Annotated in this window: 50 protein-coding genes (2 of these 50 running past the window's edge); 23 read left to right on the top strand and 27 right to left on the bottom strand. The window is 68.5% G+C overall.

Annotated features, from left to right (window positions below):
* The 3 genes from ilvB to CBM2594_RS24930 form a co-directional block, all read left to right on the top strand.
* On the top strand, positions 1-472 hold the end of the coding sequence (gene ilvB, locus CBM2594_RS24940) for a biosynthetic-type acetolactate synthase large subunit (RefSeq protein ID WP_116359441.1). 1,307 nt of this gene lie to the left of the window's left edge; only the last 472 of its 1,779 coding nucleotides appear in the window; its start codon lies off the left edge, out of view; its stop codon occupies positions 470-472.
* Between the two features lie 142 nt (positions 473-614).
* Positions 615-1,169 carry a cupin gene (locus CBM2594_RS24935; RefSeq protein ID WP_116359440.1) on the top strand — a complete coding sequence of 185 codons (555 nt, stop codon included), beginning with the start codon at positions 615-617 and terminating at the stop codon, positions 1,167-1,169.
* Positions 1,170-1,295: 126 nt separating this feature from the next.
* Positions 1,296-2,216, top strand: a complete 921-nt coding sequence (locus tag CBM2594_RS24930) for a dioxygenase family protein (RefSeq protein ID WP_116359439.1) — start codon at positions 1,296-1,298, stop codon at positions 2,214-2,216.
* A gap of 67 nt (positions 2,217-2,283) precedes the next feature.
* Here the strand turns inward: CBM2594_RS24930 and CBM2594_RS24925 are convergent, their stop codons facing one another.
* The 6 genes from CBM2594_RS24925 to CBM2594_RS24900 all read right to left on the bottom strand — a co-directional run bounded on the left by CBM2594_RS24925 (position 2,284) and on the right by CBM2594_RS24900 (position 8,048).
* Positions 2,284-3,465, bottom strand: a complete 1,182-nt coding sequence (locus CBM2594_RS24925; protein WP_116359438.1) for an alpha/beta hydrolase — start codon at positions 3,463-3,465, stop codon at positions 2,284-2,286.
* Positions 3,466-3,644: 179 nt separating this feature from the next.
* Positions 3,645-4,226 carry a VOC family protein gene (locus CBM2594_RS24920; protein ID WP_116359437.1) on the bottom strand — a complete coding sequence of 194 codons (582 nt, stop codon included), beginning with the start codon at positions 4,224-4,226 and terminating at the stop codon, positions 3,645-3,647.
* Between the two features lie 15 nt (positions 4,227-4,241).
* Positions 4,242-4,742 carry a ribonuclease E activity regulator RraA gene (rraA, locus tag CBM2594_RS24915; protein ID WP_232346746.1) on the bottom strand — a complete coding sequence of 167 codons (501 nt, stop codon included), beginning with the start codon at positions 4,740-4,742 and terminating at the stop codon, positions 4,242-4,244.
* Positions 4,743-4,812: 70 nt separating this feature from the next.
* Positions 4,813-5,796, bottom strand: a complete 984-nt coding sequence (locus CBM2594_RS24910; protein WP_116359435.1) for a Bug family tripartite tricarboxylate transporter substrate binding protein — start codon at positions 5,794-5,796, stop codon at positions 4,813-4,815.
* Between the two features lie 172 nt (positions 5,797-5,968).
* On the bottom strand, positions 5,969-7,003 hold the full coding sequence (locus tag CBM2594_RS24905; RefSeq protein WP_116359434.1) for a porin: 1,035 nt from the start codon (positions 7,001-7,003) through the stop codon (positions 5,969-5,971).
* A gap of 106 nt (positions 7,004-7,109) precedes the next feature.
* The gene (locus CBM2594_RS24900; protein WP_116359433.1) at positions 7,110-8,048 is read right to left on the bottom strand and encodes a fumarylacetoacetate hydrolase family protein; all 939 of its coding nucleotides are present in this window, start codon (positions 8,046-8,048) and stop codon (positions 7,110-7,112) included.
* A 292-nt stretch (positions 8,049-8,340) separates the two neighbouring features.
* Here CBM2594_RS24900 and CBM2594_RS26925 point away from each other — a divergent pair, with 292 nt between their 5' ends.
* The 5 genes from CBM2594_RS26925 to CBM2594_RS24875 all read left to right on the top strand — a co-directional run bounded on the left by CBM2594_RS26925 (position 8,341) and on the right by CBM2594_RS24875 (position 12,810).
* Entirely contained in the window at positions 8,341-8,886 is a 546-nt protein-coding gene (locus CBM2594_RS26925; protein WP_232346745.1) for a cupin domain-containing protein, read from the top strand.
* Positions 8,887-9,027: 141 nt separating this feature from the next.
* The gene (locus tag CBM2594_RS24890; RefSeq protein WP_116359432.1) at positions 9,028-10,266 is read left to right on the top strand and encodes an acetamidase/formamidase family protein; all 1,239 of its coding nucleotides are present in this window, start codon (positions 9,028-9,030) and stop codon (positions 10,264-10,266) included.
* 77 nt (positions 10,267-10,343) lie between these two features.
* Positions 10,344-11,618, top strand: a complete 1,275-nt coding sequence (locus CBM2594_RS24885; RefSeq protein ID WP_116359431.1) for an MFS transporter — start codon at positions 10,344-10,346, stop codon at positions 11,616-11,618.
* Between the two features lie 54 nt (positions 11,619-11,672).
* Positions 11,673-12,146, top strand: coding sequence for a GlcG/HbpS family heme-binding protein (locus CBM2594_RS24880; protein WP_116359430.1), 474 nt, complete (start codon positions 11,673-11,675; stop codon positions 12,144-12,146).
* A gap of 43 nt (positions 12,147-12,189) precedes the next feature.
* Positions 12,190-12,810 carry a glutathione S-transferase family protein gene (locus CBM2594_RS24875; RefSeq protein WP_116359429.1) on the top strand — a complete coding sequence of 207 codons (621 nt, stop codon included), beginning with the start codon at positions 12,190-12,192 and terminating at the stop codon, positions 12,808-12,810.
* Between the two features lie 3 nt (positions 12,811-12,813).
* Here CBM2594_RS24875 and CBM2594_RS24870 read toward each other — a convergent pair whose 3' ends face one another.
* The 5 genes from CBM2594_RS24870 to CBM2594_RS24850 all read right to left on the bottom strand — a co-directional run bounded on the left by CBM2594_RS24870 (position 12,814) and on the right by CBM2594_RS24850 (position 17,734).
* Complete coding sequence (locus tag CBM2594_RS24870) at positions 12,814-13,668, bottom strand: AraC family transcriptional regulator (protein ID WP_116359428.1); 855 nt, start codon at positions 13,666-13,668, stop codon at positions 12,814-12,816.
* A 164-nt stretch (positions 13,669-13,832) separates the two neighbouring features.
* A complete protein-coding gene (locus CBM2594_RS24865; RefSeq protein ID WP_116359427.1) occupies positions 13,833-14,324 on the bottom strand; it encodes an Lrp/AsnC family transcriptional regulator in 492 nt (163 codons plus the stop codon).
* A gap of 27 nt (positions 14,325-14,351) precedes the next feature.
* Positions 14,352-15,557, bottom strand: a complete 1,206-nt coding sequence (locus CBM2594_RS24860) for a CaiB/BaiF CoA transferase family protein (RefSeq protein WP_116359426.1) — start codon at positions 15,555-15,557, stop codon at positions 14,352-14,354.
* Complete coding sequence (locus CBM2594_RS24855; protein WP_116359425.1) at positions 15,554-16,348, bottom strand: citryl-CoA lyase; 795 nt, start codon at positions 16,346-16,348, stop codon at positions 15,554-15,556. Before CBM2594_RS24855 ends, CBM2594_RS24860 begins: the two co-directional genes overlap by 4 nt.
* Before the next feature lie 36 nt (positions 16,349-16,384).
* A complete protein-coding gene (locus tag CBM2594_RS24850) occupies positions 16,385-17,734 on the bottom strand; it encodes an MFS transporter (protein ID WP_116359424.1) in 1,350 nt (449 codons plus the stop codon).
* A 285-nt stretch (positions 17,735-18,019) separates the two neighbouring features.
* Between CBM2594_RS24850 and CBM2594_RS24845 the strand changes: the two genes are divergently transcribed.
* Together CBM2594_RS24845 and mdeB are read left to right on the top strand one after the other, a co-directional pair.
* A complete protein-coding gene (locus tag CBM2594_RS24845) occupies positions 18,020-18,691 on the top strand; it encodes a GntR family transcriptional regulator (RefSeq protein WP_116359423.1) in 672 nt (223 codons plus the stop codon).
* Between the two features lie 177 nt (positions 18,692-18,868).
* A complete protein-coding gene (gene mdeB, locus CBM2594_RS24840) occupies positions 18,869-21,577 on the top strand; it encodes an alpha-ketoglutarate dehydrogenase (RefSeq protein ID WP_116359422.1) in 2,709 nt (902 codons plus the stop codon).
* A gap of 54 nt (positions 21,578-21,631) precedes the next feature.
* On the opposite strand, the gene CBM2594_RS24835 is transcribed toward mdeB, so the two are convergent.
* Complete coding sequence (locus CBM2594_RS24835; RefSeq protein WP_116359421.1) at positions 21,632-22,309, bottom strand: hydrolase; 678 nt, start codon at positions 22,307-22,309, stop codon at positions 21,632-21,634.
* 393 nt (positions 22,310-22,702) lie between these two features.
* Here CBM2594_RS24835 and CBM2594_RS24830 point away from each other — a divergent pair, with 393 nt between their 5' ends.
* Complete coding sequence (locus tag CBM2594_RS24830; RefSeq protein WP_232346744.1) at positions 22,703-23,755, top strand: tripartite tricarboxylate transporter substrate binding protein; 1,053 nt, start codon at positions 22,703-22,705, stop codon at positions 23,753-23,755.
* Positions 23,756-23,770: 15 nt separating this feature from the next.
* Here the strand turns inward: CBM2594_RS24830 and CBM2594_RS24825 are convergent, their stop codons facing one another.
* The 4 genes from CBM2594_RS24825 to CBM2594_RS24810 all read right to left on the bottom strand — a co-directional run bounded on the left by CBM2594_RS24825 (position 23,771) and on the right by CBM2594_RS24810 (position 28,376).
* Positions 23,771-25,177 carry an alginate export family protein gene (locus CBM2594_RS24825; protein WP_116359420.1) on the bottom strand — a complete coding sequence of 469 codons (1,407 nt, stop codon included), beginning with the start codon at positions 25,175-25,177 and terminating at the stop codon, positions 23,771-23,773.
* A gap of 148 nt (positions 25,178-25,325) precedes the next feature.
* Positions 25,326-26,294 (bottom strand): fatty acid desaturase family protein, encoded by a 969-nt coding sequence (locus CBM2594_RS24820; protein WP_116359419.1) that lies wholly within the window; start codon positions 26,292-26,294, stop codon positions 25,326-25,328.
* A 30-nt stretch (positions 26,295-26,324) separates the two neighbouring features.
* Complete coding sequence (locus tag CBM2594_RS24815) at positions 26,325-27,194, bottom strand: crotonase/enoyl-CoA hydratase family protein (protein WP_116359418.1); 870 nt, start codon at positions 27,192-27,194, stop codon at positions 26,325-26,327.
* A 3-nt stretch (positions 27,195-27,197) separates the two neighbouring features.
* Complete coding sequence (locus CBM2594_RS24810; protein WP_116359417.1) at positions 27,198-28,376, bottom strand: CaiB/BaiF CoA transferase family protein; 1,179 nt, start codon at positions 28,374-28,376, stop codon at positions 27,198-27,200.
* A gap of 67 nt (positions 28,377-28,443) precedes the next feature.
* Between CBM2594_RS24810 and CBM2594_RS24805 the strand changes: the two genes are divergently transcribed.
* Entirely contained in the window at positions 28,444-29,292 is an 849-nt protein-coding gene (locus tag CBM2594_RS24805; RefSeq protein WP_198048207.1) for a hypothetical protein, read from the top strand.
* Between the two features lie 89 nt (positions 29,293-29,381).
* Here the strand turns inward: CBM2594_RS24805 and CBM2594_RS24800 are convergent, their stop codons facing one another.
* Together CBM2594_RS24800 and CBM2594_RS24795 are read right to left on the bottom strand one after the other, a co-directional pair.
* Positions 29,382-31,058, bottom strand: a complete 1,677-nt coding sequence (locus CBM2594_RS24800) for an amidohydrolase (RefSeq protein WP_116359416.1) — start codon at positions 31,056-31,058, stop codon at positions 29,382-29,384.
* Between the two features lie 69 nt (positions 31,059-31,127).
* Positions 31,128-32,660, bottom strand: a complete 1,533-nt coding sequence (locus tag CBM2594_RS24795) for an amino acid permease (protein ID WP_116359415.1) — start codon at positions 32,658-32,660, stop codon at positions 31,128-31,130.
* Between the two features lie 436 nt (positions 32,661-33,096).
* Here CBM2594_RS24795 and CBM2594_RS24790 point away from each other — a divergent pair, with 436 nt between their 5' ends.
* From CBM2594_RS24790 to CBM2594_RS24780, 3 genes are all read left to right on the top strand, one after another.
* Positions 33,097-34,773 carry a phospholipase D family protein gene (locus CBM2594_RS24790; protein ID WP_116359414.1) on the top strand — a complete coding sequence of 559 codons (1,677 nt, stop codon included), beginning with the start codon at positions 33,097-33,099 and terminating at the stop codon, positions 34,771-34,773.
* A gap of 89 nt (positions 34,774-34,862) precedes the next feature.
* Positions 34,863-35,948: a Zn-dependent alcohol dehydrogenase gene (locus CBM2594_RS24785; protein WP_116359413.1), complete on the top strand. Its 1,086-nt coding sequence runs from the start codon at positions 34,863-34,865 to the stop codon at positions 35,946-35,948.
* A gap of 107 nt (positions 35,949-36,055) precedes the next feature.
* On the top strand, positions 36,056-36,988 hold the full coding sequence (locus CBM2594_RS24780) for a LysR family transcriptional regulator (RefSeq protein ID WP_116359412.1): 933 nt from the start codon (positions 36,056-36,058) through the stop codon (positions 36,986-36,988).
* Between the two features lie 45 nt (positions 36,989-37,033).
* Here CBM2594_RS24780 and CBM2594_RS24775 read toward each other — a convergent pair whose 3' ends face one another.
* From CBM2594_RS24775 to CBM2594_RS24745, 7 genes are all read right to left on the bottom strand, one after another.
* Complete coding sequence (locus CBM2594_RS24775; RefSeq protein ID WP_116359411.1) at positions 37,034-37,540, bottom strand: DUF6630 family protein; 507 nt, start codon at positions 37,538-37,540, stop codon at positions 37,034-37,036.
* Between the two features lie 26 nt (positions 37,541-37,566).
* Entirely contained in the window at positions 37,567-38,256 is a 690-nt protein-coding gene (locus tag CBM2594_RS24770) for an ArsR/SmtB family transcription factor (RefSeq protein WP_116359410.1), read from the bottom strand.
* Positions 38,257-38,457: 201 nt separating this feature from the next.
* Positions 38,458-39,339, bottom strand: a complete 882-nt coding sequence (locus CBM2594_RS24765; protein WP_198048206.1) for an alpha/beta fold hydrolase — start codon at positions 39,337-39,339, stop codon at positions 38,458-38,460.
* Complete coding sequence (locus tag CBM2594_RS24760) at positions 39,336-41,435, bottom strand: acetate--CoA ligase family protein (protein WP_116359408.1); 2,100 nt, start codon at positions 41,433-41,435, stop codon at positions 39,336-39,338. The genes CBM2594_RS24765 and CBM2594_RS24760 overlap by 4 nt, the downstream gene beginning before the upstream one ends.
* A gap of 68 nt (positions 41,436-41,503) precedes the next feature.
* Positions 41,504-42,661, bottom strand: coding sequence for an acyl-CoA dehydrogenase family protein (locus CBM2594_RS24755; RefSeq protein WP_116359407.1), 1,158 nt, complete (start codon positions 42,659-42,661; stop codon positions 41,504-41,506).
* Between the two features lie 139 nt (positions 42,662-42,800).
* Positions 42,801-43,718, bottom strand: coding sequence for a transcriptional regulator GcvA (gcvA, locus tag CBM2594_RS24750; protein WP_116359406.1), 918 nt, complete (start codon positions 43,716-43,718; stop codon positions 42,801-42,803).
* A gap of 77 nt (positions 43,719-43,795) precedes the next feature.
* On the bottom strand, positions 43,796-45,121 hold the full coding sequence (locus tag CBM2594_RS24745; RefSeq protein ID WP_116359771.1) for an MmgE/PrpD family protein: 1,326 nt from the start codon (positions 45,119-45,121) through the stop codon (positions 43,796-43,798).
* A gap of 94 nt (positions 45,122-45,215) precedes the next feature.
* On the opposite strand from CBM2594_RS24745, the gene CBM2594_RS24740 reads away from it, so the two are divergent.
* The 6 genes from CBM2594_RS24740 (at position 45,216) to CBM2594_RS24715 (ending at position 52,950) form a co-directional block, all read left to right on the top strand.
* Entirely contained in the window at positions 45,216-46,424 is a 1,209-nt protein-coding gene (locus CBM2594_RS24740) for a tripartite tricarboxylate transporter substrate binding protein (protein ID WP_232346742.1), read from the top strand.
* 255 nt (positions 46,425-46,679) lie between these two features.
* A complete protein-coding gene (locus CBM2594_RS24735; RefSeq protein WP_116359404.1) occupies positions 46,680-47,675 on the top strand; it encodes a tripartite tricarboxylate transporter substrate binding protein in 996 nt (331 codons plus the stop codon).
* Between the two features lie 49 nt (positions 47,676-47,724).
* Complete coding sequence (locus tag CBM2594_RS24730) at positions 47,725-48,519, top strand: enoyl-CoA hydratase/isomerase family protein (RefSeq protein WP_116359403.1); 795 nt, start codon at positions 47,725-47,727, stop codon at positions 48,517-48,519.
* Positions 48,520-48,523: 4 nt separating this feature from the next.
* On the top strand, positions 48,524-50,626 hold the full coding sequence (locus CBM2594_RS24725; RefSeq protein ID WP_116359402.1) for an acetate--CoA ligase family protein: 2,103 nt from the start codon (positions 48,524-48,526) through the stop codon (positions 50,624-50,626).
* Between the two features lie 83 nt (positions 50,627-50,709).
* The gene (locus CBM2594_RS24720; RefSeq protein ID WP_116359401.1) at positions 50,710-52,044 is read left to right on the top strand and encodes an MmgE/PrpD family protein; all 1,335 of its coding nucleotides are present in this window, start codon (positions 50,710-50,712) and stop codon (positions 52,042-52,044) included.
* Between the two features lie 102 nt (positions 52,045-52,146).
* Entirely contained in the window at positions 52,147-52,950 is an 804-nt protein-coding gene (locus tag CBM2594_RS24715) for an IclR family transcriptional regulator (RefSeq protein ID WP_116359400.1), read from the top strand.
* A 19-nt stretch (positions 52,951-52,969) separates the two neighbouring features.
* Here CBM2594_RS24715 and CBM2594_RS24710 read toward each other — a convergent pair whose 3' ends face one another.
* Together CBM2594_RS24710 and CBM2594_RS24705 are read right to left on the bottom strand one after the other, a co-directional pair.
* On the bottom strand, positions 52,970-54,148 hold the full coding sequence (locus CBM2594_RS24710) for a glycosyltransferase family 9 protein (protein ID WP_116359399.1): 1,179 nt from the start codon (positions 54,146-54,148) through the stop codon (positions 52,970-52,972).
* 293 nt (positions 54,149-54,441) lie between these two features.
* Positions 54,442-55,068 (bottom strand): LuxR C-terminal-related transcriptional regulator, encoded by a 627-nt coding sequence (locus CBM2594_RS24705; RefSeq protein ID WP_232346741.1) that lies wholly within the window; start codon positions 55,066-55,068, stop codon positions 54,442-54,444.
* 871 nt (positions 55,069-55,939) lie between these two features.
* On the opposite strand from CBM2594_RS24705, the gene tssB reads away from it, so the two are divergent.
* The gene (gene tssB, locus CBM2594_RS24700; RefSeq protein WP_116359397.1) at positions 55,940-56,485 is read left to right on the top strand and encodes a type VI secretion system contractile sheath small subunit; all 546 of its coding nucleotides are present in this window, start codon (positions 55,940-55,942) and stop codon (positions 56,483-56,485) included.
* A gap of 41 nt (positions 56,486-56,526) precedes the next feature.
* A protein-coding gene (gene tssC / locus CBM2594_RS24695; RefSeq protein ID WP_116359770.1) for a type VI secretion system contractile sheath large subunit crosses the window boundary here: on the top strand, positions 56,527-56,738 show its 5' portion. Its footprint extends 1,300 nt past the window's final position; only the first 212 of its 1,512 coding nucleotides appear in the window; the start codon lies at positions 56,527-56,529; the stop codon falls past the right edge of the window.

The following is a 56,738-nucleotide window of genomic DNA, read 5'->3' as shown; positions in this document are numbered from 1 at the left end:
CACCATGGGCGTGGGCCTGCCCTATGCGATGGGGGTCAAGCACGCCTTCCCGTCGCGCGACGTGATTGCCATCACCGGCGATGGCTCGATCCAGATGTGCATTCAAGAACTGTCGACGTGCAAGCAGTACGACCTGCCGGTCAAGATCGTGCTGCTCAACAACGGCTACCTGGGCATGGTGCGGCAGCTGCAGCACGTCGAATACGAGCGGCGCTACGCGCAGTCCTACCTGGAAGCGCTGCCGGATTTTCCCGCGCTGGCGCGTGCGTATGGCCACATCGGCCTGTCGGCGACCACCGAGGCCGAGGTCGAACCCGCGCTGCGCGAGGCGCTGGCGCAAACCTCGCGCACGGTGCTGCTCGATATCCGCGTGGACGGCAGCGAGAACGTCTGGCCGATGATCCGCGGCGGGCGCGGGCTGGGGGAGATGTTGCTGGGGGAGAGTGCGGTGCTGCCGGCGTCGGGGGCGTGATACTGCATGCCCGAGCCATACCGTATTGTTATCGCGCCCGGCGAAAAATGATAATAGACCTGTGGTAAGGCGCTTCGTAAAGTTACAGCGACAGAGGCAATCGCCCTCTTGTTTCCCCAACTTCACGACATCGAGGAATCACATGGATCCGACGCCACAGGAAATGGAAGCCACCCGCATCGCGCGCTGGGGCAAGGTCAAGCCTTACGGCGAGACCTTCATCGAAAGCCGCCTGCCGGGGATGAAGAAGAACATCTACAAGATCATGAACCGCGGCGTGCTCGAGAACAAGGGCGTCGAGCCCGCGATCCCGGGCAACCACCGCTTCGGCGTGACCTTTATCGAAATCCCGGTCGGGCAGGGCGCCAGCCTGCACGCGCACAAGACCGAGGAAGTGTTCTGCCCGCTGAATGGCCAGATGGAAGTGATCTGGGGCGAGAAGGGCCAGTATTCGCTGATGCTGAACCAGTGGGACGTGATCTCGTGCCCGATCGGCGTGATGCGCGGCTTCCGCAACCCCAACGACCACGCGCTGGTGGTCTACTCTGTGGTGGGCGGCACCGACGAGGAATGCGGCCGTATCGCCTGGCACCCGGACGTGGTCAAGGCGGCCGAGTCCACCGGCCTGGTCTACGGCGACGACGGCTACATCAAGGAAAGCGCGGCGGACTCGGCGCAGCCGCGCTCCGAAGGCTGACGACGTCCGCGGCGACCCGGAGGCGTGGTCAACGAGCAGGCGCCTGCGGCATCGAGCGGGGCGTCATCGCGACGTCCCGCTCCGCGCCAGATTCCATCCCCACTTCCCACAGGAGCTGACCACACTATGACTTCTGCTTCCGTAGCCCGCGCAAGCGCCGCTTCCGCGGCGTCCCCGCAATCGATTCCCGCCACCCCCGAGGCGCTGCTGGAAGCCGTGCTCAAGGCCAATGCCGGCACCGCCGACGCACGTACCCGCACCATCCTCGATGCCCTGATCCGGCATGCGCACGCGTTCGCGTCCGAGGTGCAACTGACCTATGAAGAACTCCACGCCGGCCTGGACTTCATGGTCCGCATCGGCCAGGCCACCGGCCCCAAGAAGCACGAGGGCATCCTGCTGGCGGATATCCTGGGCCTCGCCACGCTGGTGCTGCTGATGGACGCCAAGGCCGTGCTGGCCGCCGGCGGCACCGAGCCCGCGCTGATCGGCCCGTTCTGGCGCGCCAACCAGCCGGTGCGGCCCAACGGCGCGCATATCGCCACGCCCGACACCACCGGCGACCCGCTGACGGTACACGGTCGCGTGGTGTCGATCGACGGCACGCCGATCGCCGGCGCGCGCATCGAGACCTGGCAGGCCGCGCCCAGCGGCCTCTACGAGAACCAGGACGACCACCAGGAAGACATGAACCTGCGTGCCGTGTTCGAGACCGACGCCGAAGGGCGCTTCTGGTTCGAAAGCGTGCGGCCGTCGGGCTATGGCGTGCCGATCGACGGCCCGTGCGGCGAACTGCTGAAGCTGCAGAACCGCGACCATATGCGCCCGGCGCACCTGCACTTCATCGCCATCGCGCCGGGGCACAAGGTGCTGACCACGCAGATCTTCGATGCGCTGGATCCCTATGCCTTCAGCGACGCGGCGTTCGGCGCGGTCGGTTCGCTGCTGCGCGACTTCGAGCCGGACGGCAACGGCGGTTTCCGCCTCGATGTCGAACTGAAGCTCGAGCCGGGCGAGACGCGCCTGCCCAAGCCGCCGCTGCCGTGAGCCTCGCTGGCTTGCGCCGGTAGCGCAAAGCGGCGGCCTGGGCCGCCGCTTTGCCGTTGTTGCCGGGTCAAGCGCCAATCTTGCGCCTGGACCAATCTGCCACGATCTCCAGGCACTGCTGCATTTGCCGCGGCTGCCCGAGGTAGTAGTGCGTGGCGCCCTCGATGCGCACGAATTCCTTGTCGGCGGTCGCCAGCGCCTCGAATACCAGTGGGTTGTGCGTCGCGGGCACGGCGTCGTCGGCGCCGTTCTCGATCTGCAGCACCGGCGTATGGCGGATGCGCGCCGCGTTCACCGGGCCCTTGATGTTGGAATGGTCATACGACCATTGCGACAGCCAGCTGCGCAGCGTCGAAAAACGCGCCAGGCCCACCGGCCCCGAGTTGACCACGCGAGGATCGCCCAGGTAGCACCAGTCCGCCTTGCGGCCGTTCGGGTCGATGCTGGTATCGCGCCAGCGCACATCGCACATGGTGCGATGCACGACGAAGCCGCGTTCCAGTTCCGTGCCGCCGCGTTTGAGCCGCGCCAGCATGTCGATGGCCCAGTCGCTGATGCGGCGGTTGCGTGCGCGTTGCGCCTGGCGGAAGCGCGCGATGAACTCCGCGGTGTACGCCGGCTGATGCGGACAGCGCGGGTCGTAAATATCGAGTTCCAGGTCGCGCCGGTCGGGATCGAGTTCGTCGGTGACGGACGGGTCGAGCCACTCGGTCAGGGTCTCGGGGCGGCTCAGGTGGGCGGCGACGAAGATCAGCGCATCGGCCGGTATCAGGCGCGCCTGCGTCAGGTCGTACGGATCGCCGGCCGGCGTGTGCGTGATGGTCGGGCACTCGGCCTGGGCCTGGTAGAACAGCGACAGCGCGCCCCCGCCCGACCAGCCGACCAGCACCACCTTTTCATAGCCGAGCACCTCGCGCGCATGGCGGATGTAAGCGCCGAGGTCGAACGCCACTTTCTCCATGATCAGCGCGGTATCGTTCTTCGCGTAGCGGCTGGCGGCGCAGATCACGTGCATGCCGGCTTGCGCCAGTGCAGTCGGCATGGGCATCAGCTGCAGCGTGGACGACGGGTGCATGAACAGGTAGACCACGCCGGACGGCGCGCCGCGCGGCACCAGCCGCTGCCCTTCGAGGAAGGTGTAGCCCTGGCTGCCGGCAAAGCCATAGGTCTCGGCCATGCCGGCCGGCTCCTGGAACTGGATGGTGACCGGCAGCCGGTCGAACTCGTATTTGCGTGTGAGGTCAGGCATTGCGCATCTCGTGGTGAGGTTCTGGATAGGGAAAGAGGAACGCCCGCGCGCGGATGTCTCCGCAGTGCGTGTGAGCGTTTGCAGGGACGGCCGCGTACAGGCGCCCATCGTGAATGGGCGCCGCGTCGCTGGCGTGGCGGGTGTGGCGCGTGTTGGCGTTGTTGCGCGCTGCTGCGCGTTCAGCCCGGTCCGGGTCGTTGCGCCGCCTCGCGCTGCTGCCGCGCGCTGGCTTTCTCCGCCACCCATTCCGCGCATTGGCGATGGGCGCTCTCGCGCGCCGCGCGGGCGTGGTCCGGGTCGCCGGCCGGCGTGGTCAGCTCCAGGCGAATGCCGTTGGGGTCGAAGAAGTAGATCGATTCAAGGAAGTGATGGTCGGTCACGCCCAGCACTTCGACGCCGGCGGCACGCAGCCGGTCGCAGGCCTGCAGCAGGTCCTCGCGCGAGGCCACGCGCAGCGCGAGATGGTTGACCCACGGCGGCGTGTTCGGAGAAGGCAGCGCCGCCTGGTCGTCGCCCAGGTCGAAGAAGGCGATGCAGCCGCCGTCCTGCATCTCGAAGAACAAATGCGCGTACGGGCAGCGTTCGCCGGTGCTGGGCACCACGTCGGCGCGGACCATGTGGACCAGCGGCAGGCCCAGCAGGTCTTCATAGAAGTGGCGCGTCTCCTCGGCATCGCGGCAACGCCAGGCAAAGTGGTGCAGGCCGTGCACCGGCACGCCGATGCCGGGCGCTGGCCGCTCAGGTTGGTTGGGCAGGGACATGGGTCGGCTCCACGGTCAGTAGTCTTGCGGCGCGCCGGCGCGGATCGGCTCCGGGCTGATCAGCACGGCGTCCGCGTCGCAGTACACCCAGTCGCCCGGCCGGAACGTCACGTTGCCGAAGCTCAGCGGGATGTTGTCGGCGGCGCCGGGCTGCTCGATCGCATTGCGCAGCGCCGTGGTCCCCAGCGCCTTGACGCCGATATCGATGCCGTTGACGGCCTTGCTGTCGCGGATCACGCCATGGATCACCAGGCCGGCCCAGCCGTTGCCGGCCGCCAGCGCTGCAAGCCGGTCGCCGAAGACGCCGATGCGCAATGAGCCGCCCACGTCGACCACCAGCACGCGCCCCTCGCCGGGCGTGGACAGCTGGCGCAGCACGGGCCGATGGTCTTCCTGCACGCGCAGCGTTGCGCAGGGACCGGCAAACTGCTCGCGCAGGCCGAAGCTGCGGAACTGCAGCTGGCACACGGAAGTGGTGTCGGGGTGATCGTCGGAAAGATCGCTGGTAGAGAACATGATCGTCAGGGTGAGGAATGGAAGCGCGCTGGCAGTCCCGCGGCAACGCCGTTGCCGGTTCCGGCCGCGCCTAGTTGAGTGTGATGCCGGCCTTCTTCACCACCTCGCCGTATCTTGCATAGTCGTGGTGGATCTGCCGGCCGAAGTCTTCCGGCGTATTGCCGACCGGGGTAATGCCCAGCTCGAGCATCTTGCTGCGTATTTCCGGCTGGTCCAGCACCTTGCGGATTTCCTGCTGCAGGCGGGTCACGACAGCGGCCGGCGTGCCCGCCGGCGCGAGGATGCCTACCCAGGAATCGACGCTGAAGTTCTTCACTCCCGATTCCATCAGGGTCGGCACCTCGGGCAGCGAGGCGACACGGTGGCTGCCGGTCACCGCAATCGCGCGAACCTGCCCGTTCTTCACATACTGCGACACGCTGGCGACCGCCGTGCACAGCACCGGCAGCGAGCCGCCGAGCACGTCGGTCAGCGCCTGCGAGCCGCCCTTGTAGGCGATGTGCTGCAGCTGGATGCCGGCCTGTTCGCGCAACAGCTCGCCGGCGAGATGGCAGGTGGTGCCGGTGCCGGAACTGCCGAACGACAGCCCCGCGCCCTTGCTGGTGCGCGAGTACGTCACCAGCTCGCTGAAGCTGCGCGCCGGAACGGAAGGGTTGGTGACGAAAATCAGGGTGGCATCGCCGATCTTGGTCACGGGGGCGAAGTCCTTCAGCACGTCGAAGCGCGGCCGGGTGATGTGCGTGCCGGTGACCAGCGCGCCGTCGAAGCCCAGCAGCAGCGTGTAGCCGTCGGCACCGGACCGCGCCACGATCTCGGCGCCGATGTTGCCGGAGGCGCCGGGACGGTTGTCGACGACCACGTTCTGGCCCAGCGACTGCCCCAGCTTGTTGGCCACCAGGCGCGCGCTGGCGTCGGTGACGCCGCCGGGCACGAACGGCACCACCAGGCGGATGGGACGGCTGGGGTATTCCTGCGCGCCGGCGATGGCGGGCACGGCGGCGAGCATCGTTGCGGTGATGCTTAGCAGGCCGAGGAGGGTTCTCGGATAGCGCATGCGGTCTCCTGTCGAATTATCGTTCTGAGGGCGGCGATACCACGCCGCAGTCCATTCTAAGGACCGGTGCGCGGCAGCATGTGCCGTTTGCATGGAAGATGCGCCGGGCAAAGCGCGGCTTGTTTCGCCTTGCCCGGCCTGTGGCAGCACGACGTGCTGCGCGCCTGCGCACTCAGAACTTGTGCCGCAGTCCCACGCCGAAGGTGTTGCCGGTGCCGGCGGTGGTCAGCTTGTCGTAGAGGTAGTTGGCATAGACGTCGGTGCGCTTGGACAGGTCGTAGCTATAGCCGATCGCTGCCGTGGTGCGGTTGAAGTCATCCAGGGTGCGGCGGTCGTTCCGCGTCCAAGCGTAGCTGGCATTGAGGCGGCCGGGTCCGAGCGGCGCCGAGACCCCGGCCTGGTAGGTATAGGTGCGCACTTCGGAGCGCCCGTTCTTCGTCATGTTGAAAGTGCCGAACAGCTTCAGCACCTTGAAGTCGTACGAAGCGCCGGTGAACAGCACCTTCTGGCTCGGCTCCAGCGCCGTGATGGCCGCGCCGGTCTTGGTGTGGTTGCCGCCCACGGCCAGGTCCAGCGGGCCGTTCTGGTAGCGGATCATGGCGCCCATGTTGTTGGTGCCATTGTTGGTGGCGGCCTCGCCCAGTCCGTAGATGAGCTGGAAGCTCAGCCCGCCAAAGTTCGGCGACAGGTAGCGCACCGCGTTGCTCCAGCCGGTATCGCCATGGATCAGGCGCCCGAACGTGGGAATCCAGTTCTGCACGTTCAGCGGCGAGAAGCGCGTCGAGCCGGCAAAGGGATTGAACTGCCCGGTCAGATAGAGCATGGGCGTGGAATTCCGGCCGATGCGCAGCTCGCCGAACTTGTTCGAAGACAGGCCGACATAGGCGTTGCGGGCAAACATCGCGTCGACCGGGCTGCGGCCCATCTCGCCGGTGTCGGGGCGGAAAAAGCTCTCGATGGCAAACACCGTGCTCAGGCCGCCGCCCAGGTCTTCCTCGCCGCCCATGCCCCAGAACGGCGTGGTTTCGCCACCGTTGTCGAGCTGCCAGGAACTGCGCGGCGCGCCGCTCGGCTTGATGCTGCCGACATAGGTGTCGATCAGGCCGTAGAGCCGGACCCCGCCGGCATGTGCCGTGGCCGAGGCGCACAGACAGGTGAGCAATGCAATGGTCAGGCTGTGCTTCAGGCAATGACGTGCTTCCAACATCTTCTCCTCCACTCTCTCTTGTTATGAATGCGAAAAAAGGAACACGGCCGGCGCGCTGGCACACAGCGCCGTTGGGCAACGGGCGGCAGGCAGGTGGCGCTTGCGTCTACCGCGGGGTTTCCGGATGCGCGTCGTCCCGAACCACCGGGTTGCGCAGGGTGCCCAGTCCGTCGATCTCCACCTCGACCACGTCGCCGGGCCGCATGTGGACCAGCCCCGGCACCTTGAACAGGCCGTACTGGCGCGACAGGTCGCGGCCGGCCACGTCGTCGGGCTGCGGCTTGAGCGCACCCGGCGTGCCCATCGCGATCAGGTCGCCGGGCCGCAGCCTGTAGCCCTCGCTCAGGTAGCTGATGACCCTGGCCACGCCGCACAGCATGTCGTCGAGCCGCGCGCGCTGGCGCACCACGCCGTTGAGGCGGGTCAGCACCGAGTGCGTGGCGGGATCCCCGAACTCGTCGGCGGTCATCAGCCACGGCCCGTACGCACCCGAGGCTTCAAAGTTCTTGCCCAGCCCGAACTGGCGGTTGTGCACCTGGTACTCGCGCACCGAGCCTTCGTTGATGCAGGTGTATCCGGCCACGTGCTCCAGCGCGCGCGCTTCGGGGATGAAGCGTCCCGGCTTGCCGATAACGACCCCCAGTTCGCCTTCGTAATCGAACGCGCGCGCAACGGCTTCGGGCGGGGCGACGATCGCTTCGCCCGCGCCGACGTAGGACGCCGGCATCCGCAGGAACAGATGCGGATAGTCGCCGTTGGTCTGCAGCCCGGTTTCGGCGAGGTGGCTCTTGAAGTTCAGCGCCAGCGCCCACATGGCATTGGGGCGCTCGAGAAACGGCCTGAGCCGCACCGAGTCCAGCGCGCGGTTGCCCGCCACGCCGGCCGCGGCCTCGCGCAGCCGCGCCAGGCCGTGCTCGCTTTCCAGGATCGCGATCAGGCTGGAGGGCAGCTCCGGGGCGATCTGCGCGACCGCGACGAAATGCGTGGGGCTGGTGACGACGCCAAGCGCAGTGGCGTTGCCGTCCGCATAAGCAATGATCTTCATGTTGTGGGCTGGTGCAGCGTGTCGAAGGAAGGCGGGACCAGGCGGCTGGCCGGGTTCGTGTCTGGCGAGCCGGCAGCCCGCCGCCGTTGAGGACCCAGCGTAAGCGCGCAGCGGCCGATCGACGTGACCCGATAGCCCGCAGGTTTAACCGGCAGTCCAAAAATTTCGTGGGCGCGTGCCGGGCATGGCGAGGCAGGTCCTAGACTCGCGCTGCATCAGGAATGGGCTCGCAGTAGCGGATCTGCCGTTGCCGGCCCGCATGCCAACAGCGCAACGCTCCGGGAGACGAGCCATGAAGACGGTCAGGCGGGTAGTGACAGGTTTGCAGCACGGCAAGGCGGTGATCGCCTCCGATATCGAAGTGCCGGAACGCGCGCCGGCGCTGGCGGGCGGCGTGACCACGGTGCCCTTGTGGGGCGCGGCGGCGGCGCCCGCAGTGCCGAATCCCGGCGAGGCGGCGGATGCACCGAAGTTCTCGCCGCCACCAGGCGGCTATCACTTCTCGATCTTCAGCGTGCCGCCGCTGGCCGAGGCCCTGCGCGCCCAGCCGCCGGCCGACCCGGAACGGGCCAGGGAAGAAATGGAGCGGGACATTCCCGGGCTGCTGGAACTGATGGACCCCGAGGTGCCCGGTATGCATGCGACCACGTCGATCGATTTCGTCGTGGTGCTCGGCGGGTCCATCACGCTGGAGCTGGACGGTGGCGTCGCGACCACCTTGCACGCGGGCGACACGGTGGTCCAGAACGGCGTGCGCCATCGCTGGATGAACCACGGGACCGAACGCGCGTGGCTCGCCGCGGTGGTGCTCGGTGCACGCAGCGCGGCGCCGCGCTGAAAATCGGACGATCTGATAAGCGAGCCGACGCGCCGAGCAAGGGCTGCCGCACCACCGCGGGTATCGTCGGACCGATCGCCACGTGCGAGCGCAGCGCCGGGACCGGCAGTGACCGACCGGACAAAACTTGGGGGAAAGCAAGTGACCACAGAGACAACCAACATCGGCCAGGCCAATGCCTGCGATGACGCCGACGCATCGAACCTCGACGCCATCCGCCGGCTTGCAGCCGGGGTCGGCACCGGGCTCAGCCGGCGCGGCATGCTGAAGCTGGCCGGCATCGGCGGGGCGTCGATGCTGGTGGGCGCGACCGCGCACGCCGCATCGGGCAGTGCCGCCGAGGGCGAGGGCAGCCAGCTGCGCGTGTTCGACCCGAACCAGCATGGCAAGGTGCACACGCTGCGCTCGACGCCGCAGACGGTGCGCGTCGGCGAGCTGGACCCGGCCGCGCCGCCGGTGCTGGAGATCGAATCGGGCGATGTCGTGCACTACCCCGACACGTGGGTGCACTGGGGCAACGAAGCGAAGTACGGCATGTCGTTTGCCGAGCGCAACGTGGTGCGCAAGCGCTATCCGCAGGGGCCGCAATCGCTGGTCGGGCCGGTCAGCATCAAGGGCGCGATGCCGGGCGACGTGATCGAGTGCAGGATGCTGCGTCTGCGCCCGATCGACTGGGGCTGGAATTCGACGGTGAAGGGCATGGGCGCGTTGCCGGGGGATTTCCAGGAACCGTACCTGCACTATTTCCGCTTCGACGCCGAGCGGCGCCATGCCGAATTCGCCGCCGGCGTGCGCATTCCGCTGGCGCCGGTGCAAGGCGCGATCGCCGCGCAGCCCGCCGGCGACAAGCCGACCAGTGCGTTGCTGCTGGGTGCCAACGGCGGCAACCTGTCGCTGCCGGCGCTGGTCGAAGGCACCGCGCTGTTCGTAGCGGTGCAGGTGCCCGGCGCGCGCATGTGGACCGGCGACTCGAACGCCGCGCAGGGAGACGGCGCGGTCAACCAGACCGGCATCGAAACCGCGATGGAAGACCTGCGCATCCAGTACGTGCTGCACAAGCGCATCGCGCTGAGCGCGCCGGTGGCCGAAACGCCGACGCACTGGATCGTGCTCGGCTCGGGGCCAAGCCTGGAAGATGCGCTCACCGCCGGGCTGCGGCAGATGATCGGCTGGGTCAGCGCGGCCACCGCGCTGTCCTGGCACGACGTGTATGCGCTCTGCAGCATCGAGGGCAGCTTCCGCGTGACGCAGTACGCCAACCAGACGCAGAGCAACTACCGCTTCCAGTCGCCCAAGGTGGTCCAGGCCATGCTGCCCAAGCGCATCTTCAGCGCGGCGCGGCAGGCGCAGATATCGCAATCGCTGCGCGCCGGGGCCTAGCGCATGCTGACGGGGCCTGCAGCGCACCGCAGGCGTTCCTTGCTTCCTTCAATGCCCGGCATGCCCGGGCCGTGACCATGGTCTCTCTTCAACCGGAAATCCGCGCTGCGCAAGCGGACGCTGCGCCGTCGGCGCCCGACGGCGCGCAGCGCCTGCCCTGGCGCGTCTACCTGCTGTGCGGGCTGGTGGCGTTCCTGGACGGCTTCGATACTCAGTCCGTCGGCCCCGCGGCCGATGCCATGGCGGCGTCGATCGGCATCGACATCCAGGCCTTCGGCCCGCTCTTCAGTGCCTCGCAGATCGGCTTCCTGATCGGCGCGGTGACGTTCAGCGCGCTGGGCGACCGCTTTGGCCGCAAGCGGCTGCTGGTGGCGGGAACGATGCTGATCGCGCTCAGTTCGCTGGGCACCGCGCTGGCGGGCTCGTACAGCCAGCTGCTGCTGATCCGCATCCTGGCGGGCATCGGCCTGGGCGGGGTGGCCCCCAACTTTATCAGCCTGGCGTCGGAGTTCACGCCGCCCGCGCTGCGCGCGCGGGTGGTCACGCTGCTGTGGGCGGCGGTGCCGATCGGCGGCATGGCGGGCTCGTTCCTGAGCGCCTTCACGCTGCCGCGCTTCGGCTGGCAGGCGATCTTCCTGCTGGGCGGGGCGGCGCCGCTGCTGCTGGTGCCGGTGCTGGCGTGGCTGCTGCCGGAATCACGCGAAGTGCAGCGCGGCGGGCAGCACGATGCCGGCCCCGCGCCGCGCGTGGCGCCGCTGCGCACGCTGTTCGGCGAGGGCCGCGGCACCGCCACGGCGTGGCTGTGGCTGGCGTGCTGGATGACCTGGACCGTGCTGGTGGTGGTGGGCGTGTGGACCCCGGCATTGCTGCAGCGGGCCGGCTGGAGCGTGCCCGTTGCCGCATCGATGCTGGGCCTGCTCAACGCCGGCGGCGTCGCCGGCACGGTGCTGATCAGCGCCGCGCTGCGCTACGTGTCGCCGCAACGGGCGCTGGTGGTCGCGCTGACCGCGGCGGCCGCGTCGATCGCGTGCCTGGGGGCGCTGGCGCAGAGCGTTGCGGCCGTCGCCATCGCCGCAACGCTGGCCGGCTTCTTCTCTTCCGCCGCGGGCGGGTCGCTGCTGGCGCTGTCGGCCAGCCTCTATCCGGAACGCGTGCGCGCCACCGGTGTCGGCTGGTCGATGGGGGTCGCGCGCATCGGCGCGGTGCTGGGCCCGCTGGGCGTCGGAGTGCTGGTCGGCTGGCAGTGGCCGCCGGCCAGTATCTATGGCGCGATCGCGGTGCCCGGCGTCATCGCTGCGGTATCGGTATTGCTGCTGAGCCGCACCCCCACCTTCCGCGCGGCGATCCGCTAGCCACCATGCCGCGATAGCGGGGAAGACTTCAAGACGTTGAAATACGAGAGACCCATGAACACCGAACAATCCAATCTCAATTGCCTCACGCTGATCAGCTACCGCCAGGCCAGCCAGATCCTCGAAAGCGCCATGCAGCAGGCGCAAGCCCACGGCAGCGCACTGAGCTTTGTCGTGGTCGACAGCGCCGGCCACCTGGTCGCCGCCGCGCGCATGGACGGCGCCCCCTTCGTCACGATGGAAGTGGCGCGCGGCAAGGCCTTTGCCTGCGTCGCCACCGGCGGGCAGTCGGGGCGGGCGCTGCGCCAGCGCTATGTCGATCATCCGATGGTGTGGGGCAATATCGCGTCGCTCGGATACGGCGCGCCGCTGCTGCCCGCCATCGGCTCGCTGCCGGTCTGGGTCGATGGCGCGCTGATTGGTGCCGTGGCGGCCAGCGGCGGCCAGGCCGAGGTCGAGGAAGAGACGCTGACCCGCGCGATCGAGTCGATCGGCGGCTCGGTGACGCCGCCCGTGCGCGCGCAATAGCGCAATGTCATCGCCATTGCCATCGCCGTCCAAAGGAGGATCGATGCTGACCGTCTGGGGCCACCGTGGCTCGCCTAACGTGCAGAAGGTGCTGTGGGCCTGCGAGGAGCTGGGCTTGCCCTATGTCCTGAAGGAGACCGGCGGTGCCGCCGGCGGCACGGACACGCCCGAATACCTGGTCAGGAATCCGAACGGCCGCGTGCCGACGCTCGAAGACGATGGCCACACCGTGTGGGAATCCCACGCCATCCTGCGCTATCTGGCCGCGAAGGATCCGCAGCGGCGGCTGACCTCGGACGACCTGCGCGTGCGCGCCACCATCGATCAATGGATGGACTGGCAGTGCGCGCACCTGGCGCCGGCCGTGCGCGCGCTGGCGGTGCTCGTGGTCAAGCCCCGCAGCACGCCGCCCACTGCGCAGGAAATCGACGCCGCGCGCGACGGCATCGTGCCGCTGCTGCGGCTGGCCGACCGCGCGCTCGGCCGCTGCGATTATTTCGCGGGACAGCAATTCACCATTGCCGATATCCCGCTGGCGATCAGCTACAACCTGTGGAAGATCATGGAGCCGGCGTGCGCGCAGTTTCCTGCGCTGGACGCGTGGTACGCCCGCATCGGCCAGCGCGCCGCCTTCACGCCGATGACCGGGCAGCGGCGCGTCTAGCGTTCACTGCCGTTCCAGCAGCGCGAGATCGGTCGCGCGCCGGCGGAATTCGCTCGGCGACAGCGCCATGTGCCGGGTGAAGAAGCGCGTGAAGTTGCTGTGGGTGCCGAAGCCGAGCTCATCGGCCAGGTCGGTCAGCGGCCTGTCCGTGGTGGCCAGCCAGCGCGTGGCGATGCCCAGGCGCAGGCTGTCGATGTAGTGCCGCGGCGAGACCCCGACGCAGCGGCTGAACTGCGAAAAGAAATGCGAACGCGAGATGCCGGCCGAGCGCGTAATGTCGCCGACCTTCGGATTCTCGGCAGCGTGCTCGTGGATATAGGCGATCGCCTTGCGGATGCGGCGGTCGCTCGGTCGCGTATGGCGCAGCGCCGCGCCCGCGGCATCGAGATTCGCATAGTGCCGCACCACCGTGTCCACCACTGCCTTCAGGCGTTCCTCGCACAGCCCGGGCGACGCTAGCGAGTGCATCGAGATCGCGGCAACAAGCAGCTGCACGTTGTCGCGCAGCTCGTCGACCAGCGCGACCCGCGGTGCGGGAAACAGGTGATCCAGGTGCAGCGCGGTATGCGGGAATTCGCTCGCCAGCCAGGACGGATTCAGGAACAGCGACAGGATCGTCGCGGGGCCGCTGTCGCTGGGATGCTTGGCATGCACCACCCATGGATTGAGCAGCACCACCGAGTCATCATCGACCGACAGCGACACCTCGCCTGACTGCAGGCACGTATCCGCGCCACTGAGCTTGATGATGACGTTGAACTCGCGATGGGCGTGCTCGACGATGGGCTGCCCGGTCGTGTTGATCGTGGCACGCCCGAACTCGCCCTGCAGGATCTGCGCCATGTACCGCTCTGCCATCTGCTACTCCTGTTGGTTCAGTCGATCGGCCCGCCTGCGAAGGGCAACCGGCCCCGCGATGCTGCTGCGGCCGGCATGGCCGACGTGAATGTACCGGGGGAGTGTGGCGGGCAACAATTGGGGTTGCTGCGGAGACCGCAGCACGGTGGGTGCGCCGCGCGCCGCTATCGCCCCTGCTTCTTCTGCACCGGTTCGGGCAGCGGCAGCGCGGTCTGGTACTTCACCTGCTTGAGCGCGAAGCTGGAGCGGATGCTGGCGACGCCGGCCAGCCGCGTCAGCTTGTCGACGATGAAGTGCTCGAGCGCCTGCACTTCAGGCACCAGCACCCGGATCAGGTAATCGGAATCGCCGCTCATCAGGTAGCACTCCATCACCTGCGGCAGCGCCAGCACGGCGCGCTCGAACGATTCCAGCCCGGCGCGCGTCTGCTTTTCCAGGCTTACCTGGATAAAGACATTGACGTTGAGGCCAAGCTTGCGCGGATCGAGCAGCGTCACGTGCTTGCTGATCAGCCCGGACTGCTTCATCACGCGCACCCGCGCCAGGCACGGCGAGGGCGACAGGTTGACGCGCGCGGCCAGCTCCACGTTGGTGAGGCTGGCATCGCGCTGGAGCTCGGCCAGTATCCTGAGGTCGGTCTTGTCGAGTTCGATCATGGCAAATCGTGGTTGACGGCAATGGCCTCAGCCTGGCGTTGCGGGGGCGGGCTGCCGGTGGTGGTCGACGACGGTGCGCGAAGCGAGCAGCTGCTCGATGCGCGCCTCGTCGAGGCCGGCCTCGCGCAGCAGTTCGACCGAATGCTCGCCGAATGCGGGCGGCACGCGGAAGCCGCTGGCGTTGTCGCCATCGTAGCGGATGGCGCGGTTGGCCGCACGCACGGTGCCGTAGTCCGGATGCTCCATTTTGTAGAAGACGCCCAGATGCCGCACCTGCGCGTCGTGGTCCAGCTCGTCCAGGCGCAGTTCCGGCGCCGCCGGCACGTCGTGCTGCTGCAGCCGTGCCATCCAGGTATCGCGGTCGGCGCCGGCGAAGACCGCGGCGAGTTCGGCGGCAATGGCGTCATAGCCCTGCACCCGGCTCATGCGGTCCGGATACGCCTGCGCCAGGTCGGGGCGCTCGATCGCGTCGAGCAGGCTTTGCCAGAACTTCTCCGGCGACGACAGGTGGATGCCGATGCGGCGCCCGCACCGGCACGTGACCAGGTAGGACTGCGACTTCGACGCGCGGCTGAAGAATTCCGGCGCGCTGCCATACGCCGACAATTGCCCGAGCGGCTCGGTCGCCAGCGCGATCATCGCTTCCAGCATCGACACCTCCACCTTCCGGCCGCGGCCGGTGCTGGCGCGCTCCACCAGCGCGCCGAGGATGCCGATGCAGGCGTAGAGGCCCGAGATGGTGTCGGACACCGGCGGCCCCGGCACGCGCGCATCGCTGCCGCGATGGAACATCGACATCCAGCCGGACAGGGCCTGGCCGACATTGTCGAAGGCGGGGCGGTGCGCATAGGGGCCGTCGGCGCCGAAGCCGGTGATCGAGCAATGCACCAGCCGCGGATTGACCCGGTGCAGGTGGGCGGCGTCCAGCCCCAGCTTGCCCTCGCTGCCGGGGCGCATGTTCAGCAGCAGCACATCGGCGTCGCGCAGCAGTTCCTGCAGCACCTCGCGGCCCTCGGGCGTGGCGAAGTCCAGCGCGAGCGAACGCTTGTTGCGGTTATGGGATTGGAAATGCCCGGCGTACATGCCGCCGTCGAAGGTGCGGAACGGGTCCACCACCCTGGGCGACTCGATCTTGATCACCTCCGCGCCAAGTTCGCCCAGCAACTGCGCGGCCAGCGGCGCGGTGATAAAGCGGCCGATCTCGATGACGCGGATGTTCTGCAGGATCTTCATTGCGGCTCCTTCGGTACCAGGTGCGCCGACGCTTCTTCCTCGGTGCGCACCCACAGCGTGTTGGCGATGGGGTTCTCGATCTCTTCGGCCAGGTGGCCGAGCAGGCCGATCGCGCGGCTGGCCACCGCCAGTCCGCGGCACAGCTTCCACGACAGGCCCAGTTCGGAGGCCAGCGCGCCGATGGCGCCGGTGGCGTTGACGGGCAGCCGGCCGGGCTTGCCGAAGGCGCGCTCGGCCTCTTGCGAGATCGCCTGCATCAGCGTGACGTAGGGCCCGGCCAGGCCCTGTTCCTGCGCGATCGCGAACAGCCTGACGGCACGCGGATCGACCGGCTTGTGCACGGGGTGGCCGATGCCCGGGATCGGCAGGCGCTGCTCCCGGTGTTCCTGCACGATGCGCGCAGCCATCTGCGCCGCGTCATACTGCGCGGCCGTGCCAAGCGGCTGCACGCCCTGCAGCAGGCGCGCCGCGCCTTCGGCGGTGCCGGCAAAGGTGGTGCCCATGCCGCACAGGCCCGCCGCAATCGCGGCCTGCATCGATTCCGGCGCGCCCAGGTAGGTCAGCCGCGCCACCATCGCCGAAGGCGTCATGCCGTGTTCCACCAGCACCGCCAGCAGGGCGTTGAAGACGGTCGACTCGGCCGCGCCCGGCTTCCTGCCGGTGATCTCGAGGAAGGCAAAGTCGCCCAGCGCAAGCTTGCCCAGCACGTCCTGGCACAGGTCCAGTCCGCGCACCGTGATGCGATCGGCCGTGCTCCAGCCCATCTCCGATCGCAGTGGGGGTTGTTCCATGGTGTCTCCTGTTGGAATTGGTTGGCGCACCGGTGCTCAGCGCTGCGGCGCCTGCGCCGACACGATCGCGCGCGGCAGCAGCAGGATCAGCGCGCAGCACAGCAGCAGGCAGGCGCCGAGCACGTAGGTGCCGCTGTGGACGTTGCCGGTGATGTTCTTGGCGACATTCGAGACCATGGCGCCGGTGATGCCGGCCAGGCTGCCGACCGAATTGATCATGGCCAGCCCCGCCGCCGCCGCGGCGCCGGTGAGGGCGCGGCCCGAGAAGATCCAGAACAGCGGCGCCACCCCCAGGATGCCGGCCGCGGCCACGCAGATCAGCAGCAGCGACAGGGGCAGGTGGCTCGCCAGCGCGGCGCTCAGGATCAGTGCGATGCCGGCGCAGCCTGCCGGAATCGCCGCGTGCAGCCGCCGTTCGCCGGTGCGGTTGGCATGCATGGCATTGGCGACGATGAACGCGCCCGCCACCACGTAGGGCAGCGCGGACAGCAGGCCGATGTGGTAGGCGTTGTGGATGCCGCTGGCCTGGATGATCGACGGCAGCCAGAACGAGAGGCCGTAGAAGCCGGTGTTCATCGCCAGCAGGATCGCGCACAGCAGCCAGATCACCGGGCTTTTCAGCGCCGCGCCGAAGTTGTGCGCCTTGTGCGCGTTGTCGGTGGCAAGGTTGCGCTTGACCAGCGCCTTCTCTTCGGCGGTCAGCCAGTGCGCGTGGTCGACCGAGTCGGTCAGCCGGGCCAGCACCACCAGGCCCAGGATCACCGCGGGCAAGCCTTCGATCAGCAGCATCCACTGCCAGCCGCGATGCCCCAGCGTGTCCTGCATGTTCTGCAGGATCCAGCCCGATACCGGGCCGCCGATGCACAGGCTCAGCGGCAGCGCGAACATAAAGCCGGCCAGCACGCGGTTCTGCTTGTGCGAGGGGAACCACTGGTTCAGGTACAGCACCACGCCCGGAAAGAAGCCCGCCTCGCAGACGCCCAGCAGGAAACGCAGCACGTAGAACACGTTCGCCGGCGTGGTGTGGAACAGCGTCGCCAGCGGGCCGATATACATCATCGAGATCGAGACGATGCCCCAGCTGATCATGATGCGCGAGATCCAGCGGCGCGCGCCGACGCGGTGCAGCACCAGGTTGCTCGGCATTTCGAACAGCACATAGCCCCAGAACAGCATGCTGGCCGCCAGCGCGTAGACGTTGTCGGTCAGGTCCAGGTCGCCGAGCATCTGCAGCTTGGCGAAGCCGATGTTGACGCGGTCGAGGTAGGACACCACGTAGCAGACGAAGAACAGCGGCACGGTGCGCCAGAACACCTTGTCGTACGCGGTCTTCTCGAGATCGGGCAACACGGCCTCGATCGGGCTTTGCTGGATGCTTGCGGCCATCAATGTCTCCGTTTCGCTTTGCGCGTTTCGTTATGGTCCCGATCGCCGCCGAGTTGCTCGACCTGATTGTAGGACAATACCAGCGATCGCATGCGCTGCTGTGCGGCCATGTTCTGGCGCCAGAAGCAGAAAATGCACGACGTGTCGCTTGTTTAGTCAACACGCCCGCGCTCATCCCGTGTTCGATGCGGCGCTTTACTGTCCGATGAACATACGATGTTGTAGGACAATAGTGTTCGTCAGCGTGGGATACAATCAGGGTTATCGCGAGCCCAGCCCCCTGATATGACCAATACGTCCGAACCGCAGCGCAGCACGCTCGAGTATGTTGTCGATACCCTCAGGCAGGCCATCCTGAGCGGACGGCTGGTGCCCGGCCAGCGCCTGGTCGAGGCCGACCTGACGCGCGAGCTCGGCGTCAGCCGCGGCCCGGTGCGCGAATCGTTCCGCCGCCTGGCCGCCGAGGGGCTGGTCGAGAGCGTCCCGAACCAGACCACCATGGTGCGGCGCTACACCCACCTCGAGATGAAAGAGCTGTTCGAGGTACGTGCCGAACTCGAGGCCCTCGCGGCGCGGCGCACCGCCAGCCGCATGGACGAGGCCTGTGTGCGCGAACGCTTCCTCAACGCGACCCGGCCGATCTGGGAAGACCACCACGCCATGAGCCCGGCGGCCTACTTCGAAGAGAACCGCCGCTTCCACCAGGCCATCGCCGACGAGTGCGGCAATGCGCAGCTCACCGACTTCATCGGCCGGCTGCAACTGCCGATGATCATGTTCCAGCTTGGCAATGCCATCCACGGCGAAGCGCTGCAGGAATCGGTCAATGAGCACCGCATGATTGCGCAGGCCATCGTCAGCGGCGATGCCGACAAGTCGGCGCAGCTGATCCGCGAACACCTGCGGCGCGCCAGCGACTTCATCGACCGCATGCCGGCGGACTCGTTCCGGCCGTAAGCCAGCTGCCGGTGGCGGCATGCGCTGCCGGCAACCCGAGCGCTGCGCAGCATCGTTGCGCGTGAATGGCGCCTGCCGCAGCGTCATATGCCGCAACCGGCAAGCCGCGCGTGGAAAGTCAGCACCTCGTGCCGCAGGCCTCTCCATAGAATAAAAAAAAGCCTACGGAGACTTGCCATGACCGACCTCGCGTCCCCCCATACCCGCTTGCTCGACCTCGCCCTCGCCCACGCCGCGCGGCAGCGCGACGACGATCCGCAGGAAACGCAGGAGTGGCTGGAGGCGCTGCAGGCGGTGGTGGCGCAATGCGGGCATGAGCGCGCGCGCTACCTGCTGGGCCGGCTGCTGGATGCGGCGCCGGCGCTGGGGGTGTCGACCCTCGCGCAGAGCAATACGCCCTACCTGAACACCATCCCGGTCGAGCGGCAGCTGCCCTATCCCGGCGATGCCGCGATGGAAGAGCGCATCACCGCGATCGTGCGCTGGAATGCGCTGGCCATGGTGGTGCGCGCCAACAAGGCCTATGGCGAGCTGGGCGGCCATATCTCCAGCTATGCCTCGGCCGCGGACATCTTCGAGGTGGGCTTCAACCATTTCTTCCGCGGCGCCGATGCCGGCAACGGCGGCGACCTGGTCTACTTCCAGCCGCATTCGGCCCCCGGCGTCTACGCGCGCGCCTTCCTGGAAGGGCGCCTGTCCGAGGCGCAGCTGGACAACTTCCGGCGCGAGTCCGACGGCAAGGGGCTGTGCTCGTATCCGCATCCGTGGCTGATGCCGGAGTTCTGGCAGTTCCCGACCGGCTCGATGGGGCTGGGGCCGATCCAGGCGGTGTACCAGGCGCGCTTCATGCGCTACCTGGAGCATCGCGGGCTGCAGGTCACGGCCGGCCGCCATGTCTGGGGCGTGTTCGGCGACGGCGAGATGGACGAGCCCGAATCGATCGCCGCGGTCCCGCTGGCCGCGCGCGAGCAGCTCGACAACCTCACCTTCGTCATCAACTGCAACCTGCAGCGCCTGGACGGGCCGGTGCGCGGCAATGGCCAGATCGTGCAGGAGCTGGAGGCCCTGTTCCGCGGCGCCGGCTGGAACGTGATCAAGGTGCTGTGGGGCAGCGCCTGGGACCCGATCTTCGCGCGCGACCACAGCGGCGCGCTGCTGCGCGCCTTCGCCGCCACCATGGACGGGCAGTTCCAGACCTACAAGGCCAAGGACGGCCACTACGGGCGCAGCCACTTCTTCGGGCAGAACGAGGAACTGAAGGCGCTGGTGGCCCACATGACGCCGGAGGAAGTGGCGGCGCTCAACCGCGGCGGCCATGACCTGCGCAAGCTGCATGCCGCCTTTGCCGCGGCGCGCGCGCACAAGGGGCAGCCCACGGTGATCCTGGCCAAGACCGTCAAGGGCTACGGCATGGGCGATGCCGGCCAGGCGCAGAACACCACGCACCAGCAGAAGAAGCTCGACCTCGACGCGCTCAAGGCCTTCCGCAGCCGCTTCGGCCTGGACCTGTCCGACGCCGACCTGGAAGCGATGCGCTTCTATCGCCCGGCCGAGGACAGCCCCGAGCTGCGCTACCTGCGCGAGCGCCGCGCGGCGCTGGGCGGCTACCTGCCGGCGCGGCGCTGCCGCGCCGATGCCGTGCCGGTGCCGCCGCTGGCGCAGTACGGCCAGTTCGCCGTCGACGCGGCGCAGAAAGAGATGTCGACCACCATGGCGATGGTGCGCATGCTGACCGGGCTGCTCAAGGACAAGACACTGGGCCCGCGCGTGGTGCCCATCGTCGCCGACGAGGCGCGCACCTTCGGCATGGCCAGCCTGTTCCGCCAGGTCGGCATCTATTCGTCGCAAGGACAGCTGTACGAGCCCGAGGACGCGGGCTCGATGCTGTACTACCGCGAGGAAGTCAGCGGCCAGATCCTGGAGGAGGGCATCACCGAAGCCGGCGCGATGTCGTCGTGGATCGCCGCGGGCACCGCGTACAGCACCCACGGCACCGCCATGCTGCCGCTCTACATCTACTACTCGATGTTCGGCTTCCAGCGCATCGGCGACCTGGTCTGGGCCGCGGGCGACCAGCGCGCGCGCGGCTTCCTGGTCGGCGCCACCGCGGGGCGCACCACGCTGTCCGGCGAAGGCCTGCAGCACCAGGACGGCACCAGCCACGTCATCGCCGCGACCATTCCCAACTGCCGCGCCTATGATCCCGCCTACGCCTACGAGCTGGCCGTGATCGTCGACGCCGGCATGCGCGCGATGATGGAGCGGCAGGAAGACGTCTTCTACTACCTGACCGTGATGAACGAGAACTACGCGCAGCCGTCGATGCCGGCCGGCGTGGAGGGCGATATCGTGCGCGGCATGTACCGGCTGGCGCAGCCTGCGGGCGGTGCGCGCGGCAAGGTGCGCCTGCTGGGCAGCGGCGCGATCCTGCGCGAGGTCGAGGCCGCGGCGCGCATGCTGGCCGACGACTGGCAGGTCGACAGCGAAGTGTTCAGCGTGACCAGCTTTGCCGAACTGGAGCGAGAAGCGCGCGAGGTGGCGCGGCAACGCCTGCACCAGCCGCAGGCGGAGATCGCACCGAGCCATGTCGAGCAGCTGCTGGCGGGCGATGCGCCGGTGGTCGCCGCCACCGACTACGTGCGCGCCTATCCGCAGCTGATCGCGCCCTATGTGCGCGCACCGTTCACGGTGCTCGGCACCGATGGCTATGGCCGCAGCGACAACCGGCCGTCGCTGCGCCGCTTCTTCGAGGTGGATCGCGCCTATGTGTGCGTGGCGGCGCTGCGGGCGCTGGCGGCGCAGGGCGAGATCCCGGCGGAGCGGGTGGCGCAGGCGCTGGCGCGCTACGGCATCGACGCCGGCAAGCCGGCGCCGTCAATGCTCTGAGCGGGCGCGCGTGGCGGCGCGGCACGGCAGCGACGCCGCGCCGCGCCTGCCGGATCAGCGTGCCGAATCCAGGACTTCTCCATCCTTCTGCACGGCCTGCGCCTTCATGTAGCTTTCGATCAGCAGCTGGTAAGCCGGGAAGATCTTGGTGTAGATCTCGGCCCATTGCTGGGCATCGTCGCGATGCCACGTGCGCTGCAGCTCCGACGCGACGGCCGCGGTATCCATCGGCACCACGCCCGCCTGCACCACGCGCGCCAGCGTGATTTCCTGCGCCATCTTCGAGTACGTGCCCGAAGCATCGACCACGGCGAAGACCCGGTAGCCGTCAGCCACCGCGCTGATCGACGGGAAGGCCATGCACACGCTGGTGATGGTGCCGGCGATGATCAGGCTCTTCTTGCCGGTGGCTTCCACCGCGGCGACGAACTCGGGGTTGTCCCAGGCGTTGATCTCGCCCTTGCGTGCCACATACTTGGCGTGCGGCGCGTTCTCATGGATCTCCGGGATCAGCGGACCGTTCGGGCCTTGCGGCACCGACGCCGTGGTGATCACCGGCATCTTCGACAGCGTGGCCATCTTGGCCAGCGCCGCGGCGCGCAGGCGCAGCTCCGGCATGGGCATGTCGCCCACGGTCTGGAACAGGCCGCTCTGGTGGTCGATCAGCAGCATGGCGGTATCGTCGGGGTCGATGGCCGGGCGCTTGCCGTTGAAGTTGGCAGGGCTGCTCATGGTGGGTCTCCTTTGGAAGGGGGATGCGTGAACATCAGGTAAAGGGATGACTGCCAGGGACGACTGCGGCTGGCTGGACCTGGTACCGGGAACTCGGCGTACTCGCGCGGGTGAAATGAATCTAGGAGGTCGGCGCGCAATCCGCAACTATTTCAGCCGCGCTGCAGTCGAGGGCATACTGCCCTGCATCGCGACGGCGGTCGATACCGAATGCTGATGGCGTCCGAACAAAAAAGTGATTGGATGTGGTGATCGGGCGCGCATAAGGTACTGGGTTCAGAACGCTGCTTTCGCGGCGAATCCCCTGCGTCCGACGCAGCCGAGTTCAAACGCGAAGCCCAGTCGGAATTCATGCACCGGGGGTACTTCCCATGGTGTGTAAGGAGACGATGAATGGCCCGGCCCGCAAGCCAGTCGCGCAATCCCGACGCGTCGGACCCGCTGCCGTCGCTGCTACGCCGCCGCGTGCTGCATGCGGCCATGCTGGCGGGGTTCGGCAGCATGCCGCCAGTTGGGCTGGCCGCACCGGCGCAAGCGGGGCAGCGTTGGGCGCCGGGCGGTACGGTCCGGATCGTCGTGCCGTTTGCCGCGGGCGGCACCGCCGACCTGGTTGCGCGGCTGCTGGCCGAAGGCCTCGCCAGGCGCCTTGGCCAGCCGGTGATCATCGACAACCGCGTCGGCGCCGGCGGCAATATCGGCATCGTCAGCGTTGCGCGTGCGGTGCCCGACGGCCGCACGCTGCTGCTGGCGTCGACGGCGTTCCTGACCAATCCTGCGTTGCACCCCGACAGGCCGCCGTACGATCCGGTGCGCCAGTTCGCTGCGATCAGCGAGCTGGTCAGCGCACCGGACTTGATCCTGGTACGGTCCGGCAGCCCGTTCTCAAGCCTCGGCGATCTGATGGCCAGGGCGAAGGCAAGTCCTGGTACCGTCAGCTATGCGACGCCGGGCAATGGCAACAGCGTGCACCTTGGCGCCGAACTGCTCTGGCAAAAGGCCGGCGTCAAGTTGCTGCATGTGCCCTACAACGGCGCCGCGCCGGCAATCCAGGCGGCGCTGGGCGGGCAGGTCGACTGTGCCCTCAGCGCGTTGCCGCCGGCCTTGCCATTGCTGGCCGCGGGCAAGCTGCGCGCGCTTGCCGTGGGCGGCACCGCGCGCTGGCACACCCTGCCCGGCGTGCCGACGATCGCGGAATCCGGCTTTGCCGGGTATCGCTCCGAAACCATGCAAGCGCTTTACGCGCCGGCGGGCACGCCCGCGGCCGCGATCGATCGCCTGCACCGCGACGTCACAAGCGTGCTCGCCGAAGCGGCTGTGCGGCAGCGCCTGGTGGAAATGGGCTTCGCCGTGGTGGCGGGTTCCCCCGAAGCACTGGCCCGGCGTGTGGCGGAGGAAGCTCCGCGCTGGGCCAGGGTGGCGGCGACAGCGAAGATCCGCGCCGACTGAGCACGGCACGCCCGCTCAGAAGGTATAAGCCGCCGACAGGTACGTGAAGTTAGTATTGCGCCCGCCCGCCGTGCGCAGCACCGGCGCCACCTCCACATGCACCAGCCCGGCGTTGACCGTGACATGGCGGTCCACCTGCCAGAACACGTCGAAGGCGAGCTGGCTGCCGGTGTAGCGCCCGGGGCGGCCCGCGGTGCCGGCGATGGGGACGGCGGCCGCGGTATAGACCGCATCGCCGGTGGTCTGGCGCCAGATGAAATCCCACGACACCGTCAGCCGCAGCGAGGCGGTGGGCCTGAGCGTCAGCGACGGCTGCAGGTCCAGCACGTTGGAGGCGCCGACCAGGCCGGCCTGGTTGAAGTAGGCCAGCTTGGGGAAGAGACCGCCGTAGGTGCCAAGCCGGCCGTCGGCGGGATCCTTGTCGCCGCTGCCGGCGGTGGCTTTCACGCCGGCGCGCACGTTCCACCCGGCCACCGCGAAGCCGTAGCCCGTATCCGTCGAGACGCCCCACGCGCGCAGGTCTTGCCTGCCGAAGCTGCCGAACTGCGCCAGCGCCTCCCAGTCCCAGTCCCACCGGCCCTGGCCGCCGAAGATGCGCCCGCCCACGGAATGGCGGCGCTCCACGCCCGCGCCGACGCTGTACAGCGCGCGGCTGTTCTCGAAGCCCAGGTAGTACAGGTCCACGCCGGATGCCGGCACGAAGCTGCGCGGGAATGTCGTGTACACGCCCCAGAAGCCCTGCGCATGATTGGGGTGGTCATCGAAGTTGCCGGCCTTGAGCAGCACGGGCCGCGTGGCGAAGGCATCGATGCGGACGTCGCTGGCCTGGCCGCCGAGGCGGACGCCGTCGAAGGCGCGGCGCACGTTCGGGGCGTCGCGCACTGACACCAGCCGCTGCGAGCCGAACGCCATTTCCTGCCGGCCCACGCGCACGCTGGGATCGGCCGCGGCGTTGCCGGACAGCGGCAGGCGCGCGTCGACAAAGGCCTGCTGCAGGTCCAGCCGGTCTTCATACGGCGGCATGGCCACATCCTTGCCTGCGGCGAGGTGATTGCCCAACTGGACGAAGGCGCGCAAGCGTTCGCCCGCATGCAGGTCGGCGTGCAACAGGATGCGATGCAGCAGGTAGCCGTCGGCGTCGGGGCCCGGCGTGCCGAAGTTCGGTGCCGAGTAGTGCTCGAAGCGTTCGCGGATCTCGCCGCCCAGGCTCAGGTAGGTATCGGGCCCGCCAAGCGGGATGTACTTGATGGGGTCCCACGGATCGCGGCGCGTCGCGTCAGCGCCGGCGCCCTGCAGGTAGCGGTAGTCTTCGTCGTAGCGCAGCGGCTTGTAGGCAGGCGCGCCAGCCGCTGCCGGCGCCTGCGCCAGCGCGTTGGCCGACACGGCGAACAGGGCGAGCGCAAGCGCGGGATGACGGGCCAAGGGGATGCTCGCTGCGTTGGGTTTGGCTGCGGTCTGGCTTTGCTTTGACTTGCGGGGCCGCGCCACCGACCCTTCAAGCCAACATAGCACGCCGCGCCGGCAACGCAAGCCGCATCCCGCCGGCTCGATGCGCCGGCACGCAATGCGGCTACCGTTGCGGGGCGGCCACGCGCAGCATTGCCAGGTAGCCCGGCTTGATTTCCAGCCTGGCATCGAGGCCCTTTGCCTGTAGCAACTGGTGCAGGCGCGCCAGCCGGTAGCAGGGCACCGACGCCATCATGTGATGCTCGGCGTGGTAGTTCACCCAGTATGGCGCCAGCAGCGCGCGTTCGATCCAGCCGGCGCGCGTGGTGCGCGCCACACGCCACGCATCGCCCGCGGGCAGCACCGAATGCTCGGCAATGTTGCGGATGCGCGTGACCGCCTGGAACCAGGTCAGCAGCGGCAGCAGCCACAGCAGCGGATAGAGCCACCAGAACCCGGCCGCGGCCAGCGCCGCCAGCATGATCGCGTTGACCAGCAGCGGACGGCCGAGCCTGGCCAGGAACGTGGCCCGCCGCTCGCCCACCGGCATGCCGGCGGTGCCGGCGGTGCCGGCGGCGCCGCGCAGCTGTGCCAGGCGCTGCTTGAGCCCGGTGCGCCCGCTGAGGTCGCGCAGCAGCTTGCGCCGCAGGCTGGCGCGCGTGGTCGGGAAGGGCGCCGACAGCGGCAGGTCAGGGTCGCGTTCGGTCTGGGCGTGGGCGTGATGCTGCAGATGGTAGCGGCGATAGGCCAGCGTTTCGGCGCCGACCGGATAGGCGCACAGCCACTGGCTGAGCCACAGGTTGAGCTTGCCGTCGACGGCCAGGCCGCCGTGCGCGCCCTCGTGCATCAGGATGGCCAGCCCGAGCTGGCGCGAGCCGATCACCATGATCGCCAGCACGATGGTCAGCGGGTTGGGAAACATCGCCACCAGTGCCATCATCGCGGCGATGGTGGCCCAGCAATGGGCAATCATGCCGATGCCGCGCCAGGTCGAGCGCGCGCGCACCTGCGCGATCTCGTCGGGGCTCAGGTAGCGCGTCAGGTTGACGCGGCGTTCGGCGCTGTCGTGGTCTGGAGCAGGGGCTGCGTGCATAAGGTCTCCTGTGTGCTGACGCCGCGGCGCTTATTCCGCCGGCCGCGGCGGGCGCCGCGACACATGCGCGGCGATCGGCGCGCCGCTGTCGCGTTCGGCCACCGCCTGCTTGAAGCCGACCTCCTGCGCGCGTTCGCGGAACCACAGTCCTTCGGGCGAGTGGCGCGCCACGCCGTCGAACAAGGTGGCGAACATCTGCGTGTTGTTCAGGCCCATGTTGTCATAGGCCTGGTTGACCACGGTCTTGGTCATCATCAGCTGGTTGCGCGGAATGCCGCGCAGGCGGCCGACCAGGCGCTCCACCGCGGCATCGAGCCCGGCTTCGGGAACGGCTTCGAGCGCCAGGCCGATGCGCACCGCCTCGCGCCCGTCGATCAGGTCGCCGGTCATCATCATGCGCTTGGCCATCTGCGGGCCGAGGCGGTAGACCCACATCGCCGGCGTCGGCACGCCCCAGACCCGGGCCGGCGGATAACCGATGCGCGCGTCCTCGGCCATGATCAGGAAGTCGCAGCACAGCGCGATATCGGAGCCGCCGGCCACCGCCGCGCCGTGGACGCGGGCCACGGTGGGCTTGGACGCGCGCCACAGCGACATGAAGTCCTGCGTGTTGCGCCACATCGCGGCGAAGTCGAGCGTCGGGTCCCACGGCATCTCCTGCGAGCCGCCGGTTTCGCCCTTGCGCTCGGCATAGTGCTTCAGGTCATAGCCGCCGCAGAAGCCCGGGCCGGCCCCGCGCACCACGATCACGTGGATGTCCGGGTCGGCCTCGGCCTGCTCGACGGCACGGCGGATCTCCGCCGGCATGCCATGGGCGATGGCGTTGAAGTGCTCGGGGCGGTTCAGCGTGATGGTCGCGACCCTGCCGTCGGCGTCGTACCGCAATGTCCGGAATGTCATCGTCTACCTCGGGATGGTGTGTGCCGTGCCGTTGGCGAAAGCGGCATCGATCTGTGGTTGGGTAAAGCCGAAATGCGTCAGTACGGTACGGGTGTGCTCGCCCAGCGCGGGGGCCGGGCCAGGCGGCGGCCGCCGCGTGTGGTTGAAGCGGGCCACCGGCAACGGCAGCGTCGTGGGCCCGGTGCTGGCATGGTGGTGCGTGGCCAGGAACTGGTCGGCGGCAAGCTGCGCATGGCTGCGCAGCTGCGCCGAGGTGCGGGCGATGCCGCACGGCACCCCGGCCGCCTGCAGCCGTGCCACGGCCTCGTCCGTGGACAACGCGGCCAAGGCCTCGCCGCCGAGTTCGCGCAGCGCGTCCCAGTGGCGAAAGCGCGTTGGCATGTCGCAGAAGCGCGGGTCGTCCAGCAAGGCCGGCAGCGCGAGCGCATGGGCCCAGCCTTCGAACTCGGCCTGCGACAGCATCACGATCACCACCCAGCCGTCGCGGGTTGCCCACGGGCGGTAGACGGTGGCTAGCATCGATGGCGGCGGCGTGACCTGGAAGGTCTCGCGCGCATGCACGTCGACCCAGCCAAAGGCGACGGCGGCCTCGAGCATCGACAGGTCGACCACGCTGCCGTGCCCGCTGCGCGCGCGTTCGAACAGCGCGGCGCTGACCGCCTGCGCGGCATACAGCCCGGCGATCTTGTCGCAGATGTACTGCGGCAGCAGGTGCGGCACGCCGTTGTCGTCGCGCATCGCCATGCCGGACTCGGCCTGCAGGATGGGGTCGTAGGCGCGCTCGCCGCGGCAGGGACCGTCCTGGCCGAAGCCGCTGATGCGGGCGATCACCAGGCGCGGGTTGAGCGCATGCAGCACCGCCACGCCCAGCCCGAGCCGGTCCATCACGCCCGGGCGGAAGTTGTGGACCAGCGCGTCGGCGCTGCCGGCCAGCTGCCTGAGCATGGCGACGCCGCCGTCCTTGCCCAGGTCCAGCCCCACGGATTCCTTGCCGCTGTTCAGGAACGCATGCGCGGAGCTGAACTGCGGCGCGCCGATGACACCGAGCATGCGCGCGCGGTCGCCCTCGGGCGGCTCGACCTTGATCACGCGCGCGCCTTGCTGGGCCAGCAGCTGGGTCGCGAAAGGCCCGGCGACAACGCTTGTAAGATCGATGATGGTAAGACCGTCCAGGGGGCGCATGGGGCTTGTCCGGTGATGGCGATGTGGCAAACTATAGGAAACGATGCAAAAAACTGCAACATTGAATTTGACACCAAAGTCTGCCGCGGTCTCTGCCGCGCTCGGCAGCGAACTGCCGCCCGTCAGCGCGGGCACGCTGATTCTCGACCTGGTGTCGACAGATCCCGGCCGGGTCTACACGGCCGCGGAACTGTCGCTGGCGGGCACCGCGTTCGGCATCGAGGCCACCGGCATGCGCACCGCCATGGCGCGGCTGAAGGCCGACGGGCGCCTGCAGCAAGTCGGGCGCGGCGCCTACGTGCTGGGCCCGGACAGCGTGGCGCTGCAGCAGCGCCTGGTGACGTGGCGCAGCGTGCCCGAGCGCCGCGAGCCCTGGCGCGGCGCGTGGCTGCTGGCCATCGCCAGCGCACGCGAGCGCGCCGACCGCGCCGCCTGGCGGCGCACGCTGCAGGCGCTGGACTTCGATGGGTTCAAGGAAGCCGAGCCGAACCTGTTCGTGCGCCCCGACAACCTGCGCGGCGGCGCCGAACAGGCGCGCGCGCGGCTGGCCGAACTGCGCCATGCGCCCACGCTGCTGGTGGCCAGCGCGCGCGATCTCGACGCCGCACGCGACCAGCGCTTCCGTCGGCTGTGGCAGGCCGCGCGAATGACCCGCGAGCACCTGGCGATGGCGGCGGCGCTGGAGCGCTACACGGCGGCGGTGGCAAAGCTGCCCGATGCCGCGGCGGCGGCGCTGACGCTGCAGGCCGGGCGCGAGGCGGTGCGGCGCATCGTGCATGACCCGCTGCTGCCCGACGAGTTGTGCCGCATCGACGCGCTGCAGACGCTGATCGCGGCGATGGACCGGTTCGACACGCTCGGCCGCGCGGTGTGGCGCCGGTTCCTGGCGCAGGCCGCGGGGGCTGACGCGGGCTGACCGCGGTAAGCGAGGCCCCGGCGCGGCGACGGCGCAAAAAAAAGCGCGGCACCGGTACCGGTGCCGCGCTTGTCATTGATGCCGCTTGCTTACTGCTTGCCGTCCTTCGCGTACACGCGCTCTCCGGCCACCCAGGTCTCCAGCACCTGCGTCTTCCAGATATCGGCAGGCTTGACCTTGAACAGGTCCTGGTCGACCAGGATAAAGTCCGCCCACTTGCCCGGCTCGAGCGAGCCCAGCGTCTTCTCCTGGTGCTCGGCGTAGGCCGCGTCCAGCGTGAAGGCGCGGAAGGCCTGCGCCAGCGTCATGGCTTCTTCCGGATGCCAGCCCTTGATGGGGCGGCCTTCATGGTCGGTGCGGGTCACCGCCGCGTGCAGGCCGTAGAACGGATTGGCCGATTCCACCGGAAAGTCCGAGCCGCCGGCGATCACGGTGCCTTGCCTGAGCAGCGTCTGCCAGGCATAGGCGCCCTTGATGCGGTCCTTGCCGACGCGGTCTTCGGCCATGTTCATGTCGCTGGTCGCATGCGTGGGCTGCATCGACGCGATCAGGTCCAGCGTCTTGAAGCGCGGGATGTCCGGCAGCGCGATCACCTGTGCGTGCTCGACGCGGTTGCGCAGTTCGCGCCCGCCCACGTCCTTGTACGCCGCTTCCATCGCGTCGAGCACCTGGTGGTTGGTGGCGTCACCGATGGCGTGGATGTTTACCTGGTAGCCGGCCTTGATCGCGGTCTTGACCGCGGCCTGCATCGCGGCATCGCTCATGAACAGCAGGCCGCTGTGTACGTGGTCGTCCGAGTACGGGGCCATCAGCGCCGCGCCGCGGCTGCCGAGCGCGCCGTCGCCATACAGCTTGACCGCGCGCAGGTAGTAGCGGTCATTGCCGTAGCCCGACAGCGGGCCCTTGGCCGACAGCGCCTTGAAGTCGTCGCCGGTGTCGCGGATCATGCCGTAGATGCGCGTGGTCAGCTTGCCCTGGTCGGCGAACTCGCGATAGATGCGGTCTTCGGCAACGGTCACGCCGGCGTCGCCCGCGGCGGTCAGGCCGAGCGCGTTCATATGCTTCAGCGCGGCGGCCAGCGCGGCGCGGCGGTCGTCGTCGCTGTACGGCGGGATCACGTTGTTGACCAGCGCCATGGCCTTGTCGACCAGCACGCCGGTGGGATTGCCGCTGGCATCGCGCTCGATGCGCCCGCCGGCCGGGTCTTTGGTGTCGCGCGTGATGCCGGCGGCCTGCAGCGCCTTGGTGTTGAGCCACGCGGCGTGGCCGTCGACGCGCACCAGCCGCACCGGCCGGTCCGATACCGCGGCATCGAGCTCGGCCGCGGTCGGGAAGCGGCCCAGCTTCCAGTTCACCTGGTTCCAGCCATAGCCCAGCAGCCACTTGCGCTGCGGGTTCTTGTCGCCATAGGCGCGGATCATGCCCTGCGCCTCGGCCAGCGTGCGCGTGCCGGACAGCGAGATCTCGGTGGTCTTGAAGCCCAGGCGGAACACATGGCCGTGGGCGTCGATCAGGCCCGGCAGCAGGGTCTTGCCGTGGCCGTCGATTCGTTGCGCGCCGGGATACTGCGCGCGCAGCGCGGCGGCGTCGCCGGTGGCCAGTACCTTGCCCTGGTCGAATACCAGCCCGGTGAAACGGGTGACCTGGTCCTGCTTCAGGGTATAGCCCTGCACCGATTCCACCAGCGTGGGCGCGGCGTGCGCGGGCAGGCCCAGGGCCATGCCGGCGCCGAACGCCAGCAGGCTCATGCGGATTGCTTGTTTCAAAGCGATGCTCCTTGTTGTTGTGCTGTCTTGCTTGGTTGCTGCAAATTGCCAGGCGCCCGGGAACGGCGCCTATTCACCGGCCGCCGGCACGGCGGCGCGCGTCGCGGCGGCATCGCGGGCCGGCAGCGCGGGGAATTTCATCTCGGCATAGGGCACGAAGCGCGTCTTGCGCGCGATGCGGTAGCCCAGCCAGATCAGCAGGAAGATCGGGATGCCGATGTAGGTGGCGGCCACGCTGACCCAGTCGATCTTGCCGCTGGTAAAGGCCTGGTAGTTCTGGCCCAGCGTCACCACCAGGCACAGCGCGAAGGCGAAGATCGGCCCGTAGGGAAAGAACGGCGAGCGGTAGGGCAGGCGGTCCAGGTCAAGCCCCTGCGCGACGAAGCCCTTGCGGAAGCGGTAATGGCTGACGGCGATGCCCAGCCACGCAATGAAGCCGGTCATTCCCGACAGGTTCAGCAGCCACAGGTACACCGACTTGCTTTCGAACAGCGAGGTCAAAAAGCACAGCGCACCGACCGCGGTGGTGGCCAGCAGCGCCGCCAGCGGCACGCCGTTGCGCGTCAGCCGCGCGAACACGCGCGGGGCGCGGCCCTCGGTGGCCAGGTTGTACAGCATGCGGGTCGACGCATACATGCCGGAGTTGCCCGCCGACAGCACGGCGGTCAGGATCACCGCGTTCATCACGCCGGCGGCAAAGGCCAGCCCCGCATGGCGGAACACCAGCGTGAACGGGCTCACGCCGACGGTCTGCACGTCGCTCTTGAGCAGGCTGGGGTCGGTGTAGGGGATCAGGATGCCGATGATCAGGATCGCCAGCACATAGAACAGCAGGATGCGCCAGAACACCTGGCGCACCGCGCGCGGGATGTTCTTGGCCGGGTCGGCCGATTCGCCGGCGGCCACGCCGATCAGTTCCGTGCCCTGGAACGAGAAGCCGGCAATCATGGCCACGCCGATCAGCGCCGGCAGCCCGCCGACGAAGGGCGCATCGCCGGTGGTCAGGTTGGCGAGCCCGTGGCTGCCCGACATGTCGCCGCGCAGGATGCCGAAGATCATCAGCGTGCCGATGCCGATAAAGGCGATCACCGTCACCACCTTGACCAGCGCGCACCAGTATTCGGCCTCGCCGAAGCCGCGCACCGAGATCGCGTTGAGCGCGAACATCAGGCCCAGGAACAGCGCGCTCCACAGCACCCCGGGCGTGTCCGGGAACCAGTACTGCATCACCAGCTGGGCCGCGGCCAGTTCCACCGCGATCGTCACCGCCCAGTTGTACCAGTAGTTCCAGCCCAGCGCGAAGCCGAAGCCCTCGTCGACATAGCGCGCGCCATAGGTGGCGAACGAGCCCGACACCGGCATGTAGGCCGCCAGCTCGCCCAGGCTGGTCATCAGGAAATACACCATCGCGCCGATCAGGATGTAGGCGGCCAGCGCGCCGCCGGGCCCGGCCTGCGCAATGGTGGCGCCAGAGGCAACGAACAGTCCCGTGCCGATGGAGCCGCCGATGGCGATCATGGTGAGATGGCGTGCGCGCAGGGTGCGGCGCAGCGTGGGCGCAGGTGCGCCGGGCGAGGAAGGCTGGGAAGGTTGGGTCGGCATCGGGATCCGGTCAGGGCGCGCGCCCTGCCCATGCAGGGCGCGAAGGCGCGCAACTATGCCGGCATCGCCGGGCGGCCGCAAGCTGCGCCAGGCGCCAGCCGCACGGGCGGCGACACATGCCGCAGGGGCCTCCTCCCGGTGCTACCGGCCGGTATATTGGGCGGCATCATAAGAGAAATCGCTGTGCAGGGAAAGCCGCTGCCCAGCTTGCCTTGCCCGGCCACCCGCGCGAAGTGCCGCACGCGCCGCCGGAGGCCGGCCCGCCCGCCGGACCTGTTGCGGTGTAGGACAAACTCCCGGCGCGGACAGGAATGGCACCGCTGCCGATGCCGGCGCGCGCGGTATATCTTGCGAAGTAGCAGGCACCGCACGCCGGCCGGTGTGAGGAACCGGCCCATCCCCGTTCCTTTATTCACCGGTGCAGGGAGACTGACGGATGTTCCAGACGCACAGCGATGTTCCGCCCGCTGCCCGGCGCGCGTTGACCGCGGGGCGTGCCGGCACTCGATGGTGCCGCCGCGCGGGCCGGCTGGCGGCGATCGTGCTGGCCGGCCTGATCGGCACCGCGGTGCTGGGCGGCTGCGCCAGCCTGCCGGCGCAGGCCGGGCGCACCCCGTCGACCGCGCCGGCCAATACCAGCGACACGCCCCTGGGCAAGGTGCTCGCGCCGCGCCTGGCCAAGCGCCCGGGCGAGTCGCTGTTCTACCCGCTGCAGTCCGGCCCCGACGCGCTCGCCGCGCGGCTGGCGATGGCGCGCGCGGCGCAGCGCAGCCTGGACCTGCAGACCTATATCTTCGAGCCGACCGGCACCGGCGCAGCGGTGCTGGGCGACATCCTCGACGCGGCCGACCGCGGCGTGCGCGTGCGCATGCTGCTCGACGACCTGCATACCGGCGGGCTGGACAAGGTCCTGTCCGCGATCGACTCGCATCCCAATATCGAAGTGCGGCTGTTCAACCCGTTCGCCAACCGCAGCGTGCGCTGGCTCGAAATGCTCGTCAGCTTCAACCGCCTGGACCGGCGCATGCACAACAAGACGATGACGGTGGACAACCAGATCACGCTGCTGGGCGGGCGCAATGTCGGCGACGCGTATTTCTCGGCGCGCACCGACATGGACTTCAGCGACCTCGACGTGCTGGTGGCCGGGCCGGCCGTGCCGCAGGTGTCCGCCGTGTTCGACGAATACTGGAACGACGCCTCGTCCTATCCCGTGGTGGCACTGATCCCCGCAGGCAAGGAGACGCCGGTGGAGATGCGCAGCCTGCGCAAGCGGCTGGAGGCGCGCGGCGACCAGGCGGTGGCCAGCCCCTACGTGCAGGAGCTGCTGGATTCCGGCCTGGCCAAGGGAATCGAGAGCGGCCATATGCCCGGCTACTACGGCAAGGCCGTGGTGGTGTCCGACAAGGCCGCCAAGATCACCCACCAGACCCACGACGACCCCGGCCACGCCACCGCCCGGCTGGAGAAGATGATCAGCGCCGCGCAGAAGGAGGTGCTGCTGATCTCGCCCTACTTCGTCCCCGACGACGACGGCGAAGCGTGGCTGATCGCGCTGGCGCGGCGCGGCATCCGCGTGCGCATCCTGACCAACTCGTTTGCCGCCACCGACGTCAGCCCGGTGCACGCGGGCTACGCGCCGCACCGCAAGGCGCTGGTGGCCGCCGGCGTCGAGCTGTACGAGCTCAAGCCCAGCGCCTATGCCGAGCTGGCCAACCGCGGCAAGGCCGCGCGCGGCTCGCGCTCGCGCGCCTGGCTGTCGTCCAGCCGCGCCAGCCTGCACGCCAAGAACTACATCGTGGACCGGCGCCTGGTGTTTATCGGCTCGCTCAACATGGACCCGCGTTCGGCCAGGCTGAATACCGAGATGGGCGTGGTGCTCGACAGCCCGGCGCTGGCCGAGCGCATGACCCGGTCCACCGAGGACGGCCTGCTCGACATGGCCTACCGCGTCGGCCTGCAGACCGATGGCGACGGCGGCAACCCGCGCCTGACCTGGACCACGCGCGAGAAGGGCAAGCTGGTGGTCTACGACAGCGAGCCCGGCATGGGCCCGCTGCAGCATCTGGGGATTGGCGTGTTGCGTGTGCTGCCGATCAAGGAAGAGCTTTAAAACGGACCCGGTGCGCGCCAGGCGGCTTTCCTGAACCGCGGTTTGGGGGTATTTTTTGCGGCACCGTAGCTCCCCTCCAGAGGACACCCATGAAAGCTGCAGTGCTGCATCAACCCAAGACGCCGCTGGTGATCGAAGACGTGGCCATCGGCAAGCCCGGACCGCGCGAAGTGCTGGTGCGCACCGCCGCCGTCGGCGTGTGCCACTCGGACCTGCACTTCGTCGACGGCGCCTATCCGCACCCGGTCCCCACCATCCCGGGCCACGAGGCCGCCGGCGTGGTCGAGCAGGTCGGCTCGGAAGTCCGCACGGTCAAGCCCGGCGACCACGTGATCACCTGCCTGTCGGCCTACTGCGGCCACTGCGAGCATTGCCTGACCGGCCACCTGTCGCTGTGCACCGAGCCCGATACGCGCCGCCGCGAAGACCAGGAGCCGCGCCTGCTGGCGCCGCAGGGCAAGGCCATGCACCAGTTCCTGAACCTGTCGGCGTTCGCCGAGCAGATGCTGATCCACGAACACGCGCTGGTGGCGATCCGGCGCGACATGCCGCTGGACCGCGCCGCGCTGATCGGCTGCGCGGTGACCACCGGCATGGGGGCCGTGATCCATACCGCGAAGGTGCAGCCGGGCGAGACCGTCGCCGTGATCGGCTGCGGCGGCATCGGCCTGGCCACGGTCAACAGCGCCGCCATTGCCGGCGCCGGCCGCATCATCGCCATCGACCGCGTGCCCGGCAAGCTGGAACTGGCGCGCAAGTTCGGCGCCACCGACGTGATCGATGCCAGCGAAGACAACGTGGTGGACGCCGTGCGCGCCCTCACCGGCAGCGGCGTGCACCATGCCTTCGAAGCCATCGGCCTGAAGCAGACCACCGAGCAGGCCTTTGCCATGCTGCGCCGCGGCGGCACCGCCACGGTCATCGGCATGATCGCGCCGGGCGTCAAGATCGAGCTCAAGGGCAGCGATTTCCTCGGCGAGAAGCGCATCCAGGGCTCGCTGATGGGCTCCAACCGCTTCCCCGTGGACATGCCGCGCATGGTCGATTTCTACATGGCCGGCCGCCTGCACCTGGACGAGCTGATCGCGCAGCGGCTGCCGCTCGAGCGCATCAACGACGCCTTCGACGAACTGCGCCGCGGCGAACTGGCGCGCTCGGTGATCCTGTTCGACTAGGCGCATCGCCAGGCCGGCGGGGGGCGGTGGAGGGCCGGTGCAGGGGCCGCTGCACCTTCGCCGGCCCTGTGGGACAATCGCGGCGCACCGCAATCACGAGGCGCCGCATGAAGACCATCGAATGGAAAGACTGGGAGATTTTCTGCCGCGTGGTGGAAGGCGGCGGCTTTACCCAGGGGGCAGAGCTGGCCGAGGTGCCCAAGTCTTCCGCCAGCGCCGCGGTGGCGCGGCTAGAGAGCCAGCTCGGCGTGCGGCTGTTCGAACGCACCACGCGCCGCGTGCGCGTGACCGAGCGCGGCCAGCGGCTGTACGAGCGCGTGGCGCCGCTGTTTGCCGAGCTGCATGAAATCAGCGCCGAGGCCGCCTCGGACAGCGCCGAAGTCAGCGGCCTGCTGCGCATCTCCACCCCGTATGAAGTCGGCTCGCAGCACCTGTCGGAAAGCCTGACGCGCGTGCTGCGCGCCCACCCCGGGCTGCGCGTGCAGGTCGACGTCAGCTGGGACCAGCCCGACCTGGTGCGCCACGGCTATGACCTGGCCTTCGTGATGACCGACACCGCGCTGCACGACACCTCGTTCGCCAGCAAGCGGGTGGTGCTGGTCGAGCGCGCCTTCTACGCCGCGCCCGCGCTGATCAAGGCGCGCGGCCTGCCGCGCACGCCGCAGGACCTGCAGGGCTGGCCCACGCTGGGCAACGCCGACGACCGGCACTGGGAGTTCCTGCGCGACGGCGTCGAGATCGCGCGCCTGGAGGTGGCGCCTCGCATCAGCACCCACAACGCCGAGCTGCGGCTCAAGGCTGCGCTCGACGGGCTGGGCGTGACGCGGCTGTCGCCGCGCTTCGTGCAGGACGCGGTGGCGCAGGGGCAGCTGGTGCGCGTGCTGCCGGCCTATGCCTCGTCGCCGCTGAAGGTCTATGTCCTGATGCCGGCGCGCAAGCTGATGCCGGCCAGCGTGCGGGTGCTGCTGGACATGCTGGAGCAGACCCTGGGCGTGCCCGAGACGCGGCGCCCGGCCGGCAAGCGGCGCGAGAGCGCATAGCCGCTGCCCATCCCGCGCACGCCGTGCAAGGCCCCGGCGTCGCGATCAAAAAGGCTGATCCGCCGGCCGCACGTCGAAGCGCAGGATCTCGGCCAGGTCCAGCATCTCCTCGTCGTCCTCGCTGCGCGTGATCCAGCCGGCGTAGGCGTCGCCGCCGGTATCCCAGTTCCACAGCGTATAGCCGGCCACGCGCAGCTGGTTGTGCGCCAGCTCCATCAGCTCCGGCACGCTGGTGCTCTCCAGGAAGGCCTCGTCCTCGGGGTCGTCGGTACCCCAGTCCAGCTCCAGGTCCATGCGTTCGCACAGCTGGTTCAGGCAGCCGATAAAGGACTGCGCATCCTTCCAGTCGACGAAGAAGCCGGACTGCCAGTCGATCACCTCGCGGACCACCCACAGCAGTTCCGGCCCTTCGGTGTCGTCGTCCTCGGCATCGAGCAGGGCATCCTCGAACATCGCCAGCTGCGCCGAAGTCTGGGCGCTGTCGTCAAGGTTGATCAGGGCGAAGAAACGCGCGATCGCGTCCTGCGTGTCGTCGTCCAGCGGTGTGGCCATCTTTTTTCTCCGGTTGCCGCGGCGCGCTAGGCCGCGATGCGGATGATCTCGCGTTGGCCCGCCGGTGTCACGCGCAGCGCGCGCGAAGTGCGCGTCGGCTCGACCCAGCCGCGCGCCAGCAGGCTGCCCAGCAGCGCCGCGCCCAGCGCGCCGCCCAGGTGCGGCTTGCGCTCGCTCCAGTCCGGGCAGGTGCAGGCAAACTGCCGCCGCTTGCGGCGCGCCGCATCCACATCCACGCCCAGCCTCGCCAGCGCCTGCGCGCCGTCACCGCTGAGCTCCAGGCGCTGCCCGTCCAGCATCAGCCAGCGCGACTGCGTCATGCGCTCGAACAGGCCCACCGCCAGCTCCCCCGCCAGATGGTCATAGCAGGTGCGCGCCTGCCGCAGCGCCGGCGGCGCCGTGCGCGACACCGGCACCGCGCGCAGCCGCGGCGGCTGGCTCGCCAGCGACGCCGACGCCAGCGCCTCGATCGCCACGCCGATCTCCGGCGCCGCCAGCCGGTAATAGCGGTTGCGCCCACGCGTCTCCGCCACCAGCAGCCCGCCTTCGGACAGCCGCGCCAGGTGCCCGCTGGTGGAAGACGCCGACAGGCCCGCGATCAGTGCCAGCTCGCCCGCGGGGCGGGCGCTGCCGTCCATCAGCGCCCATAGCATGGCGGCGCGGCCGGGGTCGGCGAGCAGGCTGGCGAGGTGGCTGATGCCGGGGGTGTAATCCATGGTTTGGGGTGGGGTGGAGGGTTTGATGCGGAGTATAGGACCGGGCAGCGGCGAAGCGCAAAGCAATCGAGTGGTTGCATTCGAATGAAGCGCTTACGAGAAAAGGCCCACGCGATAACGACTTCGGGCGGCTTGCCGCGCCGATCGGCCGCGAAGAGAAGACCTGGTCAGAGATTATGAAGCGCTCGGCATCAAGCCTGGCTAAGCCGTGCTGGCAGAAGCGTCGGAGAACCAGCGCAGCAGCATCGGATTGACTTCCTGCCAGCGCTCGAATTGCACCCAATGCCCGGCCGCCGGGATTACGCACCAGTCCCGGTGGCTTGCGCTGGAGGCCAGCTGCTGGGCGGCCTCCACCGGCACGGCGGTGACGTCATGCTCGCCCCACATCAGCAAGGTCGGCCGGCGGTATGCCGCTAGCAAGTTGCCGAGGCTTGCCTGGCGCGAGATCGTGCGGCTGCGGAAACGGGTTGCCTTGCATGCCTGCTCATGGACGGCCATGGCGAGTCCGTCGGCGAGTTTCTCGTCGTGCAGCATCAGTGCCAGCAGGTTGTGGCGCAACCGGCGCCGCATTTCGTGCTCGTCATCGATGCGCCAGTCCTGCATGGGCTGGCCTTGGCGCCGCGCGCCGCCATGGCCCGCCGGGCCCAGCAGGGCAAGCCGCGTGACCCGGGGCCGTCGCGCCGCAATGTGCGCGGCGACCAGCGCCCCGAAGGAGAAGCCGGCGATGGCAATCTCGCTGTTTTCGCCGACGAGGTGGTCGAGCGTGGCAATCAGGGCCTGCACCAGGCGCTCGAGCCGGTCGGGGGCATGGTCGTCGCCGGCCAGCGCATCGGAGTCGCCGAAGCCCGGCATGTCCGCCAGCCACAGCGTATGCCGCGCGGCCAGCGCCTCGATATTGCGCACCCAGTGCATCCAGTTGCCGTGGCCGCCATGAAGCAGCACCAGCGGCGGACCTTCGCCAAAGCGGCGCCATACCACGTTGCGCCCGAGGTGCGCCACGTCGTGGCGAACGCCCATGCGCTCGAGCCGGGCCAGTAAACCTGCATCATCCGCGGCATGGAGATCGGCTGCGCGCGTGGTCATGCTCTGAGCACCAGCGCATCGACAGCGAGCACACCCTGGCCTTCGGGCAGGACCATCATGGGATTTACCTCCGCCTCGGCAATGCGCAACTGCGGCTTGCATGCGAGCTGCGACAGCGCGCTGACGGCCTGCGCGAGCGCATCGAGGTCGCCGCGCTGCCTGCCGCGCAGGCCCGCTACGGTTTGCAGCGCCTTCACTTCGGCGATCATCTCGCGTGCGACCTCGACGCTGACCGGGGCGAGCCGGATGCTGCGGTCACGCGCGACTTCGGCCCAGATGCCACCGGCGGCAAGCATGATCACGGGGCCGGCTTCGGGGTCGACGCGATAGCCCACCAGGACTTCAGCCAGCCCGCGGGTCATGGGCTGCACCAGCACTTCGTCGCACGGCGTGCCGGGCGCGCGCTCGGCCAGGTTCTGCCGCAGCGTGGCCAGCGCGGCGTCCAGGCCGGCGTGGTCCTGGATGCCCAGCACCACGCCGCCGACCTCGGTCTTGTGCGGGATCTGCGCGGAGCAGACCTTCGCCACCACCGGGAAGGCAAAGGGTAGTTTGTCTGCGGGGCCAGCGAGGGGCATGGTCACGGCGGGGGCGTGCGGCACGCCCAGTTCGCCGAGGATTGCATACGCCTGCGCTTCGCTCAGCGCAGCGGCGCGCGCAGCGCTCGCGCCCCGCACTGTCGGCTGCGCGCCGGGTGTCCTGCGCGCCAGCAGCGCGGCGATGGCGTCCGCGCAGGCCTCGGGCGAGCGGAAGCAAGGCACCTCTGCCGCGGTCAGCGCGGCGAGTGCTTCGGGCGCGTCGGGCACCAGCATCGCCGCCAGCGGCTTGGTCCGGTCCGCGCTGTCGATGATGGGCTTGACCGCAAGCTGCGGCTGGAAGCGTGCGGACGAACCGACCACCGCCAGCACGATATCGAATTCCGGCGCCTCGAACATGATGTCGAGCGCGCCCTTCATCACGTTGTAGTTGGTGCCGGCCAGGGTCAGGTCGAGCACGCGGCCCGCCGACACGGCGATGCCCGCTGCCGCCAGCTTCTCCAGCGTGGCCGCTGAGGCCGGCTCCACCACCACGTCGCGGATGCCGAGCTGGTCCACCACCATCGCCGCGCCGCCGCCCGTGGTGGTCACCACGCCCACGCGGCGCAGCGGCGCACCGGCGCCGTGCAGCGGGATGCGCCTGGCGAGCGGGAAGGCCTCGAGAAGCGCTTCGAGCACGCCGACGCGGGCAATGCCGAGATCCTTGAGAAAGGCATCGGCGATATCGTCCTCGCCGGCCAGCGCGCCGGTATGGGTGGCTGCCATCTCGGCCGCGGCGGCCGAACGCCCGAGCTTGTAGGCAATTACAGGCTTGCCCCGCCTTGCCGCCTCCAGCGCGAAGGCGCGCAGATTGTCGCCGTGGCGCAGGCTCTCCAGGAACAGCAGGTAGCCGTCGATGGCGGGATCGTCCAGCGTGGCCATGCAGATCTCGCCCACGCACAGGTCCGATTCGCTGCCCACCGACACCAGCCCGGCAAAGCCGACGCCGCGCGCCTTGCCGCGCGATACCAGGGCGCCGAGCATGCTGCCGCTGTGCGAGGCCACGAACACGCGGCCCTGCGGCAGTTCCGGCTCGGCGAAGGCCGCGTTGGCGGTCAGCACCAGGCCAGCGCGCGGGTTGACCACGCCAAGGCTGCTGGGGCCAAGCACGCGAGTCTCGCCGTGCTCGCACAGCGCGCGCAACGCGGCTTCGCGCGCCGCGCCTTCGGCGCCGGCTTCCGAGAAGCCGCTCGCCAAAATGGTGACCACCTTCACGCCGAGCCGGGAGCATTCGCGCACCGCATCCGGCACCGTGTCGGTCGGCGTCAGGATAAACACATGCTCGGGGACTTCGGGCAATGCGGCCAGGCTCGCATACGCCGCTTCGCCCTGCACCGTGCTGCGGTTGGGGTTGATCGGGTAGATGTTGCCCGCGTATCCCGCCGCACGCAGGAACTTCAGCGGCCGCCCGGCGGTCTTGGCCGCGTCGTCCGAGGCGCCGAACAGCGCCACGCTGCGCGGGGCCAGCAGCGCCTGGGCCAGTGCGGGGTCCACGTGGAAGGGAGCGGTGTTTCTGGTGTTCATGGATTGCCTTTGATGCCTGCCTGTCTTGTCTTTGTATATCCGCTAACCGCCCGGGGCGAAAGCGCCGGTCAGCCTGCCTTGGGCCCGCGCTGCGGGAACGTGCGCTCGAAGACGCCTTCCGCGATGCGGTTCTTCAGCATCTCGATCGAGCCCCCGGCAATCATCCAGCCGCGGATCCGGCGCAGGCAGTATTCCACGATCGATTCCTGGCTGTAGCCCATGCCGCCCATGATCTGCAGCGCCTCGTTGGCAACGTCCCAGCCAGCCTGGTTGCAGGCCAATTTGGCCATGGCGGTGCTGTGGGCCGAGGGCAAGCCGTGCTCGCCTTCCATCGCGGCGCGATACAGCAGCAACTGCGCCGATTCCAGCTTGAGCGCCATCTCCGCGAATTTCCACTGTACGCCCTGGAATTCGCACAGGTCGCGCCCGAACTGCTTGCGGATGCGTGCGTGCTCGCGCGCCACGTTGAAGCAATGGCGGCCGAGCGCCAGCGAGCGCGACGAATTGCCCAGGCGCTCGACGTTGAAGCCGGAAATCTGGCGCTTGAAGCCGCCCTCGCCGAGCAGCAGGTTGCCGGCGGGGATGCGGCAGTCCTCGAAGTAAAGCTGGCACCATTCCTCGCCGCTCATGAACTTCGACGGCTCGCCGACCTCGAAGCCCGGCGTGCCGCGCTCCACCAGCACTGATCCGATGCCGCCCACGCCCGGGCCGAAGCGCACATAGACCAGGAACAGCTCGGCCTCCGGGCTGTGGGTCGAGAAAATCTTGCTGCCGTTGATCACATAGTGCTCGCCGTCGCGGCGCGCGGAAGTCTTCAACTCGGTCACGGCGGAGCCGGCATCCGGCTCCGTCATGCCCAGCGCAATCAGCTTCCTGCCGGCCAGCAGGTCCGGCAGGAAGCGTGCCTTCTGTTCGGCGCTGGCGTATTCGACAAAGGTGCGGATGGGGCCGAAATTGCCCGCCTGCACGATGTCGGCGCTCTTCGGGCAGACCAGTGCGATCTCCTGGATCGCGATCACCGCGTGCATCAGCGTGCCGCCCTGGCCGCCGTCTGCTTCGGCAAAGGCGATGCCGAGCAGGCCTTGCTCGGCCAGCATGCGCGCCACTTCCCACGGGTACTGCGCGGAATGGGCGCGCTCCAGCGCCCCGGCGGCGAGCCGGTCCTGCGCGAAGCGGCGCACCGATTCGGCGAATGCCTGATGTTCTTCGCTGAGTTCAAAGTTCATATTCGTTCTCTTGGATTCGGATCGTTGACAGGGTCAGGATCGGTGATATCGGGAACGTTGTGAACTTCGCGTTTGGCCCGCAGCCAGAACAAAAACTCATGCCAGCGGCGCCGCGCGGCCCGGTTGGACGACCTGTGGCTCAGGGTTCGGTGGCCTCGGCTCTCTCGCGCGCCACCGTCTCCAGCAACCATTCGCGGAACGCCGCCACCTTGCGCGATTCGCGCTGCACGGCGGGACGCACGAGGTAATGGCCCTTGTCGCGCGTCAGCGGCAGCGCGAACGGTCGCACCAGCCGGCCATCGTCGAACTCGGCCTTCAGCATCGCGGTCTGCCCGATTGCAATGCCCAGTCCGTCCAGCGCGGCCTGCCACGTCAGCACCGAACTGCCGAAGCTCATGCGCTCGGTGCCGTGCGCGATGTCGGCCAGGCCGGCAAAGGCAAGCCAGTCGTCCCAGTCGGTGCGCCGGTAGTGCGACACCAGCAGGCGGTGGCGCAGCAGCGGCTCCAGCCTGCCCCGCGGCGCGCGGTGCGCGCGCAGGTAAGCCGGCGTGCAGACGGGCTCGATCTTGTCATGGAACAGCAGCTCGGCACTGACCCGTGGCCAGCGTCCGTCGCCGTACTGAATCGCGACATCGGCGGGGTCGCGGTCGAAATCCACATCCGGGATGGCGTTGTCGATGCGGACCTCGATGCTGGGATACTGCTTCTGGAAATCTGGCAGCCGCGGGATCAGCCACTTGGCGGCGAAGGTGGTGTAGGTGCGGACCCGCAATGCGCCCTGCGACGTGCTGCGCAACAGTCGCGCGGTGGCATTGGCGATGGCATCGAACGCAGGCACGACCTCTTCGGCGTAAGCCTGGCCGGCACGCGTCAGCGTGACGCCGTGCCGTTCGCGGCGGAACAGTTCCACGCCAAGATAGCCTTCAAGGACCGCAATCTGCCGGCTTACCGCCGATTGCGAGACATGCAGTTCCTGCGCAGCCAGCGTGAGGTTCTGGGTGCGGGCAACGACTTCGAAAACCCGCAACGGGTTCATGGGTGGGATACGCCGCGCCATCGGTTTGCATGCCTGTAGGTGGGTGTTGATTATATCGGCCAGGCAACGCGGGGCGCGACGGGATTACCCGCACCCTGTTACGGCAACGAGATCGCGGAGTCGAGCTGCCACAGGCGCTGCAGCAGGTCCGTTGCCGCCGACGCACCCAGTACCGGCGCGGCGAGCTCGAGGAACTTGTCGTTGAGCTCGGCGTCGCTGAGCGGCTCCTCCGGATCGCCCTTACGGTTGGGCTGCAGGTATTCCAGCTCCCGGCCATCGCGGGTCCGCACCGTGACACGCGCCGCGCGCTGGCCGGGGAACGCGGCATCGAGCCGGGGGTCGACCTGCAGTTCGATACCGCTCATCAACGCTCGGATGGCGGGGTCGGCAAGACGTTGCGGGGTAAACGCGGCGAGCCGCACGCTGCCATGAATCAGCGCACTTGCCATGGCATAGGGCAGGCTGAAGCGGGCTTCGGCGGCGGTGCGCGGATTGCGGTTGCCGGCGACCTCCAGCGCCGGTCCGTAGGTGGCCACGCGCACGCTCTCGATCTCGTCCACGCTGAATCGGTGCTCGCGCTGCAGCGCCAGCGCACCATCGATGGCGGCAAAGGTGTGGCCGCAGCAAGCGTGGTTCTTGAAGGTCATCTGCGTGATGTGGTACTCGCGGCCCAGCGTCGCGGCAGCGGCCGCCCAGTCCGGGCCGTCGCTCATGGCTCGCCCGAGGCCGGCGTCGCCATCGATCACGTCCAGCGAGCCGGTGACCCCAGCGTCGGCAGCCAGTGCCGCCAGCAGCCCGCCTTCGGCGGCGCGGCCGGCATGCAGCGGCTTGGACATCGAGTCCATGCGGAACGCCTGCTGCAGCCCCGCGGCGCAGGTCGCGCAAGTTGCCAGCGCATGCGCGCTCCGGCTGGCGTCCAGCTTCAGGATGGCGGCCGCGGCCGCCGCCGCGCCAAAGGTCCCGACCGTGCCGGTGTTGTGCCAGTAGCGGTAATGGGTGCGGCCCATGGCGGCGCCGATGCGGGTCGACACCTCGTAGCCGACGATTACGGCGCGCAAGAAGTCCATGCCGCTGACCTGGCGCTGCTGCCCCGCGGCGAGTGCGGCGGCAATGGTCGGCGCGCCGGGATGATAGATGGCGTGCTTGTAGATATCGTCGACCTCGACCGTGTGCGCGGCGGTGCCGTTGATCAGCGCGGCCGTCCTGGCGCTGGCACTGCGTCCCAGCGCCAGGCGCGCGCGGCCCCGGTCGAGGTCGTCGGCGAGCGCCCGTTCCAGCAGCGTCGCCGGCGCCTCGACCGCGCCAGGAATCAGCGCGGCGTACCAGTCGACCACCGCACGCTTGGCGTGATGGATGACTTCCGGGGCGTCGACCCCCGCGCCGGGATTGGCCGCGTAGGCCGCAAAGGTCTCGATGATCGTCATGGTGTTGGTCTGCGCGCGCACGGGCGCAACGTGGCTGGAGCCTGATCGTCGCCGACGGGGGGCCGGACGAGAACTTCCAATTGCGGAACGAGCCATGACTTTTTGGAAGGGCCATGGCGTTTGCATGGTGTTCTCTCCAGGGTTGAGTTTTTATCATTCCACACAACGGAATCGGAATTTCTCCTGCGCGCCGCAATCGCCCACTATTGCGCTGGAACCGACTGCCCGCACGGGCCTGCCGCAATGCGGCACGAAGCGAGCGGCAAAGCGCCCGGTCCGCATCAAAGGCGTCCGCATTCCCGATCACAATGGAGACAACAATATGCAACCCCTTCACACGTCCAGAGGCGCAGTGGCTGGCATCCTGCTGGCGCTGGCCCTGGCCCCGACCGCAGCCTTGGCCGCCGGTGCCTACCCGTCCGAGCCGATCCGCATCATCGTCGGCTACCAGGCCGGCGGTCCGACCGACCTCACGGCGCGGCTCCTGGCCAGCAAGTTGCAGGCGTCGATGGGCCAGCCCGTGGTCGTGGAGAACAAGGTCGGCGCCGGCTCGAACATTGCCTCGGAGTATGTCGCGTCGGCCGCGCCGGACGGCTATACGCTGCTGCTGGCAGCGGCCCCGATCACCATGACCAAGTACCTGTACAAGGGACTGAAGTTCGATGTTCAGAAGAGCTTCGAGCCGGTCGCCAATGTCATGAACGCGCCGGCGGTGCTGGCGGTATCGACCAGATTGCCGGTGCGCGACCTGAAGTCACTGATTGCCCTGGCAAAGCAGCGTCCGGGCAGCCTGACGTTTGGCTCCAGCGGCGCGGGCGGGTCGCAGCACATGGCCGGCGAATTGCTCAAGCAGAAGGCGGGTATCGACATGCTCCATATCCCCTACAAGGGTGCCTCCGGGGCCCTGACCGACCTGATGGCCGGAACCGTCGACATGGTCTTCATGACCTCGATGTCGGCACTGCCGGCGCTGAAGTCCGGCAACCCGCGTGCGCTGGCGGTCGCGTCCAAGAAGCGCCTGCCGCAGATGCCGCAGCTTCCTACCATGGATGAAGCGGGCCTGCCCGGCTTCGAAGCCGACTCCTGGAACGGGCTGCTGGCCCCGGCCGGCACACCCAAGCCGATTCTCGACCGCCTCAATGCGGAAGTGAACAAGGCGCTGGCGTCGCCGGACATGCGCGAGAAGCTCGAGTCGCAAGGCGCGATCGTGGTCGGCGGCTCGCGGGAGGAGTTCAGGCAGTACCTGAGGCAGGAAGTCGAGCGCTGGGGGGCGGTGTTCAAGACCGTGAAGATCGCGCTGTAGAGAAAGGGGGCTGCCGGCCGTATTGTGTCCGGTCGGCCGATACCGGTTTCGGGGATACGGTTGGCCCTGCAGAGTTTGTGCGCTCTGCAGGGCCTTTTTCTTTCCGCTCGAGCTGCAGCCCAAGAATTCCATTCAGTGGAATTGTGGGGCTGTGCAACGGCCCGCCAAGGCCTAAGCTCCCTGTAACAAAGAAACACGCCCGGCGCACGCAGTCCAACGCCCGCGGCGTCTCGAACTTGTTCCAGGAGACAAAGCATGTATCCGTACCGTACCCGGCTCTTCCGCTGGCTTGCCACCGCAGCCATCCCAACCCTGATGGCCGCGGCAGCCCCCGTGCCCGCGCTCGCAGCCTTCCCCGACAAGCCCATCCGCCTGGTGGTCCCGTTCGCCGCCGGCGGCGGCACCGACCTGGTGGCGCGTGCGATGGGCATCACCATGGGCGAGGACCTGGGCCAGCCCGTCATCGTCGAGAACAAGCCCGGCGGCGGCACCATCATCGGCACCGATGCGGTGGCCAAGAGCGCGCCCGACGGCTACACGCTGGTGATGGCGACGATGGCGCATGCGGTCAATCCCAGCCTGCACAGGAAGCTGCCGTTCGATACGGACAAGGCGTTCGCGCCGGTGATGCTGGTGGGGCGCTCGCCCAACGTGCTGGTGGTGAAGCCGGACAGTGCCATCAAGACCGTGCAGGACCTGATCGCAGCCGCCACGGCGAAGCCGGGCAAGCTCAACTATGCCTCGCAAGGGCCCGGCACTTCGGCGCACCTGGCCGGCGAGTTGTTCAAGAAGATGGCGAAGGTCGAGATGAACCACATTCCTTATCGCGGCGCCGGCCCGGCGATCACGGACCTGCTCGGCGGGCAGGTCGATGTGATGTTCGCCACCGCGGCGGCGGTCGCGCCGCACCTGGAGAGCGGCAAGCTGCGCGCGGTGGCGGTCACGACCGCGCAGCGCTCGCAGGCGCCGGCGCTTAGCAAGGTGCCGACGATCGCGGAAAGCGGTGTGCCCGGCTACGCGGCGGATAGCTGGTATGGCCTGTTCGTGCCGGCCGGCACGCCGCCAGCAGTGATCACGCGGCTGAACGCGGCGGCGAAAAAGGCGGTGCACACCGAAGCGTTCCGCAAGCGCGCCGAGCAGGAAGGGCTGGCCATCGGCGGTGGCACCCCGGACGAGTTCGGCCGCTACGTCAAGGCCGAGAGACAGCGCTGGAGCAAGGTCATCAAAGACGCCAACATCACGGCCGACTGAGCGCGGCACTCGCAAAAAACAGATCAGCTACACGGAACCGGACAGGACCATGGACAACTATTCCCTGATTGAACTGAAGATCGAGGCTGGCATCGCGCTGCTCGCCTTCAACCGCCCCGACAAGCGCAATGCCATGAGCGACGACATGCGCTCGGAATTCATTCACGCGCTGGAACGCGTGGCGGCAGACCAGGCCATCCGCGCGCTGGTGCTCACCGGCAACGGCAAGGGTTTCTGCGCCGGCGGCGACGTGGCCGGCATGCAGCGCCGCATGGAAGCGCCGCAGGGCGAGGTGGGCTTCAATGGCTGGAGCCGCCAGCAGCGCGTCCATCACACCGTCAAGCTGCTGCACACCATGCCCAAGCCCACCATCGCCGCGGTCAACGGCGCCGCGGCCGGGCTGGGTGCCGATACCGCGCTGTGCTGTGACTTTGTGCTGGCTTCCGAAGCGGCGTCGTTCTCGTGGTCCTATATCCATCGCGGGCTGATCCCGGACGGTGGCGGCATGTATTTCCTGCCGCGCCGGGTGGGGCTGTCGACCGCCAAGGAGCTGGTCTTCACGGGCCGCAAGGTCGAGGCGCAGGAAGCGAAGGCGCTCGGCATCGCCGATCGCCTGAGCCAGCCTGAAGCGCTGATCGACGATGCGCTGGCGTGGGCGGCAGAACTGAGCCAGGGCTCTGCCACTGCGATCGCCCTGGGCAAGAGCATCATGAACCAGTCCTTCGAACTGCCCGCCGACCAGGTCTTCGCCCAGGGCAGCCAGGCGCAGGGCATCTGCTACACCAGCAGCGAGCATCGCGACTCCGTGCTGGCATTCCTGAACAAGACCGCGGCCCGGGCCTGACACCATGAATGCGATCCAACGACTCGTCGCGCCGCGCAGCGTTGCCGTGATCGGCGCATCCGCCGATCCCGCCAAGACCGCCGGCCGCCCGGTTTCCTACCTGCGCAAGCATGGCTTCAGCGGGGCGATCTACCCGGTCAATCCCAAGGTTCAGGCGATCGACGGCCTGCGCTGCTATCCCGACATCGCCTCGCTGCCCGAAGTGCCGGACGTCGGCATCGTGCTGCTGGGCGCCGAACGCGCGCACCTGGCGGTGCGCGAGCTGGCGGCGCGCGGCGCGGGTGCGGCCATCGTGCTGGCGAGCGGCTATACCGAGACCGGCGCCGAGGGCGCGCGGCGCCAGGCCGAACTGATCGAGGCGGCCGGCAGCATGCGCCTGCTGGGGCCCAACACCATCGGCCTGGTCAACCTGACTGACAATATCCCGCTATCGGCCAGCGGTGCGCTGGAAATGGACCAATTCCCGGCCGGCAGCATCGGCGTGGTGTCGCAAAGCGGCGGCATCCTCGGCGCCTTGCTGTCGCGTGCCGCGGCGCGCGGCATCGGCCTGTCCAAGCTGGTGTCCACCAGCAATGAAGTCGACCTGGACCTGGCCGACTTTATCGACTACCTGGCCGATGACGAGGCCACCCGCGTGATCGCGCTGTATGTCGAGAGCGTGCGCAACCCGGAAACGTTCCGCCGTGCCGCGCTGAAGGCGGCGCGCGCCGGCAAGCCGGTGGTGGCGTTCAAGATCGGCCGCTCCGAGAGCGGCGCGCGCGCCGCGGTGTCGCATACCGGCGCGCTGGCCGGCGCGGACCGCATGTATGACGCACTGTTCGAACAGGTCGGCGTGATGCGCGCGCAAACCTTCTCCGATCTGCTCGACATGCCCGCCGCCTTGGCCACCGGACGCAAGCTGGCCGGCAACCGTGTCGCGATCCTGACCTCGACCGGCGGCGCCGGCACGCTGGTCTCCGACAGCCTGGGCGTGGCCGGCTTCGAGACGCCGGCGCCGGACGAGGCCACTGCGGCGAAGCTGCGCGCGCTGCAGCAAGGAGACCACGCGGCGCTTGACCGCAATCCGATCGATGTGACCCTCGCCGGCTTGCAGCCCGACCTGTTGCGCGCCGCGATCCGCATCCTGCTCGACAGCCCGAGCTATGACGCGGTCGCGGTAATCGTGGGCTCGTCCAGCCTGGCCATGCCAGACCTGATGGCCAATGCCATTCGCGACTGCCTGCCCGACAGCGACAAGCCGGTGATTGCATACGTGAGCCCGCATGCGCCGGAAGTCGCATCGTTGCTCAATCGTCGTGGCGTGCCGGCGTTTTCCGCGCCGGAGGCATGCACCGTGGCGATCGACGCGATGCTGCATGCGGGCAGGCTCCGCGCGGTTGACGAAGCGGGCACCCCCACGCTGCCGTTGCCCGATCTCTCGGCCTATGGCACCGGCTCGCTCGACGAAGCCGCGGCCAAGCGCCTGTTCGCCGGCTTCGGTGTACCGGTCGCAAAGGAAGTCGTGGTTGCCGATGGCGCCGAGGCGACTGCGGCGGCGCGATCGTTCAGCGGCAACGTCGTGCTGAAGATCCTGTCGGCCGAGATCACCCACAAGAGCGACGTCGGCGGCGTGGCCGTCAATGTCCCGACCGCGGACGTGGCAGGCCGGCTGGCAACGATGGCCAGCGATGTGCAGTCGGCCACGGGGATCGCGCCCAGGCGCTTCCTGGTGCAGGAAATGGTCAAGGGCGGCGTCGAAGTCATCCTCGGCATGCACCGCGATGCGCTCGGCACCGCGATCCTGCTTGGCATGGGCGGGGTGGCGGCGGAGCTGTTCGGCGACACCACGCTGCGGCTGCTGCCCGGCGCACGCGGGCTGACGCGCGAGGCCGCGCTGGCGATGATCGGGCGCCTGAAGACGGCGCCCTTGCTGCAGGGCTACCGGGGCCGCCCGAAAGCCGACGTGGACGCGCTGGCCGATACCATCGTCGCGTTCTCGCGCATGGTCGCCACGCTTGGCGACCGGCTGGTCGAGGCGGAGATCAATCCGGTGTTCGTGCTGCCCGCAGGGCAGGGCGTGGTGGCCGCCGATGGCGTGGCGGTGCTGGCCGGCAACGGCAAGCCTTGACCGGACCCCACCATTTGCAGCGAGCGCGAGCGCGAGCGCGAGCGCCAGGCACGCCGGCACAGGCCGGCTGAGGAGAACCCATCTTGCACGCAACCGAGGCCTTCGGGCCGCTCTTCAGCACCGTCAAGGCCGGGCCGCTGCCGGCCGAGGTGCTGCATCATGCGAAGCGCGCGCTGGTCGACTGGCATGCGGCGCTGTATCCGGGCATCGGCACCGACGCGGTCCAGCGCCTGCAGCGCGTGCTGGCCGAAGAGCTTGGCCGCGGCAACGCCACGCTGCCGATGGGGCAACGGGCCACCGCGCGCGCCGCGGCGCTGCTCAATGGCGCCGCCGCCCACGCTGCCGAGATCGACGACAGCTTCCGTGATGCGATGTACCACCCCGGTGCCGCCACCATCGCCGCCGCCATCGCGGCCGCACAGGACGTGGGCGCCAGCGGCGAGACGCTGCTCAAGGGCATCGTGGTCGGCTATGAGGTGTCGACGCGCATCGGCGTGGTGCTGGGCCGGGCGCACTATCGCTACTGGCACAGCACCGCCACGGTCGGCACCTTTGGCGCGGCCGCCGCCGCGGCTTTCATCCACGGCGCGAGCGAAGCACAGCTTGCCCACGCGCTGGCGACGGCGGCGACGTTCGCCGCCGGACTGCAGCAGGCGTTCCGCATGGATTCGATGTCCAAGCCGCTGCACGCGGGCCGTGCCGCGGAGGGTGGATTGCTGGCCGCCCGCGCCGCCATCGCCGGCATCACCGGATCGCTCGATGTGCTTGATGGCGAGACGGGCATGGGCCGCGCGATGTCGGACGGGCCGGACTGGAGCACGCTGGCTTCGACGCTCGGGCAGGACTTCCACATCTGCCGGCTGACCTTCAAGAACCACATTGGCTGCGGCCACACCTTTGCCGCGATCGACGGGGCGCTGGCGCTGAAAGCGAAGCTGGGCGTCGAGGCCGCGCAGATCCGCCGCGTCCGCGTCGCCACCTATGGACCGGCGCTCGATATCGCCTGCTATCTGGATCCAAAGAGCGAGAACGAAGCCAAGTTCAGCCTCAAGTTCGTCGTCGCCGCCGCGCTGGTGCATGGCAGCGTGCGCCTGTCGGCGTACACACCGGAACGGCTGTGGCACAGCGAGACGCGCCGGCTGATGGACGGCATGACGGTCGAGGTCGACCCCGAGATCGACGGCTGGTTTCCTGGCAAGCGCGCCGCAAGGATCGAAATCGAAACCACGGGCGGTGCCACGGCAGACTACCTGCAGCCGAATCGCAAGGGCGATCCGGAGGACCCGCTAACAGATGCGGACCTGGACGGCAAGCTGATGGAACTGGCGTCGCCGGTGATCGGCGTTGATGGCGCGCGCCGGCTGGTGCGGAAGATCTGGGGCCTTGAGACCGAGCCGGTGGTTGCGTGGTTCGACTGAGCCGCGGCGCGGAAAAGCTGCCGGGGTATGGTACGTTGTCTTCAGCGCGGCACGACGGATGCCGCCGATCGATCGTATGAGGGCAGGCAGCGATTCCGCGTCATGGCAAACAGCATCGTCAACTCCGAACGGATCAAACCAGGCAAGGGCAAGGCCACGCCGAACCGCTCGCTCGAACGCGGCGTTGCCGTGCTGCGCGCCTTCCGCGCCGGCTCGTCCGTGCTCGGCAACAGCGAGATCGCCGAGCGTACCGGCTTGTCGCGCTCCACGGTCAGCCGCCTGACCCAATCGCTGGTCGAGACCGGCATGCTCGAGTACATGCCGAAATCCCGTACCTACCGCCTGGGCGTGCCGGTGCTCTGCATGGCGCACGCCATGCGCGACAGCGAGCAGGTCCTCAAGGCGGCGGCGCCGTTGATGGTCGAGGTGGCCATGCGGCACCGGATCAATGTCGGGCTGGCGGTGGCCGAGGCCGACGAGATGGTCTACCTCGAGTCGTTCCGCTATAACCGGCGCCAGTCGCTGCGCACGGTGGTGAGCGGACAGCGCATCCCGATGGCGCTGACCTCGCTCGGCCGCGCGCACCTTGCAACGCTGCCACCGGAGGTGTTCAGCGTGACGATGCGGACGCTGGCGGACAAGAACCGCGGACGCGGCTGGAGTGAGCTGCGGCGTGAGATCGATGCCGCGGTGGCTTCGGTCCACGCCACGGGCTACTGCGTCGCGTCATGGCAGCCCCAGGTGGTGGCCATGGCGACACCGATGCGGTTTGACGGATACGCCGTCCACGTCCTGAACGTGAGCATGTCCACGCCGCTGGATGCCGGGGCGGTCGAGGCCGCCCTGGCGGCGCCGCTGATGAAGCTTGCCGCGGCGATCCGGGAGCGGGTGGCGCGGGAAGGGTAGGGCGTCGGCGCCGTAGCCGCTACGAGACCGCCAGGGCGGCCACTTCCTGTCCGGCCGTCCGCTGGACCGGGCGTGCATGCGCTGGCAACAACCGGGGATGCCCGGGTTCGCCACTTCGCATCGAGGCCACCACAGAGCTCAGTACCTCGTCGACTTCAATGAAAGCCATCGGTGGGCGCCCAGCCTCGGTTAGCTGTCGCCAGTCCATCGCCACGTGCAACACCTTGTGCAGGGCCATGTCTTGATAGGGGCCGGTCTTCTCCGGACTCGCCGTGGCAAAAAGGCTGACGGTCCTGACTTTGAGTGCAATGGCCAGATGGAGCGGGCCCGTATCGCCGGTAACCAGCACCTTCATGCGCTGAATCACGGTAAGAAGCGTGGGCAGCGTGGTTCGGCCGACATGGCTGATAACACGTTGCCTCTCCTGCGGCGTCAGCCCGGCCATGAACCTGGCCTCCAGGCTCCGTTCCTTATCCGATCCGATCAGCGCGATCGCGGTGTCCTCCGCTTCGGCGAGCAGGGCCTTGGCCAGCTTGATGAAATGCTCGATCGGCCAGCACCGGATCGGCTGTGAGGCGCCCAGCTGGAAACCGATCACAGTGTTCGCCGGCGAACCGCCGATGACAGGACGGACGGGCACGAACATCTCAGTGTTGGATGTGTCGCAGCCCAAATGGCCCACCAGGTCCAGCTTGCTCTGGATCAAGTGGCCTTTGTCACGTGTCCAGGTACCGGCTTCGAGCCACCGTTCCTGGCCAGGCAGTTCATCATCGTAGATGTTCTTGAACAGGTAAGAACACCCGGCGAAGACCGCCGCGATCAGGTCGTACGGCGCTTTCGAGTGCAGGATGACCGCCAACTGCGGCTTGCGCTTTCGTAGTCGCCAGATGGTGGCGACGATGCTCCTGGCCTTATGGTCCCAGAAAACGACATCGTTGAAATAGGGACATGCGCTGACCAGGTCCCGGTTTCTCGGATTTGCCACCAGCGTAATACTGGCGTCCGGGAATCTGTTGCGCAGGGCCCGGATCGCAGGGGTATTCAGCATGAAGTCGCCCAGGGCCGTGGTCGAGAATACGACGAGCCGGCTGAATCTCTGATCGTGCACCGGCGAGCGTCTGGCCCTGGGGCTGATACTAAGGAAGCGGTAGGCCCCAATGCAGAGATTTGCCAGCCGTACCTTCCACTGCTTTGACATGATGACTGCTCACTGCGGTTTGACTTCCTGCTGCTTCCAGCAGGGCGACGCGGTATTCCGGTTGGTTTGGATAATTCCCGAAGAATTTTCCCGATCCAGCTGTCCGCGCCAAAAACCAGCAATTCAGACCGGCATCTGTGAGCAACCCAGTTCGCGCCCGGCGGCTTCGATCAACGGACATCCTGACCAGCGCCGGGGAGGGGAAAAGTTCGGAAACCGCCGCAAGTTTACCGAAGATATCGGCAAATTTTGACCCAGCCTTTAGGGGTATGTCGGGGCCAATTCCATGCCCCTCAATTCAACACCCCATACGCCCGCGCCTCGAAAATCGCCTGGGTCCGCGTCTTCACCGCCAGCTTCTTGTAGATATTCTTGACGTGCGACTCGATCGTCAGCCGCGACAGCGACAGCGCGTCGGCGATCTCGCGGTTGGTCGAGCCCTTGTTGATGAACACCAGGATCTCGGTCTCGCGCGCGCTCAGCAGCGGCTTGGCGCTGGCCGGCGGCGCGGGCCTGGCTTGCGCGAGGCCGGTCTTGGGCACCAGGGCGGCGAGCAGCCGCTTGGCGATCGACGGGTCGATCGGGGTCTCGCCGCGCAGCGCGCCGCGCAGGCACACCGTCAGTTCGATGTCGTCGCGCTCCTTGAGCAGGTAGCCGGTGGCGCCGGCGATCAGTGCGCCGACGATTTCTGCGTCCGTGCCTGGCGACGTGACCAGCACGATGGGCAGTTCCGCGGTGTGTTCGCGCAGGCGCCGGATCATTTCGATGCCGCTGCCGTGGGGCAGGCAGGTATCGACCAAAGCCATGTCGAAGCTGCCGGGCTCCAGCCGCGCGCAGGCCGCGTCGATGCCGTCGGCAAAGGCGATTGCGCCGGCCGGGTAGCCGAGCACCGCAAGGATGCCGCAGAGACGCGCGCGCATCGGGCCATCATGCCCGACCAGCAGCAGCTGGCCACGGGGGTGGTTTGGGCGGCCAGCGGAGGGCGCCGCATGGGTTGGCATGGAATCGGACATGGGGCGGTGCGACCAGGGGTGCGAACGGCGGGCCCGGTCGGGTGCGGTTCAGATGATCAGCGGTGCTGATTTCATCATCGGACCCCGTGGCGGAGCAATACGGCAACTGTCGTATGCGTTAGGCATGGCTGACCCCTCAATGTGTTCTGGTTCGACCCTTGGCTGCGCTCCCGGCCGCGCCATGGACGCTGCCGGCCGCTGGGCCTTCGGCTGTAGTAAAGACGAAGCGGCGGGTTTTTCCTATCCCTGAAATCAGGCAAAGAGCGCGTCGCAGACCGTGCCATGCCCGGGTGCCATCAACCGTATCCGCTGGCCGCGAACGGCGCCGTGCTGCCGCGCTGGGCGCGCCGCCACGCCTGCCGTGAACCTGCCGTGAATCGCAAAATACCAATTCTCAGGGATTGTGCCGGCCCGGCGCGTCGCCTTAAATTCCGCTTGAATTTGCGTGCCGCAATGAGAAACACAGCATGGGTCAACGATGGAACGGCGCGCGAAGACAAGGTGCCTTCGTCCTGCCGCGGCATGCCGTGCATGCCGCTATTGCGCAGCGGCCAGCTGCCGGCGCGCCGCGCCAGGCAGGAACGGGCAACACACCAGTGGGTTTGCCAGCGAGGGTGCGTGCCCCGCGGGGCCGTCGTGGCGGCGCCGCGGCGCAGCGCTTGCGCCTCTGCAACGGACCGGGTTTTCCGGGCCGGGGGACTGGCTTTGCCTGCGGCACGGGGCACCGTGCGCAACCGATGCTTTGACCGGACCCATTCGAGTCCTTCCGGAGAGTTCCATGTCCAATAGTCTGCAGAAGTGGGTGGGGCGCAATCGCCCGCCGCGGGTCCAGATCTCGTATGACGTAGAGGTCGGCGATGCCGTCGAGAAGCGCGAGCTGCCGATGGTGGTCGGCCTGCTGGCCGACCTGTCGGGGCAGCCGGCGGTGCCGCCGCCCAAGCTCAAGGAGCGCCGCTTTATCGAGATCGATCGCGACAACTTCGACGAGATCATGGGCAAGATCGCGCCGCGGCTGGAGCTGTCGGTGCCCGACACCATGAAGGGCGACGCCAGTCTCAAGGTCGAGCTGCATTTCAGCAAGTTCGGCGACTTCCATCCCGAAAGCCTGGTGGCGCAGGTGCCGCGCCTGGCCAAGCTGCTCGAAGCGCGCCAGCAGCTGCGCGACCTGCTCGGCAAGCTCGACGGCAACGACGAGCTCGACGTGCTGCTCGAGCGCATCGTCAACAACGCCGACGAACTCAAGCGCGTGCGCAGCGAAGCCGATGCCGGCACGGCGGCGGCACCGGCGGCACCGGTCGACAGCGCAGACGCCACGCCGGCATGACGCCACCGCGGCACGCAACCAACTGACAAGGGGTGAACCAGATGGCAAAGAACGCCGCCGCGGACAACGCGGGCATTGAATCGAAGGGGAGCACCACGGTGGCAGCCGGGCCCGAACCGACGCTGCTCGACCGCATCGTGCAGGAAGGCAATATGGCCGTGGAGCCGTCGCAGAGCGGCTATGCCAAGAAGCTGATCGGCCAGCTCGCTTCGCAGATTCTCGACGAGGGCATGCGCACCAGCCCGGACAAGAG

The sequence above is a fragment of the Cupriavidus taiwanensis genome, assembly GCF_900249755.1.
Taxonomy (GTDB): Bacteria; Pseudomonadota; Gammaproteobacteria; order Burkholderiales; family Burkholderiaceae; genus Cupriavidus; species Cupriavidus taiwanensis_D.
This window is presented reverse-complemented; position numbering and strand designations above follow the sequence as displayed.

Bases quoted from the DNA above. Each gene is read 5' to 3' on its own strand.
- CBM2594_RS24935 (WP_116359440.1), top strand. From the start codon at position 615: ATGGATCCGACGCCACAGGAAATGGAAGCCACCCGCATCGCGCGCTGG.
- CBM2594_RS24930 (WP_116359439.1), top strand. From the start codon at position 1,296: ATGACTTCTGCTTCCGTAGCCCGCGCAAGCGCCGCTTCCGCGGCGTCC.
- CBM2594_RS24925 (WP_116359438.1), bottom strand. From the start codon at position 3,465: ATGCCTGACCTCACACGCAAATACGAGTTCGACCGGCTGCCGGTCACC.
- CBM2594_RS24920 (WP_116359437.1), bottom strand. From the start codon at position 4,226: ATGTCCCTGCCCAACCAACCTGAGCGGCCAGCGCCCGGCATCGGCGTG.
- rraA (WP_232346746.1), bottom strand. From the start codon at position 4,742: ATGTTCTCTACCAGCGATCTTTCCGACGATCACCCCGACACCACTTCC.
- CBM2594_RS24910 (WP_116359435.1), bottom strand. From the start codon at position 5,796: ATGCGCTATCCGAGAACCCTCCTCGGCCTGCTAAGCATCACCGCAACG.
- CBM2594_RS24905 (WP_116359434.1), bottom strand. From the start codon at position 7,003: ATGTTGGAAGCACGTCATTGCCTGAAGCACAGCCTGACCATTGCATTG.
- CBM2594_RS24900 (WP_116359433.1), bottom strand. From the start codon at position 8,048: ATGAAGATCATTGCTTATGCGGACGGCAACGCCACTGCGCTTGGCGTC.
- CBM2594_RS26925 (WP_232346745.1), top strand. From the start codon at position 8,341: ATGAAGACGGTCAGGCGGGTAGTGACAGGTTTGCAGCACGGCAAGGCG.
- CBM2594_RS24885 (WP_116359431.1), top strand. From the start codon at position 10,344: ATGGTCTCTCTTCAACCGGAAATCCGCGCTGCGCAAGCGGACGCTGCG.
- CBM2594_RS24880 (WP_116359430.1), top strand. From the start codon at position 11,673: ATGAACACCGAACAATCCAATCTCAATTGCCTCACGCTGATCAGCTAC.
- CBM2594_RS24875 (WP_116359429.1), top strand. From the start codon at position 12,190: ATGCTGACCGTCTGGGGCCACCGTGGCTCGCCTAACGTGCAGAAGGTG.
- CBM2594_RS24870 (WP_116359428.1), bottom strand. From the start codon at position 13,668: ATGGCAGAGCGGTACATGGCGCAGATCCTGCAGGGCGAGTTCGGGCGT.
- CBM2594_RS24865 (WP_116359427.1), bottom strand. From the start codon at position 14,324: ATGATCGAACTCGACAAGACCGACCTCAGGATACTGGCCGAGCTCCAG.
- CBM2594_RS24860 (WP_116359426.1), bottom strand. From the start codon at position 15,557: ATGAAGATCCTGCAGAACATCCGCGTCATCGAGATCGGCCGCTTTATC.
- CBM2594_RS24855 (WP_116359425.1), bottom strand. From the start codon at position 16,348: ATGGAACAACCCCCACTGCGATCGGAGATGGGCTGGAGCACGGCCGAT.
- CBM2594_RS24850 (WP_116359424.1), bottom strand. From the start codon at position 17,734: ATGGCCGCAAGCATCCAGCAAAGCCCGATCGAGGCCGTGTTGCCCGAT.
- CBM2594_RS24845 (WP_116359423.1), top strand. From the start codon at position 18,020: ATGACCAATACGTCCGAACCGCAGCGCAGCACGCTCGAGTATGTTGTC.
- mdeB (WP_116359422.1), top strand. From the start codon at position 18,869: ATGACCGACCTCGCGTCCCCCCATACCCGCTTGCTCGACCTCGCCCTC.
- CBM2594_RS24835 (WP_116359421.1), bottom strand. From the start codon at position 22,309: ATGAGCAGCCCTGCCAACTTCAACGGCAAGCGCCCGGCCATCGACCCC.
- CBM2594_RS24830 (WP_232346744.1), top strand. From the start codon at position 22,703: ATGGCCCGGCCCGCAAGCCAGTCGCGCAATCCCGACGCGTCGGACCCG.
- CBM2594_RS24820 (WP_116359419.1), bottom strand. From the start codon at position 26,294: ATGCACGCAGCCCCTGCTCCAGACCACGACAGCGCCGAACGCCGCGTC.
- CBM2594_RS24815 (WP_116359418.1), bottom strand. From the start codon at position 27,194: ATGACATTCCGGACATTGCGGTACGACGCCGACGGCAGGGTCGCGACC.
- CBM2594_RS24810 (WP_116359417.1), bottom strand. From the start codon at position 28,376: ATGCGCCCCCTGGACGGTCTTACCATCATCGATCTTACAAGCGTTGTC.
- CBM2594_RS24795 (WP_116359415.1), bottom strand. From the start codon at position 32,660: ATGCCGACCCAACCTTCCCAGCCTTCCTCGCCCGGCGCACCTGCGCCC.
- CBM2594_RS24790 (WP_116359414.1), top strand. From the start codon at position 33,097: ATGTTCCAGACGCACAGCGATGTTCCGCCCGCTGCCCGGCGCGCGTTG.
- CBM2594_RS24785 (WP_116359413.1), top strand. From the start codon at position 34,863: ATGAAAGCTGCAGTGCTGCATCAACCCAAGACGCCGCTGGTGATCGAA.
- CBM2594_RS24780 (WP_116359412.1), top strand. From the start codon at position 36,056: ATGAAGACCATCGAATGGAAAGACTGGGAGATTTTCTGCCGCGTGGTG.
- CBM2594_RS24775 (WP_116359411.1), bottom strand. From the start codon at position 37,540: ATGGCCACACCGCTGGACGACGACACGCAGGACGCGATCGCGCGTTTC.
- CBM2594_RS24770 (WP_116359410.1), bottom strand. From the start codon at position 38,256: ATGGATTACACCCCCGGCATCAGCCACCTCGCCAGCCTGCTCGCCGAC.
- CBM2594_RS24765 (WP_198048206.1), bottom strand. From the start codon at position 39,339: ATGACCACGCGCGCAGCCGATCTCCATGCCGCGGATGATGCAGGTTTA.
- CBM2594_RS24760 (WP_116359408.1), bottom strand. From the start codon at position 41,435: ATGAACACCAGAAACACCGCTCCCTTCCACGTGGACCCCGCACTGGCC.
- CBM2594_RS24755 (WP_116359407.1), bottom strand. From the start codon at position 42,661: ATGAACTTTGAACTCAGCGAAGAACATCAGGCATTCGCCGAATCGGTG.
- gcvA (WP_116359406.1), bottom strand. From the start codon at position 43,718: ATGGCGCGGCGTATCCCACCCATGAACCCGTTGCGGGTTTTCGAAGTC.
- CBM2594_RS24745 (WP_116359771.1), bottom strand. From the start codon at position 45,121: ATGACGATCATCGAGACCTTTGCGGCCTACGCGGCCAATCCCGGCGCG.
- CBM2594_RS24740 (WP_232346742.1), top strand. From the start codon at position 45,216: ATGACTTTTTGGAAGGGCCATGGCGTTTGCATGGTGTTCTCTCCAGGG.
- CBM2594_RS24735 (WP_116359404.1), top strand. From the start codon at position 46,680: ATGTATCCGTACCGTACCCGGCTCTTCCGCTGGCTTGCCACCGCAGCC.
- CBM2594_RS24730 (WP_116359403.1), top strand. From the start codon at position 47,725: ATGGACAACTATTCCCTGATTGAACTGAAGATCGAGGCTGGCATCGCG.
- CBM2594_RS24725 (WP_116359402.1), top strand. From the start codon at position 48,524: ATGAATGCGATCCAACGACTCGTCGCGCCGCGCAGCGTTGCCGTGATC.
- CBM2594_RS24715 (WP_116359400.1), top strand. From the start codon at position 52,147: ATGGCAAACAGCATCGTCAACTCCGAACGGATCAAACCAGGCAAGGGC.
- CBM2594_RS24710 (WP_116359399.1), bottom strand. From the start codon at position 54,148: ATGTCAAAGCAGTGGAAGGTACGGCTGGCAAATCTCTGCATTGGGGCC.
- CBM2594_RS24705 (WP_232346741.1), bottom strand. From the start codon at position 55,068: ATGCGCGCGCGTCTCTGCGGCATCCTTGCGGTGCTCGGCTACCCGGCC.
- tssB (WP_116359397.1), top strand. From the start codon at position 55,940: ATGTCCAATAGTCTGCAGAAGTGGGTGGGGCGCAATCGCCCGCCGCGG.